Origin of the sequence: Kluyvera intermedia (genome assembly GCF_021440345.1) — a bacterium.
Taxonomy (GTDB): Bacteria; Pseudomonadota; Gammaproteobacteria; order Enterobacterales; family Enterobacteriaceae; genus Kluyvera; species Kluyvera intermedia_A.
In genome coordinates this window covers 1-56,648 of record NZ_JAKCNS010000050.1, presented here as the reverse complement: position 1 = coordinate 56,648, position 56,648 = coordinate 1, and the positions used below count along the sequence as shown (strand labels likewise).

Genomic DNA, 56,648 nt, shown 5'->3' with positions numbered 1-56,648 from the left:
ACCGCGAAAAAGCACTGAAGCTGTTCCCGTGGGTCTGTGGGCGCTGTTCGCGTGAGTTTGTTTACTCGAATCTGCGTGAGCTCACGGTTCACCATATGGATCACGACCATACCAATAACCCGGAAGACGGCAGTAACTGGGAGTTGTTGTGCCTGTACTGCCATGACCACGAGCACTCAAAGTACACCGAGGCGGATCAATACGGTTCAACTGTAGTTGCCGGGGAGGACGCGCAGAAAGATGTCGGGGAGGCGACCTATAACCCGTTTGCCAACCTGCAAGCGATGATGAATAAAAAGAAATAATCGCAGCGGTGTAACGCATACATCATCTTTGGAATCCCGATCGTAAGATTGGGGTTTTTTTTACCTGTTGGGTATGGAATAAGTGTGGATATCGACAGGCGGAGTAGAATCAGCGGCAAGCCGGGTAACCCGGTGAGGCGAAGTGTTGCGGGGGCTTGATCCCCGGTGGCCTTGTCGCTGGAAAGAGAAAACCCCCGCAAATTGTTCGGTATTCACCGGCAACCTAACGGGGGCAATCCTATCTCTAGACAAGTTGAGGATAGCCGCGAACCGTTGCCATTGCAACCAAGGCGGTTATATGTCGCTTACTGAAGTGTGCATTATTGTCTGGCACGATCTGGCAGCGCCTACGCTGGCCAGTATTGCGGCCGGTCTGTTTTTAGGCTGGTGGCATAGCAGGAGATAATGCGAGGTGGGCGCGTTGGCCGCCGCGTGGCAGCATGCGCTCGAAACGGGCCAGAGGATTTCCTCTGGCCTTTTTTGCGCGGGCGAACTTAGAAGTTGTAACCGACAACCAGGTAACCACCCCAGCCGGTAGACTTCGCGCTGAAGTCGCCTTCACCCCAGTTCAGGGTATTCCCGCCTTTCCACTGGCCGCCGTCATGGAAGTAACGAGCCACTACCGAGTAGTGCCAGTGATCGTAGTTCAGCGCCAGGATGTGGCTGGAAGCGATGGAGTTGCTGGTACGGTTTGGTTCGTCGCCCAGATCGGAGCCCCAGTCGAAGTTGGTGAAGCCGATGTAGCTCAGCTTGCCGCCCCACAGATCGGAGATCGGAACAAAGTATTTCACTTTGAAGCGGTAGCCGTCCCACTCGTTTTCGTTGGCTGCGCCATAGTTCTGCCACTGGTATTTAGCATACACGTTCATGGACAGGCTCATTGGCAGGCCGGTATCGATATCGGTACCCAGACCCATGTACCAGGTGCTCTGACGGCTGCCTTTGTTGTCACCCATATCGTAGATGTAGTTGTTGGCGATATACCACTCTTTGAATGGGCCAAAGCTCAGGTCAGCGCCGGTCAGCTTATCGATAGAGAAGCGCGGTTCAATTTCCATAAACATTGGGGAACCGTCGGACCACACGCCTTTATCGTTACCGTTACCCCAATCGAAGGTTTTTGGAATATCGATGTAGCCGTAGAAATCTAACCAATCTTTTTTAGCGAATGCTTCGTACTCCAGGTAAACGTCGTTATTCAGTTTTGGAGAGAAACGGGTGTGGTAGCTACCTACCACGTTGACGCTCTGATGCCACCAGTCGGAAACGTACTCCGGCTGAGAGTCACCGGCTGCGTTAGCAGTGAAAGAGGCGGAGAGCGCCAGCGCCGCACCGGCTGCAAGTAATGTTTTTTTCATATTTTATGCCACTAATAAAATAATTCGAAAGAGAGTGATTTTTATCACCGAAGTTTTTCTAAATGTTTCGTGTTTCTGCGTGCCTATTATATGAATCCTTGCTCACGAAAATCAGTCACGCTTCACACATTTTTCAAGTGCGTAATCGATTGCGTTCACGTTTGCGTAGATTGGACGCGGCGATTGTACTGATGGAGTGAATTATTGCAAATTTTTACATACAGAAAATGTAGGGCGGAGAGTTGGGCGGGATGGGCGTCGGTGCGTTGTTATCGCTCGCGACGCCGATAATACGATTACTGCGCGTTGGCGGGCTGAACGTCGTGGATGCGGACAAAGCCCAGCTGATCCGGCGTCACGCCGTTAAGCTGCAGCGGTATGTCGACATCGCTGGGTGCCAGCACGCTCGCCGGTGCGGAGAAGAGCTTATTGCTCACGTTCACTTCCTGATACTGCTCGGTGGTGCCCTGGATTTGTCCCCATTCTACCGTGCCGGTGAATGCCGGAAGCGGATCGTTGGACTCACCCTGGATGCGCAGAGTCAGCGCTGTTCCCTGCGCGTTGGCGGCAATGTTACGCAGTGACATGCGCAGAGTGCCGACCTGGCTATTCAAGCGAGCAGGGGTGTTCGCCCCCGGCAGCAAATAGACGCCACGTGTCGATTTCGCATTCAGCGCATTTTGCTGGGTGATCTTCACGGTTTCTTTATTTAGCTGCGTCATTTCTGCGCTCAGCGTGCTGATGCTCTGGTGCATCTGCTTCACTTCTGACTGCTGGGCGCAGGCGGTCAGGCTGACGAGGCTTCCCAGCAGGGCAATTCTTAGGTAACGTCTTGTCATTCTGTCTGTTTCCTTCTTCTCGGGATAACGCAATGTTAGCGCGCAACGAGGCATTTGGCATCGATCCATTGTCTCAAAAAGCGCTGTTCCTTTGTTGTCTCGTCAGTTCAGGGTAAAATAGATTCTATTAGCCTTCATCGTCAGGACGTCGTATGCACTGCCCATTCTGTTTCGCCGTAGACACTAAAGTCATTGACTCCCGCCTTGTGGGAGAAGGATCCTCCGTTCGCCGCCGTCGGCAATGCCTGGTGTGCAACGAGCGTTTCACTACCTTTGAGGTGGCTGAGCTAGTGATGCCACGCGTGGTGAAAAGCAATGATGTGCGTGAGCCGTTTAACGAAGACAAGCTACGCAGCGGCATGCTGAGGGCGCTGGAAAAACGTCCAGTGAGCTCTGATGACGTCGAAATGGCGATTAACCACATCAAATCACATCTGCGCGCCACCGGTGAGCGCGAAGTGCCGAGCAAACTGTTGGGTAATCTGGTGATGGAACAGCTGAAAAAGCTCGATAAAGTGGCCTATATCCGCTTTGCTTCGGTTTATCGCAGCTTTGAAGACATCAAAGAATTTGGCGAAGAAATCGCCCGCTTACAGGATTAAGCCATGAGCGACGAGATGTATATGGCGCGCGCCCTGAAGCTGGCGCAGCGCGGACGATTTACCACCCATCCGAACCCACGCGTCGGCTGTGTGATTGTTAATCAGGGCGAAATCGTCGGTGAAGGTTTCCACTATCGCGCCGGTGAACCGCATGCGGAAGTGCACGCGCTACGCATGGCGGGTGATAAGGCCAAAGGCGCAACCGCCTACGTGACCCTTGAACCATGCAGCCACCATGGCCGCACGCCGCCGTGCTGCGATGCGCTCATTGCTGCGGGCGTCGCGCGCGTGGTTGCCGCGATGCAGGATCCAAACCCGCAGGTCGCCGGGCGCGGTTTGTACCGTCTACAGCAGGCGGGAATTGAAGTCAGCCATGGGTTGATGATGAGCGAGGCCGAAGCGCTGAATAAAGGTTTCCTCAAGCGGATGCGCACCGGTTTTCCGTATATTCAGCTTAAGCTTGGGGCGTCGCTCGACGGACGCACGGCGATGGCCAGCGGTGAAAGCCAGTGGATCACCTCGCCGCAGGCACGTCGCGATGTGCAGCGTTTACGTGCAGAAAGCCATGCTATTTTAACCAGCAGTGCCACCGTCTTAGCCGACGATCCAGCATTAACCGTACGTTGGGATGAACTGAGCGCCGATACGCAAAGCCTCTATCCGCAGGAAAATCTGCGCCAGCCGCTGCGAATTATTATCGACAGCGGCAACCGCGTAACGCCGGATCATCGCATTGTACAGCAGCCGGGAGAAACGCTGTTTGCGCGCACAAAAGCAGATACTCGTACCTGGCCGCAGGGTGTGCAAACGCTGATGGTGCCGGAGCATAACGGCCATCTCGATCTGGTGTTGCTGATGATGCAGCTGGGAAAACAGCAGGTGAACAGCATCTGGGTTGAAGCAGGTCCGACCCTTGCCGGGGCGCTGATTGAAGCCGGGCTGGTGGATGAGCTTATCGTCTACATGGCGCCTAAACTGTTAGGAAGCGATGCGCGCGGATTATGTGTGCTGCCAGGCCTTGAGAAACTCAGCCAGGCCCCCCATTTCAAATTCAATGAGATACGTCAGGTTGGCCCGGATGTCTGCCTGCATTTAACGACTGCGTGAGGCATTCCGAATTAGAGGAAGCAGCGCCCAGAATATTATGATAAAATCCGCCCCCCTGCGGGGCAAATGAACCCAAAGGAAGAGTATGAACATTATTGAAGCTAACGTTGCTACCCCGGACGCTCGCGTCGCCATCACCATCGCGCGTTTCAACAACTTTATCAATGACAGCCTGCTGGAAGGTGCTATCGACGCCCTGAAACGCATTGGTCAGGTTAAAGATGAAAATATCACCGTTGTTTGGGTTCCTGGCGCTTATGAACTGCCGCTGGCAGCGGGCGCACTGGCAAAAACCGGTAAATACGATGCGGTGATTGCACTGGGTACAGTTATCCGTGGCGGTACTGCCCACTTCGAATATGTTGCTGGTGGGGCAAGCAATGGCCTGGCGCACGTCGCTCAGGACAGCGAAATCCCAGTAGCCTTCGGTGTTCTGACCACCGAAAGTATTGAACAAGCCATCGAACGCGCTGGCACAAAAGCCGGTAACAAAGGTGCAGAAGCTGCACTGACCGCGCTTGAAATGATTAATGTATTGAAAGCCATCAAGGCCTGATTTTTGTAAGGGGAAATCCGTGAAACCTGCTGCTCGTCGCCGCGCCCGTGAGTGTGCCGTCCAGGCGCTCTATTCCTGGCAGTTGTCCCAGAACGACATCTCTGATGTTGAATACCAGTTCCTGGCGGAACAAGACGTTAAAGATGTTGACGTCGCGTACTTCCGTGAACTGCTGTCCGGGGTGGCGACTAACAGCGCGTACCTCGATGGATTGATGAAGCCATACCTGTCCCGTCTGCTCGAAGAGCTGGGCCAGGTAGAGAAAGCCGTGCTGCGCATCGCGCTGTTCGAGCTCTCTAAGCGTGATGATGTGCCGTATAAAGTGGCTATCAACGAAGCAATCGAGCTGGCAAAAACCTTTGGCGCTGAAGACAGCCACAAGTTCGTCAACGGCGTGCTGGATAAAGCCGCTCCAGCCATTCGTCCCCGCAAAAAGTAACCCGTAGGCCGGTGAGAGAGCGATAATTATCGCTTTCCCCGGCCTTGTTTTATCCTTCTGCTGAGGCATAACGTATGGCATGCGGCGAATTTTCCCTGATTGCCCGTTATTTTGACCGAGTACGAAACGCCCGTCTTGATGTAGAAACCGGTATCGGTGACGACTGCGCGCTACTCAACATCCCCGAAAAACAAACCCTGGCAATCAGCACCGATACGCTGGTAGTAGGGAATCATTTCCTTCCTGATATCGACCCGGCTGATTTAGCCTACAAAGCGCTGGCGGTTAACGTTAGCGATCTGGCTGCGATGGGTGCCGATCCGGCGTGGTTAACGCTGGCTTTGACCCTGCCTTCGGTCGATGAAGAGTGGCTGGCGGCGTTCAGCGACAGCCTGTTTGAACAGCTAAACTATTACGATATGCAGCTCATTGGCGGCGATACCACCAAAGGGCCGCTGGCGATGACGCTCAGCATCCACGGCTACGTGCCCGTGGGGCGCGCGTTGAAGCGTTCAGGGGCGAAACCGGGCGACTGGATTTACGTCACCGGGACGCCGGGCGATAGCGCTGCCGGGCTGGCTCTGCTGCTGAATCAATTGAAAATTGATGCGCCGGAAGATGCCGCCTATCTGCGGCAACGCCATTTACGCCCGACGCCGCGCGTGCTGCAAGGGCAGGCGCTGCGCGATCTCGCCAGCTCGGCCATTGATTTGTCCGACGGGCTGATTTCCGATCTGGGCCATATTCTGAAGGCCAGCGGCGTAGGCGCGCGGATTGAACTCGATATGTTGCCGTACTCCGGGGCCATGATGCGCCACGTTACCCCGGAGCAGGCGTGCCGCTATGCGCTGTCCGGCGGCGAGGATTATGAGCTGTGCTTCACCGTTCCTGAACTGAACCGCGGGGCGCTGGAAGTGGCGCTGGGGCAGCTCGGCACGGCATTTACCTGCATTGGGCAAATTAGCGCCGATGTGGAAGGGCTGAATTTTACACAAGATGGAAAGGCGGTCACGCTGGACTGGAAGGGGTACGATCACTTTGGCTAAGCATGATATCGCAAAAAGCCGCCTGAATATGCGCAATCCTTGGCACCTGCTGGCGACCGGGTTTGGTAGCGGTTTAAGCCCAATCGTTCCGGGAACGATGGGATCGCTGGCCTCTATCCCGTTCTGGTATTTGCTGACCTTTTTACCGCTGCAGATCTATTCGCTGGTGGTGATGTTTGGCATTTGCATCGGCGTTTATATCTGTCGCCGCACGGCGCGTGATATGCAGACTCATGACCACGGCAGCATCGTGTGGGATGAGTTTATCGGCATGTGGATAACCTTAATGGCGATCCCGGTCATCAGCTGGCAGTGGGTGCTGGCCGGGTTTGTGGTATTCCGCATTCTGGATATGTGGAAACCGTGGCCGATCCGCTGGTTTGACCGCAACATTCACGGTGGTATGGGGATCATGGTTGATGACATCGTCGCCGGGGTCATCTCGGCGGGGATTCTGTACGTCGCTGGGCATCACGTTTTGTGATGCGTTGACCCTCACCCCGAAAGGGAGAGGGGAAAAAATTGGTGGTGTGATGATGCACATCACTAACAGATGATGCCGAACGGTGCCCTCTCCCCATCGGGGAGAGGGCTAGGGTGAGGGGGGTATTCTGTTACTTAAACCCCACCACCGGATGTACCTGATACGGTGCTTCCATCGCCGAAATCTGTTCTCGCGTCAGCGTCAGATCAACCGCGTTTAACAGCTCCTCTAACTGTTCCTCACGCGATGCGCCGATAATCGGTGCCGCCACCCCAGGTTTACTCAACAACCATGCCAGCGCTGTTTGCGCGCGGCTGGCTTCCACTTCTTCGGCTACCCGCTCCAGCTCCCCGGCAATTTGCTCATCGTTCTCTTCCGTGGTGCTGTAGAGCGTCTGGCCGAATTCATCGGATACCAGTCGCGCGGTGGTTTCCCCCCAAGGGCGGGTAAGACGGCCACGCGCCAGCGGGCTCCACGGGATCACCGCCACGCCTTCTTCCACGCACAGCGGCAGCATATCGCGCTCTTCTTCGCGATAAATCAAATTGTAGTGATCCTGCATGGTGACGAACGGCGCCCAACCGTTGGTTTTTTGCAGCGCCAGCGCGTGGGCGAACTGACGGGCATGCATTGAAGAGGCGCCGATAAAGCGGGCTTTGCCCGATTTTACGACTTCGTCGAGCGTTTCCAGCGTCTCTTCAATCGGCGTGCGGTAGTCCCAGCGATGAATTTGTAGCAGATCGACATAGTCCATCCCAAGGCGACGCAGGCTGTCGTCGATGGAGCGTAAAATCTGCGCCCGTGAAAGGCCTTCTTCTAAATCGCCCACCTGGTGGTAGACCTTGGTGGCTACCACCACGTCTTCACGCCGGGCGAAGTCGCGCAGCGCTCGGCCGACAATCTCCTCGCTGCTGCCGTCGGAATAGCTGTTAGCGGTGTCGAAAAAGTTGATACCGCCTTCGAGGGCGCGTTGAATGATTGGGCGGCTGCTGTCTTCCGGCAGAGTCCAGGCGTGCTTACCTCGATCCGGTTCGCCGAAGGTCATACAGCCCAGGCAAAGGCGGGAAACCCGAAGGTCGGTTTGTCCTAAGAGATGGTATTGCATGATTCAGCTCCTGCTAGCGGGTAAGGGATTTACCTTTAAGCATAGCAGGAGCGATAGGAGGGATTATGCCAACCAGGCCGCGATCTTCGCCTCAATGCCCGCCGCGTCGAGACCGAGGTCGGCGCGGGCCTCTTCCTGCGTCCCCTGTGGGACGAAGAAATCAGGCAGGCCAAGATTAAGCACCGGCACCGGTTTACGATGCGCCATCAGCACGTCGTTCACGCCGCTGCCCGCGCCGCCGATAATGGCGTTTTCTTCCAGCGTTACCAGCGATTCATGGCGCGCAGCCATCTCAAGGATCAACGTCTCATCGAGCGGCTTCACAAAGCGCATATCAACCAGCGTAGCGTTAAGTTTTTCGGCTACGATCTCGGCTTCCGCCAGCAGGGTACCAAAGTTGAGAATCGCCAGTTTCTCGCCTTCACGTTTCACCACGCCTTTGCCCAGCGGCAGTTTAGCTAATGGTTCAAGCGTTGCACCTGTACCGCTACCGCGTGGATAGCGCACCGCGCTTGGGCCATCGCCGTAATGGTAGCCGGTGTACAGCATCTGGCGACACTCGTTCTCGTCGCTTGGGGTCATGATGACCATTTCCGGGATGCAGCGCAGATAGGAGATATCGAACGCCCCCTGATGCGTCTGCCCGTCGGCGCCGACGATACCGGCGCGGTCAATGGCGAACAGCACCGGCAGCTTCTGGATGGCAACGTCGTGAATGACCTGGTCGTAGGCGCGCTGTAGGAAGGTTGAGTAAATCGCCACAATCGGTTTATAACCGCCAATCGCCAGACCGGCGGCAAAAGTCACCGCGTGCTGTTCGGCAATGGCGACATCGAAATACTGATCGGGATATTTTTTGGAGAACTCCACCATGCCGGAGCCTTCACGCATGGCGGGGGTGACCGCCATCAGTTTGGCATCTTTGGCCGCGGTTTCGCACAGCCAGTCGCCGAAGATTTTTGAATACGACGGCAGGCCACCGCTGCTTTTCGGCAGTTTACCGCTGGTGTGGTCGAATTTAGGCACCGCGTGGAAGGTGATGGGATCTTTCTCGGCGGGCTCATAGCCACGGCCTTTTTTGGTCATAATGTGCAGGAACTGCGGGCCTTTCAGGTCGCGCATGTTCTTGAGCGTATTGACCAGCCCAACCACGTCGTGACCGTCAACCGGCCCGATGTAGTTGAAGCCGAGTTCTTCAAACAGCGTCCCCGGCACCACCATGCCTTTGATGTGTTCTTCCGTGCGTTTGAGCAGCTCTTTAATTGGCGGAACGCCGGAGAAGACTTTCTTGCCGCCTTCACGCAGAGAGGAGTAGAGCTTGCCGGAAAGCAGCTGCGCCAGATGGTTATTAAGCGCGCCGACGTTTTCCGAGATAGACATTTCGTTGTCGTTGAGCACCACCAGCATATCGGGCTTGATATCGCCCGCGTGGTTCATCGCTTCAAATGCCATACCGGCGGTGATCGCGCCGTCGCCAATCACGCAGACGGTACGACGCTGCTTGTTCTCTTTTTCAGCCGCCACGGCAATGCCGATACCTGCTGAAATTGAAGTCGAGGAGTGGCCGACGCTCAGCACGTCGTACTCGCTTTCACCGCGCCACGGGAACGGGTGCAGGCCACCTTTCTGACGGATGGTGCCGATTTTGTCGCGACGGCCGGTCAGAATCTTGTGCGGATAGGCCTGGTGACCAACGTCCCAGATAAGCTGGTCGAACGGCGTGTTATAGACATAATGCAGCGCCACGGTGAGTTCCACCGTGCCAAGCCCGGAGGCAAAGTGTCCGCTGGAACGGCTCACGCTGTCGAGCAGGTAACGACGTAGCTCGTCACATAGCTTCGGCAGGCTCTCTTTTGGCAACAGGCGCAATTCCTGGGTGGAATCGACCAGTGCCAGGGTCGGGTATTTGGCAATATCAAAACTCATCGGAGACTCATTTATTGTTTATTTGTCGCGCAGGATGATGTAGTTCGCTAGCGCTTCCAGTGCTGTGGTATCCAGTGACTGCGCGGCCAGTTCGGTTAACGACTGGCGGGCTTCTGCAATAAGGTCACTGGCTTTTGTCCGGGCTTGCTCAAGGCCCAGTAATGCAGGATAGGTACTCTTGCCGAGCTGCTGGTCGGCGCCCTGGCGTTTTCCGAGGGTCGCAGTATCGCCCACCACATCCAGAATGTCATCCTGAACCTGGAAGGCCAGGCCGATGCTTTCGGCGTACTTATCCAGCAATGGCAGCGCGGGGCGCCCCCGGTGACCCGCGCGCCGCGCCCCCCCNNTTATCCAGAAATGGCCGCGCTGCGCGCCCCTGTTCCCCGGCGCTCAGCGCACCCAGACGAACGGCAGCACGAATTAGCGCACCGGTTTTATGGCGGTGAATGCGCTCCAGCATTTCCAGATTAACCTGTTGCCCTTCGGCTTCCAGATCCAGCGCCTGGCCGCCGCACATTCCCGCTACGCCGCTGGCGGTAGCCAGCTCTGACAGCATCGCCAGGCGATCGCGGTCGGAGACTTCGGTCATCGGTGCATCACTGAGTATAGAGAACGCCAGCGTTTGCAGCGCGTCACCGGCCAAAATTGCGCTCGCCTCGCCAAATTTGATGTGGCAGGTTGGCTGGCCGCGGCGCAGATCGTCATCGTCCATTGCCGGCAGATCGTCATGCATCAGCGAATAGGCGTGAATACACTCCACCGCAGCGGCTGGGGCATCCAGCGTCGTGGTGCTGACGCCGAACATTTTCCCAGTGGCGTACACCAGGAACGGGCGCAGGCGTTTACCGCCTAATAGTGCGCCATACTGCATGGCGTTAACCAGTGGAGTGTTCTGAAACGGCAGCGGAGCGATAAAACGGCGCAGCGCGTCGTTTGCCTGTTCTACGCAGGCATTGAGCTGTTGCGAGAAATCCATTTTATTCGGCGTCCGGGGTGAAAGGCGTTAAAGGTGCGTCTTCGTTATCGGCCAGCAGGATCTGCACGCGCTGTTCCGCTTGCTGCAGTTTCGTCTGCCCCTGACGTGCCAGCTGCACGCCACGTTCAAATTCGTTTAACGCCTCTTCCAGCGGCAGGGAGCCGCTCTCGAGACGGTTAACAATCTGCTCCAGCTCGGTTAATGCGGTTTCAAAACTGGCCGGGGCTTCATTTTTCTTTGGCATAGTGAATTTTTGGCTCTTGTTATGTCGCGACTGCGTCTATGGTAACGGAGTCTGGGCGTGAAGCAAATAACACGCAATGGTAAGCGGGATGATGGTATACTTCGCGACCTGGACGCAGGCTCCCTCGGTAAGAATGGTGCACTGCGATACATCTTTTTGCCTAAAGCCCCGTCGGGCTTGCCAACGAACCATTGCCGCCATGAAGTTTATCATTAAATTGTTCCCGGAAATCACCATCAAAAGCCAAACTGTGCGTTTGCGCTTTATTAAAATTTTAACCGGTAACATTCGTAACGTTCTTAAAAATCACGATGAAACGCTCGCTGTCGTTCGCCACTGGGACCACATCGAAGTGCGTTCCAAAGATGAAGACAAACGAGAGATCCTCCGCGACGCGTTGACGCGTATCCCCGGTATTCACCATATTCTGGAAGTGGAAGACGTTCCGTTTACCTCGCTGCACAATATCTTTGAGCAGACGCTGCCGCTGTGGCGCGAAGCGCTGGAAGGCAAATCCTTCTGCGTACGCGTTAAACGTCGCGGTAAGCATGAGTTCACTTCTATCGAAGTAGAACGTTACGTTGGCGGCGGTCTGAACCAGCACATCGAAACGGCGCGCGTGAAGCTGACCAACCCGGATGTGACGGTTAACCTCGAAATCGAAAACGATCGCCTGCTGCTGGTGAAAGGGCGTTATGAGGGCATCGGCGGTTTCCCTATCGGGACTCAGGAAGACGTTCTGTCGCTGATCTCCGGCGGGTTCGACTCCGGCGTCTCCAGCTATATGCTGATGCGTCGCGGCTGCCGCGTGCACTACTGCTTCTTCAACCTCGGCGGTGCGGCCCATGAAATCGGCGTTCGCCAGGTCGCTCACTATCTGTGGAACCGCTTTGGCAGTTCTCACCGCGTACGCTTCGTGGCGATCAACTTCGAACCTGTGGTTGGCGAAATCCTCGAGAAAGTGGAAGACGGCCAGATGGGCGTGGTGCTTAAGCGCATGATGGTCCGCGCGGCATCCCAGGTGGCTGAACGCTACGGCGTGCAGGCGCTGGTGACCGGCGAAGCGCTGGGCCAGGTGTCCAGCCAGACGCTGACCAACCTGCGTCTTATCGACAACGTCTCTGACACCCTGATTCTGCGTCCGCTGATCTCGCACGACAAAGAGCACATCATCGATCTGGCGCGTGAAATTGGCACCGAAGATTTTGCCCGTACCATGCCGGAATACTGCGGCGTTATCTCGAAAAGCCCAACCATCAAAGCGGTGAAGGCGAAGATCGAAGCCGAAGAAGCCAACTTTGATTTCAGCATTCTGGATAAAGTGGTTGCCGAAGCGAACAACGTCGACATTCGCGATATCGCCCAGCAGACCCAGCAGGAAGTGGTGGAAGTGGAAACCGTGAGCGGTTTCGCTGAAAACGACGTGATTCTGGATATCCGCTCGATTGACGAGCAGGACGACAAGCCGCTGAAAGTGGAAGGCGTGGAAGTGGCGTCACTGCCGTTCTACAAGCTGAGCACCAAGTTTGGCGATCTCGACCAGAGCAAAACCTATCTGCTGTGGTGTGAGCGCGGCGTGATGAGCCGTCTGCAGGCGCTGTATCTGCGTGAGCAGGGCTTTGCCAACGTAAAGGTTTACCGTCCGTAGGCGTGAATCTGCATACTAAAAAACCCGGCATTGCCGGGTTTTTTATTGCCTGCGAGCGCAGAACTACGCTTCGTAGTGGTTATAAATCCCCGCCGCCATCACCAGCTGTGTAGAGATTTCATAGGCTTTTTCACGCCCGACCAGCAGGTCGACAATCTTCAGACCGAAATCGATAGCGGTGCCTGGCCCCTGGCTGGTCAGCAGGTTAACGCGCGGGTCCCAGACCACGCGCTTATCCTGCCACTGGCCTTCTGGAATCTGATCTTTCAGCGCCGGGAAGCCGGTCATGTTGCCAATCGGGAAGAGGTCGTGCGGGACCAATACGGTGGCGGCGGCCGCACAAATAGCGGCGACAATGCGTCCGGAGAGGTGAAACTGTCTCACCGTCTCGACCAGCAGCGGGCTGTCGCGGAAGCATTCCGCTCCCTTAATTCCGCCCGGCAGGATGATGATATCGAAATCACCGTCGGCGACTTCAACCAACGGGGCATCGGCCAGCAGCTTAACGCCGCGCGAACAGGTAATCGTCAAATTGCCATCGCTTGCGACGCTGGCGGTAGTGACCTGGATTCCGCCACGCACTAACAAATCGATAGTGGTGACCGCTTCCATCTCTTCACTACCAGGAGCGAGGCAAATCAGTGCCGACGCGCTCATATTCACTCTCCTTACGTTTAACCAGTTCATACAGGCGGGTATTTTCCGGCACCGGAATGCCGTGCGCCCGCGCGCGTTTGAGCAGAAAACCGGTGATATAGTCGATTTCCGTATGCCGAAGTGCGCGGATGTCCTGCAGCATGGAAGAGATATTTTCCGCTGTCAGGTCAATCACCTGGTTAACATAAAATAACAGACTTTCCGGCGAGGTATGAAATCCTTCCCGCGTCATGGTCATCGCCACCTCTTCGCAGATGTGGGCTATCTCTTCCTGATGATCGCGTAAATCGCCGTTCTTACAGTCCATCAGCGCGGTGAGTGGGTTGATAACGCAGTTAACGGCAAGCTTGCGCCACATGGCGGAATGAATGCTGTCGTGCCAGGCGACGTCCGGCAGCACCTCTTGCAGCGTTTCCGCAAGCTGGCTGTAGTCTTCGTCATAGCGTTTTCCTGGGCCGATGTGGGTTGTCCCGTTGGCGACATGAACAATCACGTTACCGTCGCGACGCGCGGCCTGAGTGGTTGCCCCGAGCAGAATCGGTTGCTGAAGGTCATTCAGTTCATTCAGCGTACCCATGCCGTTATGAATCAGCAGGATCGGCGTAGTCGCCGGGAGGCGGGCCGCCAGGCTTCTGACCGCGTCGGAAACCTGCCAAGCTTTAAGAGTCACCAGCAGGAGATCGCTTTGCGCCAGAAAATCGGGATCGTTGGCGATAAGAGACTGATTAAAAATGGTGCCGTCCAGCTCTAACAAATTGACGCTACAGTAGGGCTGAGGTACGCGTAACCAGCCTTGTACTTCAAATCCTTTTTTGTGGAGCGCCGTCATCCATAGCTGGCCTAGCGCGCCACATCCCAATACCGTAATTTTCAAACATCCTCCTGACCGTCTTCTTACCACACCAGATGTAGCGGGTATGTCATACTTCACGCTGGCTATCATGCCATAGTGTGAGTATAGCGCTATCAACTCTGCTGTCGGGGATAACAAGTTGAGTTATGCCGCGTTGCAGGTATTATGCAACGCAAACGAAACTATGGGAGGGGAAAAGATGCCATCTTTCGATATTGTCTCTGAAGTCGATCTTCAGGAAGCACGCAACGCGGTTGATAACGCGAGCCGTGAAGTAGAATCACGCTTTGACTTTCGTGGTGTTGAAGCCACTTTTGAATTAAACGAAGCGAATAAGACGATTAAGGTGCTGAGCGAGTCTGACTTCCAGGTCAATCAGCTGCTGGATATCCTGCGCGCTAAGCTGCTCAAACGCGGCATTGAAGGGACGTCGCTGGACGTGCCAGAAGATTTCGTCCACAGCGGGAAAACCTGGTTCGTTGAAGCCAAGTTGAAGCAGGGGATCGAGAGCGCGGTTCAGAAGAAAATCGTTAAGCTGATTAAAGACAGCAAGCTGAAAGTCCAGACGCAGATTCAGGGCGAAGAACTTCGTGTAACCGGTAAGGCACGCGACGATCTGCAGGCCGCGATGGCGCTGGTACGCGGCGGCGATCTGGGGCAGCCGTTCCAGTTCAAAAACTTCCGCGACTGATTGCGTAAGCACTGCCCGCAGGATCATGCGGGCAGTTCTGTTTACCGAGCGGCGATCGCCTGCTCAACCTCAAAGCGATTGGTCACTTTGCTGTCGATTTTTACGTAAGCCGAGTGCTCTTCCGCCACCACTAACACTTCTTTGACACCCTCGGTTGCCAGCAGGCGTTCACGTAGCGCATCGTCGGCGGTGATATCTTTTGGGATTTCTACGCGCAGGCTACTGACGTACTGCGGTTCCTGCATCGTCATTGAGACCAGCAGCCAGACGGTGGCCAGCAGCGCCCCGGCGAGAAACACCGTTTGCGAATCAAACAGACCATCGACCCAGCCACCCAACGAGCCGCCAATTGCCACGCCCAGGAACTGGCTGGTGGAGTAAATGCCCATCGCCGTTCCTTTGTATCCCGCCGGTGACTCTTTGCTGATAAGTGAAGGCAGCAGCGCTTCCATCAGGTTGAACGCGAGGAAGAAAATCTGCACGCCGATAACCAGCTCCCAGAAGGCGTTGCCGGAACCCCACAGCACGATTTCAGCAATCAGCAGCAGAGAAATACACATCACGAAAACGCGCTTCATGCGGCGTTTTACTTCGGCGTAAATGATAAACGGCACCACGGAGATGAACGACACCAGCATCGTCACCAGATAAATCTTCCAGTGCTCGGCGGCCGGGAAACCGGCGGCTTCCAGCTGGCCCGGCAGCGCGACGAAGGTCGACATCAGCAGAATATGCAGGCACATAATGCCGAAGTTGAGCTTCAGCAGCCGAGGCTCCATCAGCACTTTGCTAAAGCAGCCTTTCACCATCCCTGATTCGCGGTTGAGGACGTGATTTTTGCTGTCCGGCACCACCAGAATGGTCAGCAAAATCCCCAGCGTGGCCAGCCCGGCAATCATCCAGAACAGCGCGTGCAGCCCCAGCTTATGGGTGATGATTGGGCCCAGCACCATGGCGATGGCAAAGGTCACGCCGAAGCTGACGCCGATAAACGCCATCGCTTTGGTGCGGTTTTGCTCGCGAGTTAAATCGGATAGCAGCGCCATGACCGCGGCGGCAATGGCTCCGGAGCCTTGCAGTGCGCGGCCAAGAATAATGCCCCAGATAGATTCGGACATGGCGGCAATCACGCTACCTAAAACGAATATCGCCAGCCCGCCGATAATTAACGGTTTGCGGCCAATGCGGTCAGAGATCAGCCCAAAGGGAATTTGGAATACCGCCTGCGCCAGGCCGTAAATACCGATGGCCAGGCCAATTAGCGCTTCGCTAGCGCCCTGTAATGCCATGCCGTATGTGGTCAGAACCGGCAGAACCATAAACATGCCGAGCATACGCAAAGAAAATACGGTTCCTAAACCCCAGGTGGCGCGCAACTCACCGGGCGTCATTTTGTAATCGTTCATTCCCACCTCAAGATAAAAGCCGGGGGTAGTGTAGTGCGGGGAGCGGGCAGGGTAAACAGACGCTTAATTAACAAATATTACATTATTGAATCATTTGTGCGGAATAGAGACAAAAAACCTCCTCCGGCGGCAATGCTGCTGCCGGAGGAGGGGCGCATTTACGCGGCTTTAGGGGCTATATGGCGAATTGCGTCAATCACTTCCAGTGAACGCAACGCATCGGCGGCGTCAATAATTGGGGCTGCCTCACCGCGTATAACCTGCAGGAAATGGCGCAGTTGCAAAATAAACGGGTCGATCGGCTCAACGTTGAGCGTTTCCTGCAACAGCGGCGCATGCCAGCCGCTTTGCTCGCCGTAGCGCCACCATCGCATTTGGGGAATCGCCAGCGCCCCCTTGCTGCCGGAAATCAGATAGCAGTTCTCCGGCGTATGGGCGTAGATGGCGTTTTCCGCCGAGTTCATCTCCCAGCTCCACGGGCTGACGCCGCAATCGCTCAGCACCGCGCTGCCCAAGGCACCGCAGGCAAAACGCAGGTTCACCACCGCGCTGTCTTCGTTGGCAAAACCGCGCGTGGCGCTGGAGGTCATCGCCTGCACCTCTTCAATCTCGCCGAGCAGGTAGCGCAGGAGGTCAATATCGTGGACCAGGTTGACCAGCAGCGGCCCGGCACCCGGCTCGCGTCGCCAGGCGACATCAAAATAGTCGTCGGGCTTTTGCAAAATCCAGTGCGCGGAGACCGCGACAATTTTGCCCAGCTCACCGCTATCAATCAGCGCCTTGGCCGCGGCGGTTAGCGCATTATGCCGACGATGATGGCCGACCAGCACCGGCACGCCGTGCTTTTGTGCCGCCAACACCAGTTCCTGCGCGCGTTCCGGGGACTCGGCGACCGGCTTTTCCACCAGCACCGGAATCCCCCGCTCGATACAGGCGATGGCGCAAGGGACATGCAGGGTGTTTGGCGTGGCATTAATCACTCCCTGCGGTTTCGCTTGCTCCAGCATGGTTTCCACGTCGGCATACCACGCCACGCCTAATGATTGCGCCAGCGCTTCGGCCTGCGGTGACGGGTCGGCAATGGCGACCAGCTCTGCCTGCGAAACCTGATTGATCACATCGATATGTTTGCGCCCGATGGCGCCGGCACCAATAACGGCAAGACGAATACGGCTCATGATGGGCTCCTCAGCGATGCGCTGATGGTGGGTTTAGTCTCGACGGGACCAGCGGCCCAATAGCTTTTGGCGGCGAGGCCGAGGATGGTTAGCGCAGCCGGGATCCCCAGAATCAGGAAGACCGACCTGAAATCGAACCCCATCGCCAGCATTTCGGCACCCGCAAAGGCGCTCAGAATCGCCCCGATACGACCAACGCCGTGCATCCAACTGGAGCCGGTGGCTCGCGCCTGAGTGGGGTAAAACCGCGCCGACAGGGCGTTCATTCCAGTGTTGGCCCCGTTCAGACAGGCGCCGCTGACAAAGGCCAGAGAGCACAGGAGCGGGAAGTTAATCCCGGCGTAGCCGATGGCCATGGTGAACAGACCGCCGACGGCATAAATAATCCCCAGCGCCCGGTGTGGGTTGATTTTATCCATCAGCCAGCCGGCAAACAGCGAACCGACGGTGCCCCCGGCCTGATACAGCGCGGTCATGATGGCGGCCTGGCTAACCGTCAGGCCAATCTCTTTCACCAGCGTCGGCAGCCAGCTGCCGAGGATATAGACCAGAAACAGCCCCATAAAATAGATCAGCCACAGCATCAGCGAGCCGAACAAATAGTCGCGCGACAACACGATGCGCATGGCGCTGCTTTTAATTGGCTGCTGGGGCAGGATAAAGCTGACGTTTTCGCTCACTTGTCCGGGGTAACAACGCTGCAAAATGGCGTGAATGCGGGCGACTGGGGCCTGTTTGATCACCAGAAAACGCGCCGACTCCGGTAGTTTCCAGATAAGGAGAGGCGCAAACAGCAGCGGCAAAATCCCGCCCAGCGCCATCAGTGAATGCCAGCCGAACTGGGGGATCAGCCACGAGGCGGCAAATCCACCAACGGCGGCGCCAAAGGTAAAGCCGCAGAAAATCACGGTGATAATAAACGAGCGCTGGCGCTCCGGCGCATACTCCGACACCAGCGTGCTCATATTCGGCATCGCGGCCCCCAGCCCCAGCCCGGTCATAAAGCGGAAGAAAATCATCTGCTCAATGTTTTGCGAAAAGGCGGTGGCAATGGTCCAGAAGCCAAAGAAAAAGACGCTGTTAATGATGATTTTTTTGCGCCCCAGCCAGTCGGCAAGCGGCCCGGAAAAAAGCGCGCCGAGGGCGAGGCCAATCAGCGCCGTGCTGATCACAAAGCCGAGTTCATGGTTGCTGACGCCCCATTCCTGCTTCAGCGTGGGGGCGATAAAGCCCATGATGGCGATATCGAATCCGTCGAGCGCAATCACGCAGAAACCCAGGAAAATCACCAGTTTCTGGTAACGGCTGAGCGGGTTGGTGTTAATGAGTTCTCTGACATCCAGGCGTTGAGTCTGTGACATAGCGAGCTCCTGTTTACAGGAAGGATTGTGCAGCGTTAAACAGCAGCTGGGCGCGTTGTTGGGCTGGCAGCGCCCCTTGAGTACCGGCCAGCGGGACTTCCACCGATACCGGTAGCGTGGCGGGCAGCGCCGCCATCAGGCCGCGTAGATCCAACCCGCCTTCACCCAGTACCTGACGCGCACAGCGGGCCTGGTAGATAAGCTCTTGCGTATCGGTAGGAATTAACGCCGGGGCATCGCACAGCTGCATATAGTTGAGCTGTTGTGGGGTAAGAGCCTTCAGGGAGTCCAGCGATTCCCCTGCGCGCCAGAAGTGAATGGCATCGACCAGAATGCCAACGTTGCTTTGGCCGCTGGCGTTAATCAGCTTCTGGGCATCGGCGAGGGTACGAATCTGCGTCCAGGGCATCGGTTCCAGATTCATGGTCAGGCCGTAGGCTGCACCGGCCTGCGCCAGTCGAGCCAGGTTATCCGCACTACGTCGTATATCGCCATCATTTCCGGCCACCAGCACCTGCTGGGCTTCCAGCCGGGCGGCGGTTTCAAGGAAGGGCTGTAGCGCATCAAGGCTGAAGTCCGGCGTCAAACGCACAATCTCAACGTCGGAGACGCGGATGCCGGTATCGCGCAGGGCAGCGAGCGTTTCGCGTACCGTCGCAGTATCGCCCAGCATGTCGTAATTGGGATCGTCAGGGGTCGCGGGCAGTAGCCGAAGGCCAACGTGGCTGTAGCCGGTGAGGGCTGCGATACGCACCTGCTCGGGCGGTGATACGTCGAGCACCGTGAGTGCGGCAAGGGACAGAGAACGCATATTCATAAAGACTCCAGTACGGTTGCAGGTAAGGTTTTTTTGTTATGTTTGGCGCCTTCCGTTGGCAAAAATGCGTAGGTGTTTTTTTAGTTATTCAGCGATGCGGACAGGTTTTTCCCTACCAGATAACCAAAGGTCATGGCAGGGCCCAGCGTGATGCCGCCGCTGGGGTAGTACCCCTGCATCACGCTCGACATATCGTTCCCCACGGCGAAGAGGCCGGGAATGGGCCGTTGTTCGGCATTGAGCACACGCGCCTGTTCATCGGTTTTCAGGCCGCTAAAGGAGCCGAGTGAACCGGGGAGAATGCGCACGGCGTAGTACGGCGCATCTTCCAGCGCGCCCAGCGTCGGGTTGGGCTGATGCCGGGCGTCGCCCTGTGCGCAGTTGTAGGCTGAGGCCCCGCGCTGGAAATCATCATCGCGTCCCTGATGGGCGAAACCGTTGAAGCGTGCGACGGTAGCGCTGAGTTCTGCGCGGTCAATGCCGCATTTTTCTGCCAGCGCTTCGAGCGTTGTCGCGCTTTGCAGATAGCCGGTACGCAGCCAGGCTTCGACCGGGAACGGCGTCGGGCGCGCATGCCCCAGACCGTAGCGATGCAGCGCGCGGCTGTCGGCGATAAGCCAGGCCTGCGGCTGTTCGCCCTCCGGCGTGGCATCAATCAGCGCCGCGATAAAGTCATGGTAGGAGTCGGCTTCGTTGACGAAACGCTTGCCGTTTGGGCGTACGGCAAGAAAGCCCGGCTTGGCGCGCTCGACCAGATGAGGAAACGCCAGCTGTAGCCCGCTGGCGGACAGCACGCGCGAAACGGGCGCCCAGGCCATGGCGTTTTTCAACGTGGTATCGAACTGCCCGCCGACGGTTTCACCCAGCCGAATGCCATCGCCCTGATTGCCCGGTGGAGCGGCAGAAAAGTGGCCATAGCCCTGACGCGCGTGAGCCACGTTCTCCGCCAGACGCTGTTTGTCGTGCGGGAAACCGCCGCAGGCCAGCACAACCGCGCGGGCGTTGACCTGAATATCGCCCTCATCGCCAGCGAGGATCGCGCCGGCCACGCCATTTTCGTCTTCAAGTAGCCGAGAGACCGGGGCGTTGAGTTGAAAACGGACATCGGCGTCTAGCGCAGAACGCAGCAGGCGTGCCATGAGCGCATTGCCGTTAACCAGATGACGGCCGCGCCCATAGCGCAAGCGCTGCCAACCGTGGCGTATCAAACGGCGGCTGGCGTACAGCGCTGAACGCGGTGAACGGGTGGCGTTAAAGAAGTGCGCCATATCCGCGCCTCCGGCAATGCCCATTCCCGCCAGGCTGATAGTCTCCAGAGGCGGGCGCAGGCGATGAAGCCAATCACCTAATCCGCTGGCATCATAGGGTTGCGCCGTGACGGAGCGCCCGCCGGTGGCAAAACCGTGGCTGTTGTGAAAGTCCGGCATTTTAGTGCCGGAGAGGAACTGTACCGCCGTGTTCTGGCGGAAAAACTCCACCATTTCCGGGCCGTAGCGTAAAAAGGTGCGCAGGCGTGCGTCGGCGGCCAGACCGCCCATTTCCGCTTGCAGATAGGCCAGCGGTGCGGCGTCGTCTTCAATAATCCCTTCCTCACGGGCAAGGGGATTTTGCGGGATCCACAGCCAGCCGCCGGACCAGGCGCTGGTGCCGCCGATAACCGACTCTTTTTCCGCCACCAGGACGCGCGCGCCGTGCAGCGCGGCGGTGACGGCAGTGGCGAGCCCCGCCGCCCCGGAGCCAACCACCAGCAGATCCACCTCAACATGCCTGCTCATTGTTGAACTCCTTATTGCAGCGGCGAGAAGTCGGTCGGACGCATCAGCACCGACTCCAGGCGCTCTACCGCCGCCAGCTCGCGGTTTTTACGTGAGAACGTCAACCAGCGCTCGTCCTGCGCCATACGGCCACGGCGAACCAGTCGGTCATCAAGGCTTTCATACGCCCAGATGTGCACCACCTGATTGACCACCCCAATTTCGGTAAAGAAGAAGCCAATCAGTTTGCCCAGGTGCTCGGTCTGTACTGCGTAGGCATCGCTTTTGTACAGCGCCAGCCAGTCGGCCATTTTCAGTGGATTGATGGTGTAGGTGCGTTTTTCGTAAATCATGCGGTTTCTCCGAAAGTGAGTGGGGATTGTTGAGCCATGTGAACGGCGGCCAGGTAGCCAAAGGTCAGCGCCGGGCCGAGGGTGATGCCGGGGCCGGGATAGGTCCCCGCCATGATCGAGTCCATATCGTTGCCGACGGCGTACAGCCCGCCGATAGGTGCGCTCTGCTGATTCACCACCTGCGCGTCGGCGGTGGTGACCAGCCCGCGGGAAGTGCCTAAATCGCCAGTGAAAATTTTAATAGCGTAAAACGGTGCATTGACCAGCGGTGCGTTGCAGGCATTGGGTTGGTGGGCGGCATCACCCATCGCGCGGTTGTAGCTGTTGCCGCCTTTATTGAATTGCGTATCGTGGCCGTTTTGTGCGTCCCGGTTGTAGCGTGCGACGGTCTGCTCGAGCGACTGTGGATCAACGCCTAGCTGCTGGGCGAGTTCGCCCAAACTCTGTGCCTTATACAAATAGCCCGCGTTCACCAGCGCATCGTTGTTGACCGGCGCCGGACGCGCCAGACCCAGGCCGTAGCTTTTCAGCGCCTGCGCATCGCAGAGTAAAAAGCACGGCGCGTTTTCAGCCTGCTGCTGCATGGCGCTGACAAAATGGTGATAAGAGTTTGACTCGTTGACGAAGCGCACGCCGCGCTGATTGACGGCGATGACGCCCGGTTTGGCGCGGTCGGTCACCAGATGCGGGAAGCGCTCTTCGCTGCCGTCCGGGCGGCGCAGCACGGAAACGGGCGCCCAGAAAAAGTTGGAGGGCAGGTCAGCGCCCTGTTTGGCATCCACGCTCAGACCGAGCTGGAACGCCGCGCCGTCGTTGGTCGCGGGTGACATGGTGTAATGCTGTTGCGTTGCCGGGCGGAACTGCGGGGCGATGCGCCCAGCGGCGAAACCGCCCGCCGCCAGCACTACGCCGTGGCGAGCGTGCAACGTGGCAGACTCGCCGTTTTGCTCAATCTCAACGCCGGTCACCCGGCCGTTATGTTCGATGAGCGACTTTACCGTCACGTTTAAACGTAATTCCAGGCCTTTGCGCAGCGCCAGTGTTGCCATACGGGCGATCAGCGCATTGCCCATGGCCAGCCGGGTACCGCGGTGATGGCGCAGACGATCGCGTCCGTAGCGCAGCAGCAGTTTGCCGCAGTGGCGGAAAGAGGCCCATGAGCGACGCATATCGAGGAAATGTTGAATATCGACGCGGTTAACCATCATGCCGCCAAACAGCAGCATGCCCGGCGGCGGGGAGCGCAGAGTCTGGAAATGCTCGCCCAGCTCGCGGCCGTCGTACTCGACAACCTCCAGCGCGCGGCCAACATCCACCGCGCCGGGTTCATCCGGGTAATAGTCCGGCGACAGCGGGCGCAGGCTGTACTTCACCGCACCTTCTTGCTCCAGAAACGCCAGCGCATCGCGCCCGGCGTTCACAAACGCCTCCACCAGCTCCGGGCGATAGTTGGCTTCACCGATGATGGTGCGCAGATAGGTTTTTATCTCTTCGGGGCTGCCGCTTTTACCCAACTTACGCGCCTGATCGGTATCGTTAATCCAAACTGCACCGCCGGAAATCGCTGAGGTGCCGCCAAAGTGCGGGGCTTTCTCCAGCATCAGCACAGACAATCCTTTGCAGCAGGCGGTGACGGCAGCGGCAAAGCCCGCAGCCCCGCTGCCGATGACGATGACATCCCAGCTTTTCATGCGGTAGCCTCTTGCGGTTGTGGGAGAGCGCCAATGAATTCACCCATCAGATGCATTTGTGCCAGCGCCATTTCAGGGCCGGTCTGCGTACGGCATCCACGTTCGCGGGCAAACGCCAGTAGCGGCGTGATCACCGGTGCAGTCACGACATCGGCGACGTGGGTTTTCGTCGTGAGCGTTGCCAGTAGATCCGGCGTCAACGGGAGTTCATCAAAGCCCGCCATACCCGCCGGGGAGCCATTGACCAGCAGATCGAACTCAGCCAGTGAGGCGGGCAACGTCGTCAGGTGTACGGTCGGAAAGTGGGTCGCCAGACGGTTTTCCAGGCGCTGACGGCTAGCGTCGTCGCGGTCGTACAGCGCCAGCGTGTCAATGCCCGCTTCGCACAGACCCCAGGCGATGGCGCTCCCGACGCCGCCGCAGCCGGAGAGCAGGGCGCGCTTACCTGCGGCTTCGAAGCCATGGGCCTGCGCCGCGCGCTGGAACCCAACGCCGTCCAGCATGTCGCCCTCTAAACGCCCGTCAGGCAGCTTGCGCACGCAGTTGACCGCATTCAGATGGCGGGCGCGCGGCGTCAGAAGGTCGAGGAGTCCGGCAACCCGCTGTTTATGCGGAACGGTAACCAAAATGCCGCTCATGTTATGCCAGCCGCGCAGGGTGTTCAGATAGTCAGCGACCGCTTCCGGGGCGATATCCACCGGGATCATGACCTTGTCCATGTTCTGGCTGGCGAAGTAGTGGTTAAAGTTATCCGGTGATTTCACCTGAGTAATAGGGTGCCCGATAACGGCGACGACCTGAGTAAATCCGCTGACCATTTCTCACCTCAATTGTTAACTAACTGTTGCTTGAGTATTTCAATGGAAGCGGTGAGCGACAACGCAGAATTCGGACGGGTTGGTTGTTAATCGCACCGACAGTGCGATAATCGCAGTAATCGACCTTTCATGTTGCAAAAGTGTGAACAACTATGCAAAACGAGATTCATCAGCGCGATCTGATCGTCGGGCTGCAAAAAGGGCTGGCGCTGATCCAGCTTTTCTCGAAGGCGAATCCCCGCTTAACGGTACCGCAGGCGGCAAAAATGAGCGGCCTGACGCAAAGCGCCGCCCGCCGTTTTTTCCTCACGTTGGTACACGACGGGTATCTGGATACCGACGGGCGCTACTACTGGCTGACGGCTAAAAATTTGCGCCTGGGGCAGGCCTATGTGGATTCGGCGCAGTTTCCGCGGATGGTGCGGCCGATCGTGGAGTACGTCGCCAGCCGGGCGGAGGAGCATGCGTCCGTTGGCGTGATTGATGATAACGAACTGGTCTACATTGCCCGCAGTAAGCACACGCCGTTCAACTCGACCTCGGTACGTCTGGGCGAGCGCGTGCCGATACACTGCACCGCCGGGGGGCGACTGTGGCTGGCATCGCTACCGGAGTCGGAGTGCGAAGCGGTGCTCCAGCGGGTCACTCGCGAACAGAGAACACCGTACACGGTTATCGATATTGCCACCTTAATGGAACGGATTGCGCTGGTTCGTCAACAGGGATATGCCACCATTGAGCAGGAGTTTGAAATTGGCATGCTGGTGGTGGCAGTGCCGCTGGCGGACAGGGAAGGGCTATATTGGGGGGCGCTGAGCCTGACCAGCCATCAGTCGCGGACTTCGCTGGAGGCGATGTGCCGCAATCATCTGGATCTGCTCTATAGCGCGCAGGCGATGCTGGTGGCGTAATTCAGATAATAAAAAACCCGCCGAAGCGGGTTTTTTTACACCGAGCAAACCTTACCAGACGTAAGTCAGCAGGTTCTGCGAATTCGGCACCATGAAATCGACGGACATCATCACGGAAAGCGCGGTAATGGCGATGATAGAGAAACCGAACAGCTTGCGCGCCCAGACCTTATCATCTTCCACTTTGTAACCGCGCAGCGCCATGCCTAACCACCAGACGCTGACCGCAGCCGCAACAATCAGGTATTTATAACCTGCGTAGCCGCCCAGAGTTAGCATCAGCGTAGCGACAGCAAAGGCCACGATGTACAGCGTGATGTGGTTTTTCGCCACCGAGATGCCTTTCACCACCGGCAGAACCGGAATATTCGCTGCCTGATAATCCTTGAAGCGGAAAATCGCGATAGCGTAGGAGTGAGGCATCTGCCACAGGCTGAAAATAGCCAGCAGAATCAACGCGCCGCTGTCGAAGTCACCGGTTACGGCACAGTAGCCAATCACCGGCGGCGCAGCGCCGGAGAGAGACCCAATCAGGGTGCCGTAGACGGAGTGGCGCTTCATGTACAGGCTGTAAACGCCGACATAAACCACAAACCCCATCACCCCCAGCCAGCAGGCGAGGGGATTGGCGCCGAACCACAGCAGCATGAAGCCAGCGAGACCCAGCAAGGTGGCGTAGACCAGCGACGTTTTTGGCGCAATTAATCCCTTAACCAGCACTCGGTTCTTCGTACGTTCCATCTTACGGTCGATGTCACGATCGATGTAGTTGTTGAAAACACAACCCGAGGCGACCACCAGAGACACACCGATGAGCGTCCAGGCGAACAGCGGGTAATCGATGTGGCCTTTGGAGGCCAGCAGGAAACCGCCGATCACGGAGATCAGGTTGCCAAAAATGATGCCAGGCTTCGTAACTTGCAGGTATCGCTTAAACATACTCGCCGCTCTTAGTGAACCATCATGTTGTAGTTCAGGTTCCACATAATCCAGATTGAACCTACCACCACGATGGCAATGATTATCACGGTAAAGACAAACGCGGTCAGGTTCCAGCCTTCGTCAGACTTGCTGTTCATGTGCAGGAAGTACACCAGGTGTACCAGGATCTGCACCACAGCGGTGACCAGAATGGTCCCCAGAATTACCGCATGCGACGCGCTGCCTGTCATCACCATCCAGAACGGAATGACCGTCAGGATGATAGACAGGATAAATCCTGTCATGTAGGACTTCACGCTGCCGTGGGAAGCGCCGCTGTGATCGTTAGAATGACTCATTACATTGCCCCCATCAGGTAAACAACGGAGAACACACAGATCCATACCACGTCCAGGAAGTGCCAGAACAGGCTCAGGCACAGGATACGGGTACGGTTAGTGCTGGTCAGGCCGCGACGGGATACCTGCACCATCAGCACTGCCATCCAGATAAGACCGGAAGTCACGTGCAGACCGTGGGTACCTACCAGGGCGAAGAACGCTGACAGGAAGCCGCTGCGATCCGGACCCATACCTTCAACAATCAGGTGATGGAATTCATAGATTTCCATCGCGATAAACCCTGCCCCGAAGAGGAAGGTCAGCGCCAGCCAGGAAACAACCTGGCTCTTGTTGTTTTTGTACATGGCGATAGCCGCCATGCCGTAGGTGATGGAGCTGAACAGCAGCAGTGCGGTTTCAACCAGAACGAACGGCAGTTCAAAGATATCTTTACCGGTCGGGCCGCCCGCTGTGCCGTTCACCAGAACGGCATAGGTTGCGAACAGACTGGCGAAGATAATGCAGTCGCTCATCAGGTAGATCCAGAAGCCGAAGATCTTCATCGGCCCTGTATCGTGATGCCCATGTTCGTGCGCGTGGGCGTTATGCGCCAGAGTATCAGTTGCCATTTTTCAGCCCTGCCTTATGAATCTCATCGAAATGCTGATTTTCCAGTTTTTCGACTTCTGCAACCGGCACGTAGTAATCCACGTCCTCGTCAAAGCTCTTGATAATCCAGGTGATAACGATGCCAGCAAAGCTTGCAATCGCCAGCCACCAGATATGCCAGATCATGGCGAAACCAAATACCGTTGCGAAGGCGGCAATCACGATGCCGGCGCCGCTGTTTTTCGGCATATGAATTTCTTCATACTGAGTTGGCTGTTTGTACGCTTCGCCTTTTTCTTTCATTTCCCAGAATGCATCGCGTTCGTGGATCTGCGGCACAATGGCAAAGTTATAGAACGGAGGCGGGGAAGAGGTTGCCCACTCCAGCGTACGGCCGCCCCACGGGTCACCGGTCAGATCGCGGTTTTGCTCGCGGTCACGGATAGACACGTAGAACTGAATCAGCTGGCAGAGGATACCGCAGGCAATCAGCGCTGCACCGCATGCTGCAACAACCAGCATTGGGTGGAACTGCGGATCAATCTGCTGGCTCAGACGACGGGTCATCCCCATGAAGCCCAGCACGTACAGCGGCATAAATGCCACGAAGAAGCCGATGATCCACAGCCAGAACGCGCGTTTACCCCAGGTTTCGTTCAGGGTGAAGCCGAAGGCTTTTGGCCACCAGTAGGTCAGACCTGCGAAGCAACCGAAGACCACGCCGCCGATGATGACGTTATGGAAGTGGGCAATCAGGAACAGACTGTTGTGCAGCACGAAGTCAGCGCCAGGAACCGCCAGCAGAACGCCGGTCATACCGCCAACCGAGAAGGTCACGATAAAGCCGATGGTCCACAGCATCGCAGAGTTAAAGACGATGCGGCCCTGATACATGGTGAACAGCCAGTTGAAGATCTTCACCCCGGTAGGGATGGCGATAATCATCGTGGTAATACCGAAGAAGGCGTTTACGTTCGCGCCAGCACCCATGGTGAAGAAGTGGTGCAGCCAAACGATGAACGACAGGATGGTAATACACACGGTTGCCCACACCAGTGAGGTGTAGCCAAACAGGCGTTTACGCGAGAAGGTTGCTGCGACTTCGGAGAACACGCCGAAGACTGGCAGTACCAGAATGTACACTTCCGGGTGACCCCAGGCCCAAATCAGGTTGATGTACATCATCATGTTGCCGCCCATATCGTTGGTAAAGAAATGGGTGCCCAGATAGCGATCCAGGGTCAGCAGCGCGACGGTAACCGTCAGAATTGGGAAGGAGGCGATAATCAGGATGTTGGCGCACAGAGATGCCCAGGTAAATACCGGCATCTTGAACATCGTCATACCTGGTGCACGCATCTTGATGATGGTCACGAAGAAGTTAATACCGGTCAGGGTGGTACCGATACCGGAGAGCTGAAGCGCCCAAATCCAGTAATCAACGCCGACGCCCGGACTGTATTCAATTCCCGAGAGCGGTGGATACGCCAGCCAACCGGTCTGAGCAAACTCACCCACGCCCAGAGACAGGTTAACCAGAATAACGCCGACAACGGTGAACCAGAAGCTCAGGTTGTTCAGGAACGGGAATGCCACGTCGCGCGCACCGATCTGCAGAGGAACCACAAGGTTCATCAGACCGATAACGAACGGCATCGCTACGAAGAAGATCATGATAACGCCATGGGCGGTAAAGATCTGGTCGTAGTGATGAGGCGGCAGGAACCCTGCTTCCCCGGCGGAGGCCAGCACCTGCTGGCTACGCATCATGACGGCATCGGCAAAGCCACGCAGCAGCATGACGATAGCGACGATGACATACATGATGCCGAGTCTTTTGTGGTCAACCGAAGTCAGCCACTCATTCCATAGGTAGGACCACTTACCGAAGTAAGTGATCAAGGCGAGTAACGCCAGACCACCGATGATAATGGCAGCGACCGTAACCATGACAATAGGTTCATGGAACGGCACTGCATCCAGTGTCAATTTTCCGAACATCGTTTTCTTCCTCGGCCCCTTAGTGAGCGGATTCCGCGTGGTTCATGTCCATGCCTTCCATACCTTCGTGCGATGCGTGTTCGCCTTCAGATTTGGACATGTCCATGCCCTTGCCGTGATCCATAAATTTGCTTGTTACTGCTTTAAACAAATCTGGTTTCACGCTGGAGAAGTACTCCACCTTGTTGTATTCGCTCGGTGCAGCCACTTTCTCGAATGCCGCCATGTCATCCATGGTGTTCGAAGATTGTTTCGCTTTAGCGACCCACTGATCGAATGTGGCACGATCCGGCGTAGCAATGGCTTTGAACTTCATACCAGAGAAGCCCGGGCCGCTATAACTTGCGGAGATACCGTCGTAGGTACCCGCTTCGTTAGCGATAAGATGCAGGTTGGTCTGCATACCGGCCATGGCGTAAATCTGGCTGCCCAGACGCGGGATAAAGAAGGAGTTCATCACGGAGTTGGAGGTCACTTTGAACTGCACCGGAACGTTCGCTGGGAAAGCGATTTCGTTAACGGTAGCAATGCCCTGCTCCGGGTAGATGAAGAACCATTTCCAGTCCATGGAAACTACTTCGATAGTGATAGGTTTCTCGTCATGAACCAGCGGTTTGCTCGGTTCTAAAGAGTGTGTGGTTTTCCAGGTCAGTACGGCGAGGAAGACGATGATAAGAATTGGCACTGTCCAGACCACAGCTTCAACTTTGTTGGAGTGTGACCAGTTAGGGCTATACTTCGCATCTTTATTGCTCGCACGGTACTTCCAGGCGAAACCAACGGCCATTAAGACGGCCGGAATCACGACGATCATCATCAGGCCAAAAGCCGTCAGTATCAGCGAACGCTGCTCCAGTCCAATCTGTCCTTTGGGGTCAAGTAGCGCAGAATCACAACCACTGAGTAATACAGTGCTGGCGATTAATGACAACCATCCCAAGTTTTTATTGTATTTCCTGAGTCTCATGTAACGACCTCAATTCCACGGGGTGTTGGTGGCGTTTAAAGTGTGGGGGCATTTTACGGGAAGGTTACATTACTGTAAACATCATTGGTGCTCTGTCAGTTATGTGTTACCGGGTTCTGCCGTACCTGTCACAGATGTTGCCAAATATGTCTATTTTTCAGGCGGGAAGCCCATGCGGCGGGTGTTATAACGAAATGGGGATTGAGGTGGAGGCAAACAGGGCAATTGGTATAACCATTGCCAAAAATATACAAATAATTAACAATTAATCATCAAATAATAGACAATTAGAAAACGAAAAATTAATTGCCATCGTGCTGAATCGGTTAATGAAATAAAGCACAGTTAAGACGTTCCAATAATTTCCAGAATTCTAAAGCGCACAAAAGCACAAATATTTTTTTTATTTACGCTGCAGTCGTTATTATTACGTATCGTAACTACAGCGTATTAGTCGTATTTTTTACGTATTCATCGAAACTGCGTTTTGCGTAATGCCAGATAATCCAACAGGCAGCCAAATACGATCCCGGCAAAGGCCACCAGAACTCCTGCCTCAAGCATAAATCCTGACCAGGTCAACGCGGTGAAATTCAGCGCATCGCTGACGATCATCAGCAGCCAGATGCCCAATAAGGCAACGCCAACCAGCAGTAAACGCAGGGCAAAACGATAGCCGCCGCTGTAGCTATTTCGCGGCATAAACTGTTCGGTTTGCTGGGTGTATTCCAGCGTCCGGCGACAAACCAGCAGCAGTAAAATGCCCGGTATGGCGGCAATGACGGAGAACAGATAAAACGTCGGCCAGCCGTGGGCTTCAACGAACCAGCCGGCAATGGGCCCGACGTAAACGCGCCCGACGGCGGACAGCGCCGACAGCAGGGCGAACTGGGTGGCGGAGAAGGATTTGTTACATAAGGTCATCAGCAGCGCGACAAACGCCGCTGTCCCCATGCCGCCGCACAGGTTTTCAAAGAACACCGCCGCCGCCATGGAGTAGATATGTTTGTCAGTGATCGACAGCATCCAATAACCGGCGTTGGAGACACCCTGTAAAATGCCGAAGATCAGCAGCGCGCGAAAGAGCGTCAGGCGCTGCATCAGTACCCCGCCGTACAGCGCACCGAGAATGGTGGCGAATAGGCCGAGGGTTTTATTGACCATGCCGACCTGGCCGGCATCAAAGCCTACGCCGCGAATCAAAAAGGTGGTGGTCAGGCTCATGGCAAAAGCATCGCCGAGCTTGTACATCACAATCAGCAGCAGGATAAGCCAGGCGTTGTTACGACCGAAGAAATCTTTCAGCGGCGCGACGACCGCCTGTTCCAGACTTTTGGGAACCGGAATAACATCGCTGGGTTCAGGGGCGAGTAGGGTGGCGATAATACAAGGGACCAGCAGCGCGGCCATCAGCCAGTACATGCCCTGCCAGCCGAGCCATTTATCCGCCAGCCACAGCGCTAAACCACCGGAGACCAGCATCCCCAGGCGGTAGCCCAGCACGCTGATGGCGGCACCGGCACCGCGTTCTTCCGTCGGTAATACGTCGGTTTTCCAGGCGTCAAAGACAATATCCTGGGACGCGGAGCAAAAGGCGATAACCACCGCCAGCGCGGCCATCCAGCGCAGCTGTGACGAAGGTTCAAGAAAGCCCATCGCCGCTATAGCAATGAGCAATAAACATTGAGTGGCCAACAGCCAGCCGCGACGACGCCCTAAAAACGGCGGCGTGTAGCGGTCCATCACCGGTGACCAAAGAAACTTAAAAACGTAGGCCTGTCCGACCAGCGAAAAGAAACCGATGGTTTTCAGATCGATATTCTCGACCGTCATCCACGCCTGCAGCGTCCCGGAGGTCAGGGCAAGCGGCAAACCGGAGGCAAAGCCAAGAATCAGCAGAATGGCTGATTTTGGTTGCTGAAAAATTCGCAGATAGTGATTAGACATGGGCTTTAACGTTCAGACCCGGCATAAGCCGGGCCTGTGACGAGATTAGCGTGCGTTTTGCTTGATAAAGTCGTGGATGGTAGTGTCCTGGGACATATCCGCGATGGTATCACTGAGTACGCTATCAACCGTGTCGGAGATATTCTTGTTAGAGGCCTGGAATGCGCCCTCAACGGAATAGTTCGAACGGTAGTTTTTGGTCATCTTGTTACCGTTTGCCGCGGTCGCGATGATAGCGATATCCGCTTTGGTATTGATGTTGTAACGCACGTTGCCCTGGGAAACGTCCGCATACAGCTGGTTTACGATAATCTGCAGATTAGCCGCACCGTTAGGGCCAATCATATAGCCGCGTGCAGCCATCTGTTTTTCGAGCACTTCTTGCATCAGGAAGCGCAGATCGCGAGAGGCGGTGAGAGTCACCAGCTGGTTGTTGCGGGTCACTTTTGCCAGCGCCTGATCCTGACGCTGGTCAGCGCCATTGATGCTGACGGTGACGCCCATCAGGCTTGGATCCTGCTGTGGCAGAGCAATTTTAGGCGACACGTCAACGGTAGTCGGGGGCGTTACGCATCCTGACAACATAAACAGTGCAACCAAAGGGAAGAGGATTTTTTTTAACATGTTAGGGGTCTCAAAACGCATTGTTTACTGATAATCCCCGTCATCATAACATCGCCAACGGCGAGGGGAAGTAGGCAATGCATGTAAATTCATCGTGTTGATGTTTTTCTGCTCGCACATACAAAAAGCAGGGGTATTTCAGATGAAAACGGATTGTAAAAGGCGTTAACTTCATCTACTTGACAAATAAAATGACGCGAACGCTAATTTTTTGTTGCCTTTGTGTAATGTAGTCAGTAAAAGCGGCTAACATTTAAAGGGATAGGCGGCATCTTAACGTTGTCGGAGGAGTAATATCATGATGATGCGTGAACAAATCGAAGAAAAATTAAGGACAGCGTTTGATCCTGTGTTCCTGGAGGTTGTAGATGAAAGCTACCGCCACAACGTACCGGCAGGCTCAGAGAGCCACTTTAAAGTTGTGCTGGTTAGCGACAGATTTACCGGGGAGCGTTTCCTCAATCGCCACCGGATGATCTATGGCACCCTCACAGAGGAGTTTGCTTCTACCGTACATGCGCTGGCACTGCACACTTACACACGCAAAGAGTGGGAAGGTTTACAAGATACCGTTATTGCTTCGCCGCCATGTCGTGGAGCGGGTACTATCGCGTAGAAAAGGCATTTTCAACGCGGAACTTTTCCAGTATGTTGCGTACAGATTATGAGAAAACGGCCTGCGGGCCGTTTTGTTTTGTCTGAATTTTGAGCGCCAAAGACAGTATTCAGACAAAAATTAGCCGGGAATTGTGAAAAATGCCGCAGCAACGCGTGATAACCGTTCTCGACTCATAAAAGTGATGCCGCTATAATGCTGCGTCTTATTTTTCGGAATGTCTTCGGGATGATTCTGGCTACAGGGAATGTGTTTCTGATTTAAAGATAACGTCCCAGTACTGCAAGGCATGATTCAGAGTTGACCGAGCACTGTGATTTTTTTGAGGTAACAAGATGCAAGTTTCAGTTGAAACCACTCAGGGCCTTGGCCGCCGTGTAACGATTACTATCGCTGCTGACAGCATCGAAAACGCTGTAAAAAGCGAGCTGGTCAACGTAGCGAAAAAAGTACGCATTGACGGTTTCCGTAAAGGTAAAGTACCGATGAATGTTGTTGCTCAGCGTTATGGCGCTTCCGTGCGTCAGGACGTGCTGGGTGACCTGATGAGCCGCAACTTTGTTGATGCGATCATCAAAGAGAAGATCAATCCAGCTGGCGCACCGAACTACGTTCCGGGCGAATACAAACTGGGTGAAGACTTCACTTACGCAGTAGAGTTCGAAGTTTATCCAGAAGTTGAACTGAAAGGTCTGGATGCTATCGAAGTTGAAAAACCAGTTGTTGAAGTGACCGAAGCTGACGTTGACGGCATGCTGGACACCCTGCGTAAGCAGCAGGCAACCTGGAAAGACAAAGACGGCGCAGTTGACGCTGAAGACCGTGTGACCGTTGACTTCTCCGGTTCCGTAGACGGCGAAGAGTTCGAAGGCGGCAAAGCGACTGACTTCGTACTGGCAATGGGCCAGGGTCGTATGATCCCAGGCTTTGAAGACGGTATCAAAGGCCACAAAGCTGGCGAAGAATTCACTATCGACGTGACCTTCCCGGAAGAATACCACGCTGAAAACCTGAAAGGTAAAGCGGCTAAATTCGTTATCAACCTGAAAAAAGTTGAAGAACGTGAACTGCCAGAACTGACCGCAGAATTCATCAAACGTTTCGGCGTTGAAGATGGTTCCGTAGAAGGTCTGCGCGCTGAAGTGCGTAAAAACATGGATCGCGAGCTGAAAGGCGCGGTACGTAACCGTGTTAAAACTCAGGCAATCGAAGGTCTGGTACAGGCTAACGAAATCGACGTGCCTGCTGCCCTGATCGACAGCGAAATCGACGTTCTGCGCCGTCAGGCTGCACAGCGTTTCGGTGGCAACCAGCAGCAAGCGATGGAACTGCCTCGCGAACTGTTCGAAGAGCAGGCGAAACGCCGCGTTGTTGTTGGCCTGCTGCTGGGCGAAGTGATTCGTACCCACGAGCTGAAAGCTGACGAAGCACGCGTTGCTACCCTGATCGAAGAAATGGCTTCTGCCTACGAAGATCCGAAAGAAGTTATTGAATTCTACAGCAAAAACAAAGAGCTGATGGAAAACATGCGCAGCGTCGCTCTGGAAGAACAGGCTGTTGAAGCGGTTCTGGAAAAAGCGAAAGTGACTGAAAAAGCAACTTCCTTCAACGAACTGATGAACCAGCAGGCGTAATTTCGCTTTCCGGTTTACGGTTTGAGAAAAGCCCGTTGCCTTTTGGTGACGGGTTTTTTTTTATTGCAGCGATAGCCAACGCGAGCGTGATAAAAGGACTTTTCGGTATTAGCGTATCAACAAAATATTGTTATGCTTGAAATAGGGTAAGATCGTACCCATTACTGGGGGAACGAATCACTCGCCACATCTCTATAATCAGAATGCTGTGGCTATATTATTTTTTATCCAGGAGACGGACATGTCATACAGTGGCGAACGAGATAACTTAGCACCCCACATGGCCCTGGTGCCGATGGTCATTGAACAGACCTCCCGTGGCGAACGTTCTTTTGATATCTACTCCCGTCTGCTTAAAGAGCGCGTTATCTTTCTGACCGGCCAGGTGGAAGACCACATGGCGAACCTGATTGTGGCGCAAATGCTGTTTCTGGAAGCGGAAAACCCGGAAAAAGATATTTACCTGTACATCAACTCCCCAGGTGGCGTGATTACCGCTGGGATGTCTATTTATGACACCATGCAGTTCATTAAGCCGGACGTCAGCACCATTTGTATGGGGCAAGCGGCGTCCATGGGCGCGTTCCTGCTGACGGCAGGCGCAAAAGGTAAGCGTTTCTGCTTGCCGAACTCCCGCGTAATGATTCACCAGCCTTTGGGTGGTTATCAGGGTCAGGCGACGGATATTGAAATCCATGCTCGTGAGATCCTGAAAGTGAAAGGACGCATGAATGAGCTTATGGCGCACCATACCGGCAAATCTTTAGAACAGATTGAAAGCGACACTGAACGTGACCGCTTCCTGTCTGCCGCTGAAGCTGTGGAGTATGGTTTGGTTGACTCTATCCTGAGTCAGCGTAACTAATGTCATGACGGCACGTGTCGCCGCAGGGTATATACTACTAGAGGCGGCACAACGCTTGCGTAGCAGCTTGCGCTTAAGAATGGCATTTGCGTCGTCATATGCGGCACAAAGAACTTAAAAAGAGGTTTTGACTCATGACAGATAAACGCAAAGATGGATCGGGCAAACTGTTGTACTGCTCTTTTTGCGGCAAAAGCCAGCACGAAGTGCGTAAGCTCATCGCCGGCCCATCCGTGTATATCTGCGACGAATGTGTCGACTTATGTAACGACATCATTCGCGAAGAGATTAAAGAAGTAGCACCGCATCGTGAACGCAGCGCGCTGCCAACACCACACGAAATTCGTCACCATCTTGATGATTACGTCATCGGTCAGGAACAGGCGAAAAAGGTGCTTGCTGTTGCAGTTTATAACCACTACAAACGTCTGCGTAATGGCGATACCAGCAACGGCATTGAGCTCGGCAAAAGTAACATTCTGCTGATTGGCCCGACCGGTTCCGGTAAAACGCTGCTGGCCGAAACGCTGGCACGCCTGCTGGACGTTCCGTTCACCATGGCGGACGCCACCACGCTGACCGAAGCGGGTTATGTGGGTGAAGACGTTGAAAACATTATTCAGAAACTGCTGCAGAAGTGCGACTACGACGTACAGAAAGCACAGCGCGGTATTGTTTACATCGATGAAATCGACAAAATTTCCCGTAAATCTGACAACCCGTCGATTACGCGCGATGTGTCCGGCGAAGGTGTACAGCAGGCTCTGCTGAAACTTATCGAAGGCACCGTGGCTGCCGTTCCACCGCAGGGTGGACGTAAGCATCCGCAGCAGGAGTTCCTGCAGGTTGATACCTCTAAGATCCTCTTTATCTGTGGCGGCGCATTTGCGGGTCTGGATAAAGTTATCGGCAACCGCGTTGAAACCGGTTCAGGTATTGGCTTCGGTGCAACCGTGAAATCGAAAACGGATAAAGCCAGCGAAGGCGAACTGCTGAGCCAGGTCGAGCCAGAAGATCTGATCAAATTTGGTTTGATCCCTGAGTTCATCGGTCGTCTGCCGGTGGTTGCAACGCTGACTGAGTTGAGCGAAGAAGCGCTGATTCAGATCCTCAAAGAGCCGAAAAACGCCCTGACTAAGCAGTATCAGGCGCTGTTTAATCTCGAAGGCGTGGATCTGGAATTCCGTGATGAAGCGCTGGACGCTATTGCTAAGAAAGCGATGAGCCGTAAAACCGGTGCTCGTGGTCTGCGTTCTATCGTGGAAGCCGCGCTGCTCGAAACCATGTACGATCTGCCTTCAATGGAAGACGTTGAAAAAGTGGTTATCGACGAGTCGGTGATTGCTGGCCAAAGCGAACCGCTGCTGATTTATGGCAAGCCGGAAGCGCAGCAGGCATCTGGCGAATAATTCACCAGTTCATACAATCAGTTAATCAAAAAGGGGGGATTTTATCTCCCCTTTTATTTTTCCTGATTCATAGCGTTGAATGTGTGGAATACATCCCCATATACTGGTTACATGTTAATGGTTGTGTGAAGCACAGTCGCATGACCAGCTTACCTGGCGGACACTAAACTAAGAGAGAGCTCTATGAATCCTGAGCGTTCTGAACGCATTGAAATCCCCGTATTGCCGCTGCGCGATGTGGTGGTTTATCCGCACATGGTCATTCCCTTATTTGTAGGGCGGGAAAAATCTATCCGTTGTCTGGAAGCGGCCATGGATCATGATAAAAAAATCATGCTGGTCGCGCAGAAAGATGCTTCAACGGATGAGCCGGGTGTAAACGATCTTTTCACCGTCGGGACCGTGGCCTCTATTTTACAAATGCTGAAACTTCCCGACGGTACGGTAAAAGTACTGGTTGAAGGGTTGCAGCGTGCGCGCATCTCCACGCTTTCCGATAACGGTGAGCATTTCTCGGCGAAAGCGGAGTATCTGGAGTCGCCGGCGATTGAAGAGCGCGAGCAGGAAGTTCTGGTGCGCACGGCAATCGGTCAGTTTGAAGGCTATATCAAACTGAACAAGAAAATCCCACCAGAAGTGCTGACGTCGCTCAACAGCATCGACGATCCTGCACGCCTGGCGGATACCATCGCAGCGCACATGCCGCTGAAGCTGGCAGATAAACAGTCCGTGCTTGAGATGTCCGACATCAACGAGCGCCTGGAATATCTGATGGCGATGATGGAGTCGGAAATCGATCTGCTGCAGGTTGAGAAGCGTATTCGCAACCGCGTTAAAAAGCAGATGGAGAAATCCCAGCGTGAGTACTATCTGAATGAGCAGATGAAGGCGATTCAGAAAGAACTCGGCGAAATGGACGAAGTTCCTGACGAAAACGAAGCGCTGAAGCGTAAGATCGACGCGGCGAAAATGCCAAAAGAGGCAAAAGAGAAAACCGAAGCCGAACTGCAGAAGCTGAAAATGATGTCGCCGATGTCAGCGGAAGCCACCGTAGTTCGCGGTTATATCGACTGGATGGTTCAGGTGCCATGGAACACGCGCAGCAAGGTTAAAAAAGACCTTCGTCAGGCGCAGGAAATCCTTGATACCGACCATTACGGCCTCGAGCGCGTCAAAGACCGTATTCTTGAGTATTTAGCGGTTCAAAGCCGTGTGAACAAGCTTAAAGGCCCGATTCTGTGCCTGGTAGGGCCTCCGGGTGTGGGTAAAACCTCTCTGGGGCAGTCCATTGCTCAGGCGACCGGACGTAAATATGTCCGTATGGCGTTGGGCGGCGTGCGTGACGAAGCGGAAATCCGCGGTCACCGCCGTACTTACATCGGTTCTATGCCGGGTAAACTGATCCAGAAAATGGCGAAAGTGGGCGTTAAAAACCCGCTGTTCCTGTTGGATGAAATCGACAAAATGTCCTCGGACATGCGCGGTGACCCGGCATCGGCTCTGCTGGAAGTTCTTGATCCAGAACAGAACGTAGCGTTCAGCGATCACTATCTGGAAGTGGATTACGATCTCAGCGACGTGATGTTCGTTGCGACCTCGAACTCCATGAACATTCCAGCGCCGTTATTGGACCGTATGGAAGTGATTCGTCTGTCGGGTTATACCGAAGATGAAAAACTGAACATTGCCAAGCGTCACCTGCTGCCGAAGCAGATTGAGCGTAACGCCCTGAAAAAAGGCGAGTTGACGGTAGATGACAGTGCGATTGTCGGCATTATCCGCTACTACACTCGTGAAGCAGGCGTACGTAGCCTGGAGCGTGAAATCTCGAAACTGTGTCGTAAGGCGGTGAAACAGCTGCTGCTCGATAAAGAGCTCAAGCACATCGATATTAACGGCGACAACCTGCACGATTACCTCGGCATTCAGCGCTTTGACTACGGTCGCGCTGATGAAGAAAACCGCGTGGGTCAAGTGACCGGCCTTGCGTGGACGGAAGTGGGCGGCGATCTGCTGACCATCGAAACCGCCTGCGTACCGGGTAAAGGTAAACTGACTTATACCGGTTCTCTGGGTGAAGTCATGCAGGAATCCATTCAGGCTGCATTGACCGTGGTGCGTGCGCGTGCGGAAAAACTGGGTATTAATCCGGACTTTTACGAAAAGCGCGACATCCACGTTCACGTACCGGAAGGGGCGACGCCGAAAGACGGTCCAAGCGCCGGTATTGCGATGTGTACCGCGCTGGTCTCCTGTCTGACCGGTAACCCGGTTCGCGCAGATGTGGCGATGACAGGGGAAATTACTCTGCGTGGCCTGGTTCTGCCTATCGGTGGTCTGAAGGAAAAACTGTTGGCGGCACACCGTGGCGGCATTAAGACAGTTCTGATTCCTGACGAGAACAAACGCGATCTGGAAGAGATTCCGGACAACGTTCTGGCCGATCTTGATATCCATCCGGTGAAGCGTATTGAGGAAGTTCTGGCTCTGGCGCTGCAAAATGAACCGTCTGGAATGCAGATTGTAAGCGCAAAATAGTGACCTCGCGCAAAGAGCGTTAATAAAAACAAGGCTGGCAAGCATAAACTGACTTGCCAGCCTTTTTTTGTATCGCTAATTTAGACGGCTGGCAGGTGTGTCGTCGACAACGGGTGTTGTAAGGGCATGGTAGTCCTGATATAACTGCTCCGCGATTGCATCGTGAAGGATTCCGGTGCGATATAAATAATAAAGAGAGGAAGAGAACAGTGAACAAATCTCAACTGATTGACAAAATTGCTGCTGGTGCGGATATCTCCAAAGCTGCAGCTGGACGTGCGTTAGATGCTTTAATTGCTTCTGTTACTGAATCTCTGCAAGCTGGGGATGACGTTGCACTGGTAGGTTTCGGTACCTTTGCTGTCAAAGATCGTGCTGCCCGTACTGGCCGCAACCCTCAGACAGGTAAAGAGATCACTATCGCTGCGGCTAAAGTACCGGCATTCCGTGCAGGTAAAGCACTGAAAGACGCGGTAAACTGATCCCTTTCCCGTTACGGGAATGTGGCAAAGTACAAGGGCGCATCGACTGATGTGCCTTTTTTTATGCCTTAATGTGACGTTTTAACAGTTTATATGCGGTGTTTGCTGACAACCGCCCTGGTTTCTTGTCAAAATACGGCCTCACGCGCAGCAGTCATCACGTGCTATGCTGCTCGAGGTATTTGTCACCTACAGCGGAGTGTTGTTACACCATGATGGACAATTTACGTACGGCAGCTAACAGCGTCGTGCTCAAAGTAATTTTCGGTATCATTATCGTGTCGTTCATTTTGACCGGCGTGAGTGGCTACCTGATTGGCGGTAACAATAATTTTGCCGCGAAAGTGAATGGCCAGGAAATCGGCCGCGGCCAGTTTGAGAATGCCGTTGCAAGCGAACGTAACCGCATGCAGCAGCAGCTTGGCGACCAGTTCTCTGAGCTGGCGGCCAATGAAAACTACATCAAAACCATGCGTCAGCAGGTGCTCAATCGTCTTATCGACGAAGCGCTGCTTGATCAGTATGCGAAAGACCTGGGTCTTGGCATCAGCGATGAGCAGGTGCGTAAAGCCATTTTCGCCACCCCTGCTTTCCAGGTTGACGGCAAATTCAATAACACCCGCTACAACGCGCTGGTGAATCAGATGGGCATGACGGCAGACCAGTACGCGGCGGCCCTGCGCAACCAACTGACCACTCAACAGCTGATTAACGCCGTTGCCGGTACCGACTTCATGCTGCCGGGCGAAACCGATCAGCTGGCGGAATTGGTTTCCCAGCAGCGTCTGGTGCGCGAAGCGACTATCGACGTTAATGCGCTGGCGGCAAAACAGCAGGTTAGCGACGCTGAAATCAGCAGCTACTACGAGCAGAACAAAAGTCAGTTCGTCGCGCCGGAACAGTTCCGCGTGAGCTACATCAAGCTGGATGCGGCATCTATGGCGCAAAACGTCTCAGATGAAGAGGTTCAGGCCTACTACGATCAGCATCAGGACCAGTACACCCAGGCGCAGCGTAATCGCTACAGCGTTATCCAGACTAAAACCGAAGCCGATGCCAAAGCGGTTCTCGATGAGCTGAACAAAGGCGGTGACTTTGCTGTCCTGGCGAAAGAGAAATCGGCTGACATTATCTCCGCGCGTAACGGCGGCGATATGGGCTGGCTGGAAGATGCCACAACCCCTGATGAACTGAAAAATGCGGGTCTGAAAGAAAAAGGTCAGCTGTCTGGCGTGATTAAATCTTCTGTCGGTTTCCTGGTTGCGCGTCTGGATGATGTTCAGGCTGCAAAAGTGAAACCACTGGCAGAAGTGCGTAACGATATCGCCAACAAAGTGAAACAGGAAAAATCTCTCGACGCGTATTACGCGCTGCAGCAGAAAGTTAGCGATGCGGCGAGCAACGACAACGACTCACTGGCGGGCGCTGAGCAAGCAGCAGGCGTGAAAGCGGTTGAAACCGGTTGGTTCGATCACAGCAACCTGCCGGCTGAACTGAACTTCAAACCGGTATCCGACGCTATCTTTAACGGCGGTCTGGTAGGCGAGAACGGTATGCCGGGCAGTAACTCCGACATCATTACCGTGGATGGCGATCGTGCCTTCGTCCTGCGCGTGAGCGAGCATAAAGTCGAAGCGGTGAAACCGCTGGCTGAAGTCAAAGCGCAAGTGACCGATATCGTGAAGCACAGTAAAGCAGAGCAGCAGGCTAAACTGGATGCGGAAAAACTGCTGGTGGCGTTGAAAGAGGGTAAAGGCGATGAAGCGATGAAAGCCGCAGGTCTGGGCTTTAGCGCAAGCAAAACGCTGAGCCGTACTGGTCAGGACCCGCTGAGCCAGGCCGCGTTTTCACTGCCGTTGCCGCAGAAAGATAAACCAAGCTACGGTATCGGCAACGATATGCAGGGCAACGTGGTTCTGCTGGCGCTGGACGAAGTGAAAGCCGGTGAGATGCCAGAAGCGCAGAAGAAAGCGATGGTTCAGGGGATTACCCAGAACAACGCCCAGATTGCTTTCGAAGCGATGATGAACAACCTGCGTAAATCAGCGAAGATTAAGCTCGGCGATATCATCGACCAGCAGCAATAATCTGAACTCGCCTCGCATTAAATTGTAATGCGATGTACACCTCAAAGGCCGCTTTCGCGGCCTTTTCCACATTTAAAATCTGCCTTTTGAACGTTAACTCATCTGCCGTTATGGTTCCCTTGCTATCAACCAACAAGGAGCAATCAAAATGAAATATGGAATCAAAATGTGTGTTATGGCCGCTGTCGTGGCCTGTGCAGGGATGAGTTTTAGCACTCTGGCGGCTCAACCTGCTGCGGCCAAAACTCAGATAACAAAAACTCAGTCCGGTGACGCATCGGGTGAGCAGGCTAAGGTATCTGCCAGCAGCAAAGCCAGCGATGACGAAGGCACCCGAGTGAGTATCAACACGGCACCGGCAGAGGCGTTAGCGCAGGCAATGAACGGGGTTGGGCTTAAAAAAGCGCAGGCGATTGTTAGCTATCGGGAAGAGTATGGCCCGTTCAAAACGCTGGACGACCTCAAGCAGGTGCCTGGAATGGGCAATTCACTGGTTGAGCGAAACCTTACCCACATCACGCTTTAATTTATCCAGGGTGTTTGCACTCGTCTGAAAATTTGCCAGACTAAAGAGGTCATACCAGTGGTGTGACCTCTGACTCTATTTAAAATATCTACACAAAATCATTCAAGTTGCATCAAGCGGCAAGAGAGTGAATCCCGATGAGCTTACCCAAGTAAGCGATTCGGGTGAACGAACGAAGCCAATGCGGAGGCAGCTTGAGGGATAACGTGTATAAAATAATAAGGCTATGGCGCTATGCAGACACAAATCAAAGTTCGCGGTTATCACCTGGACGTCTATCAACACGTCAACAACGCTCGCTATCTGGAGTTTCTCGAAGAAGCCCGCTGGGATGGGCTGGAGAGCAGTGCGGGTTTCCAGTGGATGAGTGCGAACCACATCGCCTTTGTGGTGGTGAATATCAATATTAACTATCGCCGTCCGGCGGTGTTGGGCGATTTACTGACAGTTACCAGCAAGGTGGAACAACTCAACGGTAAAAGCGGCGTATTAAGCCAGGTGGTGACGCTGGAGCCTGAAGGGCAGGTGGTGGCGGATGCGCTGATCACGTTCGTCTGCATCGATCTGAAGACGCAGAAAGCGCTGGCGCTGGAAGGGGAGTTGCGTGAGCATCTGGAGGCGATGGTAGAGTGATTTGTCAGCCCGGGCTACTCACATTCGTCCGGGCTTTCAGTTGCACAACTTTGCGGTATATCTTGCGGGCGCGGCGCTGACGCCGGCCCGGAACATCTTCAGACTTATTTCAGCCCGGTTTTCTGCTTCATGGCAGCCATTACGCCGGGTTTATCTGCCAGATAATGGTTGAGGCCGTTGGCACGTAGGCTACAGGCCGCGCAGTGACCACAGCCGTCGCCTTTAATGCCGTTATAGCAGGTCAGCGTTTCGGTACGCACCAGTTCCAGCTTGTCCCAGTAGTCCGCCAGCGCCCAGGTCTGCGCTTTATCCAGCCACATCAACGGAGTTTCAAAGCGAATATCTTTTGCCATGCCCAGGCTTACCGCATGGTTTAGTGCTTTGACGAACTCATCTCGGCAGTCCGGGTAGCCGGAGAAGTCGGTTTCGCATACGCCGGTTATCACCGCTTCGGCCTTCACCTGATAGGCGTAGATGGCCGCAAGTGTCAGGAACAGAATATTACGTCCTGGCACAAAGGTATTCGGGATGCCGTCGGCATCGGGCTCGTAATCGGGCACCGGAATGCTATCGCGGGTCAGGCTGCTGACCGCCAGTTCGTTTAGCAGGGTAACGTCCAGCACCTTGTGAGCACGAGCGCCAAGAGTCAGCGCTAGTTCGCGAGCAACGTCAATTTCGGCGCGATGGCGCTGGCCATAATCAAACGTGACGCAGTGAACTTCATCGTATTGATGCAACGCCTGCACCAGGCATGTAGTGGAGTCTTGTCCACCGCTAAAAACGACAACGGCACGTTTCATTGCATTTCCTGTCTGTGGTTCTCAAAGCCGCTATGGTAACGCCTGTGCGCCACGGCGACCAGCTTCTTCACCGCGTATCCGGCGGCAGCCAGGCTTCGGAGAAGTCAAACCAGCCGCGGGCATTCAGGCGAATGCCGTTAACCCCCGGCGGCGCGCTAACCTGATATTGATAGTTAAACAGCGGCGTCAGAATGGCATCGCGCATCAGGCGGGTAAAAATGCGTTTGAGCGCGGCAATACGCAGCGAATCGTCCGGCTGTGCCTGGGCTTCATCCAGCGAGCCCTGGACCCGGCGCGCCTGTTCATCGGTAAACAGCGCAGGCCACAGGGCATCGCAGCGTAACCACTGCTCTAACGCATACTCGGGCATTTCACCAATCAGTCGGTCGCCCATAAACAGATCGGCCTGCGGCAGGTCTTCGCAACCATTCCAGCTTTTAGCATCGTAAAAAATGACCGTCAGTTCGCAGCCAAGCCCGGCTAAGGCGGTTTTTAACTGCTCGGCCATGGTGTGCAGTTCGACGGGAAGATGGTAGATGAGCGTAAGTCGGGACGGCAACGCAACATCAGGGTCATCTTGTGCCAGTGGAATCGCCCAGCCCGGCAGCATCTCCTCGCTGGGAGTAATCAGATTCTCGCCCAGCGGCAGGCTTTGCAGCAGCCCGGAACGGTGGATAAGCGCCATTACCCGCTGCGCCTGCGCCATGCTAAGCCGCGGGCTCTGGCGCAGCGCCAGATAACAAAAGCCCAGGCTGATACTGTGGCTCACCAGACGCAATTTCCCCAGTTCTTCAGGTTTACCAATCGCGATTTGCACCGGATGCTGGCAGCTGGTGCCTAAACCCTGCTCAAATAGCTGGGGCGTGATCCAGTATTCAATTGCCTGCAGCAGCGGGTGGGCAAGATGATAGCGATGATGGCTTTCAATGCGTACCAGCTCCGGCTCGAAGATTTTGTACATGAACGGGCCGGTACCCTGATCTGGCTCATCCGGATGCGCCAGCACGCTGCAATAGCTCGCCAGTCGGTGCGCAAGCCAGTAGTCCGGACGGTGCAGAGTAAAGGTCAGGCACTGCGGATGCGTCTGGCTGATGTCTTTGACGCTGGAGAATAGCCTTGCCAGCTCAGGGAGCGTCAGCAGCATCAGCAGGCGGCGACGCAGCTGCTCGGTCTCCACCGCGTCTCCGTTGTGCCAATGCAGCGTGGAACGAATATAAAATTGCCAGCACAGGCCGTCCGGCGAGACCGACCAATGGTGCGCCAGGTCGCCACGTGGCTGTGAGGCATCATGATTAAAACGGGTCAGGCCAGAGTAAATCTGCCCGGCCAAATGCTGTTCGGCGCGACCGGCGAGAAAGCCCGGATGCAAGGGTTCGAGAGGGCGATAGTAGGGGATACGCAGCGTCGGCGTATTGTTTTGCCACTGACCGCCGAGAAACGGATGCAGCAGCGCCCGCAGCTCTACCGGCGCAATCTGCGCCAGCTCCAGCGCGTTATGCTGCTGTCCACGTTCCAGCGCGGTTTCCATCATTTCGTTGCGCAGCGCTTCCGGCGTGGTATGAAACGCCAGGCTTCCACGTTTGCCGCGCCCGGACTGCGCCTGCCAGCTGAGCCAACCCGCTTCCTGCGCCTGGCGCAACAGCGTACGAACATGCCGTTCGCTACAAAAACAGAGGGCCGCCAGCTCGGCAATGGTGACCTGCTGCGTTTCTCCCTGCGATGGCTGCCACAGACGCTGAAACTGATTTAAACGATTTAACAGACGCATAGAAACCCGGAACAATAAATGTGAAGTATTCAGTATTACTTCCGTATATCCCAGCGGATACTGAGTGGCAAGAGAGAGCGATCACAGGCGGGATAAATAATGGCAAGACTGGCAGCGTTTGATATGGATGGCACCCTTTTGATGCCTAACCATCGTTTGGGTGAGAGAACCATTGCGGCGCTTAAACGGCTGCGCGAACGCGATATTACGCTGACTTTTGCCACCGGGCGTCACGTCCTGGAGATGCGTCCGCTGATTGAATCGCTGTCGCTGAATGCCTATCTCATTACCGGCAACGGCACGCGCCTGCATTCGCAGCAGGGCGAAGTTATGCACCGCAGCGATCTTTCCCCCGATGTGGCCGAACAGGTGCTGCACAGCCACTGGGATACTCAGGCCAGCGTTCACGTATTCAATGACAACGGCTGGTTTACCGGGCGTGAGATCCCCGAAATGCTGCAGGCGCATGTCTACAGCGGTTTTCGCTACCAGCTGCGCGATCTGCGACGGATCCCCGCGCATCAGGTGACTAAGGTCTGCTTCTGCGGCGATCACGACGATCTCTGCCGCCTGCGAATTCAGCTGGTGGAAGCATTGGATAAGCGGGCCAACATCTGTTTTTCGGCTGTTGACTGTCTTGAAGTGCTGCCGCCGGAAAGCAACAAAGGCGCAGCGCTGACGGTGCTGAGCAACCATATCGGCGTTGGAATGGATGAATGCATGGCCTTTGGTGATGCGATGAACGACCGTGAAATGCTGGGGCTGGTGGGGCGCGGCGTGATTATGGGCAACGCGATGGGGCAACTTAAAGCGGCATTGCCCCATCTACCGGTTATTGGAAACTGCAATACTCAGGCGGTTTCCCACTATTTAATGCATTGGCTGGATACACCGAATCTTCCTTATTCCCCCGAATAGAGAAAATTTCCAGCAAGCCAGGCTCAGATGATGCCTGGCTTTTTTTATTGCCCAATAAGCTGTTGAATCTGCTGGTGCCACGGCGTTACGTCGCCAATGTTCGCCGCCACCCACTGCGGATTGTAATAGGTATCGAGATAGCGCTCGCCGCTGTCGCACAGCAGCGTCACAATCGACCCGGTTTTACCTTCATCGCGCATCTGCGCGGCAAGCTGCAGCGCGCCCCACATGTTGGTACCGGTCGAGGCACCGACCTTACGACCCAACTGGGTCTCCAGCCACTGGGCGGTAGCAACGCTTGCCGCATCCGGTACGCGCATCATGCTATCGACTACGTCCGGAATGAATGACGGTTCGACGCGCGGGCGACCGATGCCTTCAATTTTGCTGCCGACGGTGCCGCGCAGGCCGGCGTCGCGGTGCTGCCAGTAATCCATAAACACCGAGTTTTCCGGGTCGACCACCATCAGTTGGGTTTCGTAGCCCTGGCAGCGGATATAGCGGCCAATGGTGGCCGAAGTGCCGCCGGTGCCGGCGCTCATCACCACCCAGGCCGGAACCGGGTTCGGCTCATGGGACATCTGGCGGAAGATACTGTCGGCGATGTTGTTGTTACCACGCCAGTCGGTGGCGCGCTCGGCGTAGGTGAACTGATCCATATAGTGGCCGTTGAGTTCACGGGCCAGCTTTTCCGACGCGGCATAAATTTCACAGGCGCTCTCCACGAAATGGCAGCGGCCGCCGTAAAACTCAATCTGTTCGATTTTGCGTTTCGCGGTACAGGAAGGCATAACGGCGATGAATGGCAGCCCCAGCAGGCGAGCGAAATAAGCTTCGGAAACCGCCGTTGAACCGGATGACGATTCAATAATGGTGGTGCCTCCTTTAATCCAGCCGTTGCACAGGCCGTACAGGAACAGCGAGCGCGCCAGACGGTGCTTCAGGCTGCCGGTCGGGTGGGTGCTTTCATCTTTGAGATACAGCTGAATGCCGGGAAAAGCCGGTAGCGCCAGACGAATCAAATGCGTATCGGCGCTGCGTTGATAATCGGCGTTAATTTCGCTAATGGCGTTTTTGACCCAGGTGCTATTCATCGTGTTTATCCGTTTGTCATTTTGTGCCCAGCATAGCGAAAAGCACAGAAAAAATTGTTGCCATCTGGCCTTTAAAATAGAATGAAGGGAGAAATATTTTCTCCCGGTGGCCCTTATGTTAGATAAAATTGACCGAAAGCTGCTCTCGCTTTTGCAGAATGACTGCACGCTCTCTTTGCAGGCGCTCGCTGATGCCGTTAATCTGACCACCACACCGTGCTGGAAACGGCTCAAACGTCTCGAAGACGATGGCGTTTTGATTGGGCGCGTCGCGCTGCTTGATGCGGAAAAGCTGGGGCTGGGGCTCACGGCCTTCGTGCTGATTAAGACCCAGCACCACAGCAGCGAGTGGTACAGCCTGTTTGTCAGCGAAGTGACGCAAATGCCTGAAGTCCTCGGTTTCTGGCGCATGGCTGGGGAATATGACTACCTGATGCGCGTTCAGGTGGCTGACATGAAACGCTACGATGATTTTTATAAAAGCCTGGTGAACCGCGTCCCTGGACTGTCGGACGTCACTTCGAGCTTTGCGATGGAACAGATTAAATCCACCACCGCTCTCCCCATCGGATAACACTTTATCTCTGGAATTTTACCGCGTGCGATTATTTGCTCAATTAAGCTGGTACTTCCGTCGGGAATGGCGTCGCTATCTCGGCGCAGTTTCCCTGCTCATTATCATTGCCGTCCTGCAGCTTATCCCCCCGAAGGTGGTAGGCATTGTGGTCGATGGCGTCACGCAGCACCACTTCTCGGCCGCAACGCTGCTGATGTGGCTTGGCACCATGGTTCTTATTGCCATCGTGGTTTACCTGCTGCGCTATGTCTGGCGCGTGTTGCTGTTTGGTGCCTCCTATCAGCTCGCCGTTGAACTGCGTGAGGATTTCTACCGCCAGCTCAGCCGCCAGCATCCCGAATTCTATCTGCGCCACCGTACCGGCGACCTGATGGCTCGCGCGACAAACGATGTCGATCGCGTGGTGTTTGCCGCCGGTGAAGGGGTGCTGACGCTGGTGGACTCGCTGGTAATGGGCTGCGCGGTGCTGATTGTGATGTCCACTCAGATCAGCTGGCAGCTTACGCTGCTGGCGCTGGTGCCGATGCCAATTATGGCGCTGGTCATCCATCGTTACGGCAATCTGCTGCACGAGCGCTTCAAGCTGGCGCAGGCGGCATTCTCCAGCCTGAACGACCGTACTCAGGAGAGCCTGACCAGCATTCGCATGATCAAAGCGTTTGGCCTCGAAGACCGCCAGTCCGCGCAGTTTGCTGCCGATGCGGCGGACACCGGGATTAAAAACATGCGCGTGGCGCGCATTGATGCCCGCTTCGACCCGACTATCTACATAGCCGTTGCGATGGCGAACCTGCTGGCGATTGCCGGCGGAAGCTGGATGGTGATGCAGGATGAGTTAACCCTCGGCCAGTTAACCAGCTTTATGATGTATTTGGGGCTGATGATTTGGCCAATGCTGGCGCTGGCGTGGATGTTTAACATCGTTGAGCGCGGCAGCGCTGCCTATAGCCGTATCCGCACGCTGCTGGCGGAAGCGCCGGTGGTCAATGATGGCACCCAGACAGTACCTGAAGGGCGTGGCACGCTTGAGTTGGCTATTCGTCGCTTTAGCTACCCCAAAACGGAAAAACCGATGTTGACCGACGTCGACGTCACCCTTAAACCGGGCAATATGCTTGGCATTTGTGGGCCAACCGGTTCGGGGAAATCGACCATTCTGTCGCTGATTCAGCGCCATTTTGACGTCGATGAAGGTGATATTCGCTTCCACAACATCCTGCTGCACCAGCTACAGCTGGACGCGTGGCGTAGCCGTCTGGCCGTAGTGAGCCAGACGCCGTTCCTGTTTTCTGACACGGTCGCCAGTAATATCGCGCTGGGCTGCCCGAGCGCGACGCAGGAAGAAATTGAACAAGCGGCGCGGTTGGCCTGCGTTCATGACGATATCCTGCGCCTGCCGCAGGGTTACGAGACGGAAGTTGGCGAGCGCGGCGTGATGCTCTCCGGTGGACAAAAACAGCGTATTTCGATTGCGCGCGCATTGCTGCTGGATGCGGAAATCTTGATCCTCGACGATGCGTTATCGGCAGTCGATGGCCGTACTGAACACCAAATTCTCCATAATCTGCGGCAGTGGGGAGAAGGGCGGACGCTTATCATCAGCGCCCACCGCTTGTCGGCGCTGCTCGATGCCAGCGAAATTATTGTGATGCAGCACGGACACATCGCCCAGCGCGGTCAGCACGAACAGCTGGCGGCGCAGTCAGGTTGGTATCGCGATATGTATCGCTACCAACAGCTAGAAGCGGCGCTGAACGATGCGCCGGAAGAAGATAAAACGGAGGTGGCCGATGCGTAGTTTTGGGCAACTGTGGCCAACCTTAAAACGCCTGCTGGCCTACGGCTCGCCGTGGCGTAAACCGCTGTCGATTGCGGTACTCATGCTGTGGATTGCCGCGGCGGCAGAGGTTAGCGGGCCGCTGCTGATAAGCTATTTTATCGACAATATGGTGGCAAAAGATCTGCTGCCGTGGGGCAAAGTCATCGGGCTGGCGGCCGCCTATGTCGGCTTACAGCTTTTGGCGGCAGGGCTGCACTACAGCCAGTCGCTGCTGTTTAACCGGGCGGCGGTCGGCGTGGTACAGCAGCTGCGCATCGATGTGATGGATGCCGCGCTGCGCCAGCCGCTGAGCGAATTCGATACCCAGCCGGTGGGGCAGCTTATCTCCCGCGTCACCAACGATACCGAAGTGATTCGCGACCTGTACGTCACGGTGGTGGCGACGGTGCTGCGCAGCGCCGCGCTTATCGGCGCGATGCTGGTGGCGATGTTCAGTCTCGATTGGCGCATGGCGCTGGTGGCGCTGGCCATCTTCCCGGCGGTGATGACGGTGATGATCATCTATCAACGTTACAGCACGCCGATTGTGCGCCGCGTTCGTGCCTATCTCGCGGATATCAACGACGGTTTTAATGAAGTCATCAACGGCATGAGCGTTATCCAGCAGTTTCGTCAGCAGGTGCGTTTTGGCGAGCGGATTGGTGAAGTGAGCCGTTCACACTATCTGGCGCGTATGCAGACGCTGCGGCTGGATGGCTTCCTGCTGCGTCCGCTGCTCAGCCTGTTCTCCTCGCTGGTGCTGTGCGGCCTGTTGATGCTGTTTGGCTTTAGCGCGACGGGCTCTATCGAGGTCGGCGTGCTGTACGCATTTATCAGCTATCTTGGCCGGCTTAATGAACCACTGATCGAACTGACCACTCAGCAGTCGATGCTGCAACAGGCGGTGGTGGCCGGGGAGCGCGTGTTTGAGCTGATGGACCGGCCGCGCCAGCAGTACGGGCAGGATATTGCCCCGCTGACGAGCGGGGATATTGATATCGACAACGTGTCGTTTGCCTACCGCGATGACAAAATGGTGCTGCAAAATATCTCGCTGTCGATTCCGGCGCGCAGTTTTGTGGCGCTGGTCGGTCATACCGGCAGCGGAAAAAGTACCCTTGCCAGCCTGCTGATGGGCTACTACCCGCCAAACTCGGGCGAGATCCGCCTCGGTGGTCGTCCATTACCGAGTCTTAGTCACCAGGTGCTACGTGAGGGCATCGCGGTGGTGCAACAGGATCCGGTGGTGCTGGCAGACTCCTTCTTCGCCAACGTTACGCTGGGGCGTGAGATTAGTGAACAGCAGGTCTGGCAGGTGCTGGAAACGGTGCAGCTGGCGGAGATGGTTCGCGGCATGAGCGATGGCCTTTACACCCATCTTGGCGAGCAGGGGAATAATCTTTCCGTGGGGCAAAAACAGCTGCTGGCGCTGGCCCGCGTGCTGGTGGATACCCCGCAGGTGCTGATTCTGGACGAGGCCACGGCCAATATTGACTCCGGCACAGAGCGCGCTATTCAGCAAGCGCTGGCTGCCGTTCGCCAGCACACTACGCTGGTGGTGATTGCCCACCGTCTATCGACGATTGTGGATGCGGATACCATTATGGTGCTTCACCGCGGGCAAGCGGTCGAGCAGGGTTCTCACCAGCAACTGCTTGAAGCTAAAGGGCGATACTGGCAAATGTATCAACTACAGCTGGCCGGTGAGGAATTGGCCGCCAGCGCCCAGGACGATGCATTGACCGCCTGATGCACCAGCGTCAGGCATTTTTCTAACAGAATGCCTTTGTGACACGCATCATGCACCCGCATGGTGCGTTTTTCTTTTTTATCCCGCCATTGCACCGCCTTCACCCCTGATTTTACCGCCTGGCATGGTGATTTTAATTTTTGGCACGCCCCTTGCTTTACCTAATTCGTGTTCGCAGCCATTACCGAATTCTGACTGGAGGGGATCTATGAAGCTGGTTACCGTGGTAATCAAACCATTCAAACTTGAAGACGTTCGCGAAGCGCTGTCTTCAATTGGCATTCAGGGCTTAACGGTGACAGAAGTGAAAGGCTTCGGTCGTCAGAAGGGTCATGCTGAGCTATATCGCGGCGCGGAATACAGCGTCAACTTCCTGCCGAAAGTAAAGATTGATGTGGCTATCGCCGACGATCAGCTCGATGAAGTCGTCGATGTGATCAGCAAAGCCGCTTACACCGGAAAAATTGGCGACGGTAAGATTTTTGTCGCCGAACTGCAGCGCGTTATCCGTATTCGTACCGGCGAAGCCGACGAAGCGGCGCTGTAATTCCCAGCCAGCACAGTGATAGGGATCGAGATGATGAAAAAAACAATGGTAAAAACGGGGTTGAGCGCACTGGCGCTGTTGCCGGGTCTGGCGATGGCCGCCCCTGCGGTCGTAGATAAGGCCGATAACGCCTTTATGATGCTGTGTACCGCGCTGGTGCTGTTTATGACCATTCCGGGCATTGCGCTGTTCTACGGCGGCCTGATTCGCGGCAAAAACGTACTCTCTATGCTGACGCAGGTCGCGGTGACTTTCGCGCTGGTCTGCGTGCTGTGGGTGGTTTACGGCTACTCACTGGCCTTCGGCACTGGCGGCAGCTTCTTCGGCAGCTTCGACTGGATCATGCTGAAAAATATTAAGATTACTGACCTGATGGGCTCCTTCTATCAGTACATTCACGTGGCGTTCCAGGGCTCCTTCGCCTGTATCACCGTAGGCCTGATTGTTGGTGCGCTGGCGGAGCGTATCCGCTTCTCTGCGGTGCTGATCTTCGTGGTCATCTGGCTGACGCTCTCCTACGTGCCGATTGCACACATGGTATGGGGCGGCGGTCTGCTAGCCAGCCACGGCGCGCTCGACTTCGCTGGTGGTACTGTCGTACACATCAACGCCGCGGTTGCGGGCCTGGTCGGTGCGTACCTGATTGGTAAACGCGTGGGCTTTGGCAAAGAAGCCTTCAAACCGCACAACCTGCCGATGGTGTTCATCGGTACCGCGATCCTCTATTTCGGTTGGTTCGGCTTCAACGCCGGTTCCGCTAGCGCCGCGAATGAAATTGCCGGTCTGGCCTTCGTCAATACCGTGGTTGCCACCGCGGCCGCGATTCTCGGCTGGGTCTTCGGCGAGTGGGCTCTGCGCGGAAAACCATCTCTGCTGGGTGCGTGTTCCGGTGCGATTGCTGGTCTTGTGGGGATCACCCCAGCTTGTGGTTATATCGGAGTGGGCGGTGCGCTGATTCTGGGTGTTGTTGTCGGTCTGGCGGGGCTGTGGGGCGTGACTTCACTGAAACGTCTGCTGCGCGTCGATGACCCTTGCGATGTGTTCGGTGTACACGGCGTGTGCGGCATCATCGGCTGTATCCTGACCGGCATCTTCGCTTCAACGGCGCTTGGCGGCGTGGGCTACGCAGAAGGCGTGACCATGGGCCATCAGGTTCTGGTACAGCTGGAAAGTATCGGCATCACCATCGTCTGGTCCGGTGTAGTCGCTTTCATCGGCTACAAAGTGGCAGATTTGACCGTCGGTCTGCGTGTTCCAGAAGATCAGGAACGTGAAGGTCTGGACGTCAACAGCCACGGCGAAAACGCCTACAACGCTTGATAATCATAACCGGGGGAGGCGATGACGCCGACCCTGGGTTTTTCAACCGCGACGTTTGCGCCTCGCCCGAAAGACCTGAAGTTATCTCCAAAGCCAAAAAAGCCTCCCATTGGGAGGCTTTTTTGTGCATGCGGGGGCGGGTTATCCGCGATTACGCATCACCCCTTCCTGCACCGTGGAGGCAACCAGTATGCCGTCCTGGGTATAGAATTCACCGCGCACAAAGCCGCGGGCGCTGGAAGCTGAGGTGCTCTCCACGCTATACAGCAGCCATTCGTTCATGTTGAACGGACGGTGGAACCACATTGAATGGTCAATCGTCGCTACCTGCATGCCCGGCTCAAGGAAGCCTACGCCGTGTGGCTGCAGCGCGACCGGCAGGAAGTTGAAGTCTGATGCATAGCCCAGCAGATACTGATGAATATGCAGATCGTCCGGCACGGCACCGTTGGCGCGCATCCATACCTGGCGGCGCGGCTCAGCGGTGTGGCCTTTCAGCGGGTTGTGGAATTCTACCGGGCGGATCTCAATCGGTTTATCGCACAGAAACTTCTCGGCAACCTGCGGCGGCAGCAGGTGTGCCAGCGAGCGGGCGATATCGGTCTCAGATGGCAGACCGTCCGGAGAAGGGGCGGCCGGCATGGTTTTTTGGTGCTCGTAACCCGACTCTGGTGCCTGGAAGGAGGCGGTCATGTAGAAGATAGGTTTGCCGTTTTGAATCGCGGCCACGCGGCGCGCGCTAAAGCTGTTGCCATCGCGCAGGACTTCTACATCGTAAATAATCGGCTTCTGGCTGTCGCCTGGACGCAGAAAATAGCTGTGGAACGAGTGGACTAACCGGTCAGCTGGAACGGTCTCTTTCGCGGCATACAATGCCTGGCCAACGACCTGTCCGCCAAAGACCTGGCGCAGACCGAGATCTTCACTCTGGCCGCGGAACAGACCTTCTTCAATTTTTTCCAGATTTAATAACGTCAGCAGATTCGATAGCGCCTGGCTCATTGGTACCCTCTATAATTTTACTCTCATATACCCGTCATACTTCACGTTGCATACGCGTTGGCTGCGTTCGTTCACCCCGGTCACTTACCCGAGTAAGCTCCTGAGATTCACTCCTTTGCCGCCTTCATGCAACGTGAATTATTCAGGCTATTACGGCAGGTGAATGCTTTCATTATAACGTAATTTCGCGAGTGGTCCGATGGGTTCAATTATCTGAATAATGAGGTGTTTGCAGGCATTCATGTGAAATATGTGCCACACTGAAGCGGTTAAGTTTGTTAAAGCGTTGTCACTCAATTGAGAAAAATGGCTTAATTCGAGTGAGCAAAAAGGAGAATGCTAATGAAACTTGTGCCGATCTTAAGCGGTCTGGCGATTGCACTGGCCGTAGCAGGCTGTGCGCAGACGCACCAGCAAAGTCAGAATCAGACACCAGCACCAGAAGCAGCGGCCGCGCAGCAAGCGGTATCCGGGCCGAACGTCTCCGGTAATGTCCTCATCCGCCAGAAAGTGGCGCTGCCGCCTGATGCGGTATTAACGGTGACGTTGTCCGACGCGTCGCTGGCCGATGCACCATCGAAGGTGCTGGCGCAGAAAGTGACCCGTACGGAAGGTAAACAGGCGCCATTTAGCTTCGTGCTGCCGTACAACCCGGCTGATATCCAGCCGAACGCCCGTATCCTGTTAAGCGCGGCGGTGACTCTCAACGGCAAACTGCTGTTTATCACCGATACCATTCAGGAAGTGATTAACCACGGCGGAACCAAAGCTGACCTGATCATGGTCCCTGTGCAGCAAACGCCGGTTCCGGTTCAGGACCCTGCGCCCGTCCAGATTCCGTAAGTTCAGGTGAGATAAAAGACAGATGCCCTCTATGTGAGGGCATTTTTTTGGCCTGAGCCGGTCAGGAGTAAAACCAAGCGTCAGTATTGCCAGCGGTATTTCTGCATATCAATTTGCCCACTCCCGGAAACCTGCACTCCATCGGCCAATAGTGCCTGTCGTTGTCGCTGCAGGTCGGGGCCGGTTAGCGAAATCGCACCATGGCGATTTACCACCCGGTGCCAGGGGAGCGTAGAACCTTCCGGCAAACGTCTGAGCACGCCGCCAACCTGTCTTGCGGCGCGTGGTGAACCCGCCAGTCTGGCGACGTCGCCGTAGGTGGTGACATAACCTTCTGGGATCGCGGCAACGATTTGCCATACCCGATGCGGGAAAGAGTCTTGTTCGTCCATAGTCTATTCCTGGAGACAGAACTCTCAGCATAATCAGACTGATGGTCGCTGTGAAGAGGGGATTGTGCAAGAATCCAGCAGGTAAAAGCGGATAGCTTGCAATTGCCAGGCTCAGCAGTGATAATGCGCCAGCGCGTTGGGAACAACGCTCTCAATGGGGGCCCTGTTGGTTCTCCCGCAACGCTACTCTGTTTACCAGGTCAGGTCCGGAAGGAAGCAGCCAAGGCAGATGACGCGTGTGCCGGGATGTAGCTGGCAGGGCCCCCACCCATTTGTACCTTCCTGATTTTTCAACCTTCCTGAACATGCCATTTCCACAATATAAATGTGGTTATTTGCATCTGCGTTTTGCGGCTATTCAATTAAACTTCATTACTTTGTAATAATACTGTCATCTCCGTGTCATAAATTGTATTTAAATTAACATTAGGTGTTCATATTGCTCAGAATGTTATAAATATATTTGTGGAATGTACTGCTGGTTTGATGTATT

General features: G+C 55.3%; 54 protein-coding genes, 1 other RNA gene and 1 pseudogene (1 of these 56 running past the window's edge). 28 read left to right on the top strand and 28 right to left on the bottom strand.

All coding sequences use genetic code 11. The annotated features are described in order from the left end of the window. Positions 1 to 305, top strand: partial view of an HNH nuclease YajD gene (gene yajD / locus LZ634_RS15760; protein ID WP_052283891.1) — the 3' portion only. Its footprint begins 43 nt before the window's first position; the window shows 305 of its 348 coding nt (coding positions 44-348); its start codon lies beyond the left edge, outside the window; the stop codon is at positions 303 to 305. 298 nt (positions 306 to 603) lie between these two features. After that, the gene (locus tag LZ634_RS15755; RefSeq protein ID WP_234506965.1) at positions 604 to 711 is read left to right on the top strand and encodes a type I toxin-antitoxin system toxin Ldr family protein; all 108 of its coding nucleotides are present in this window, start codon (positions 604 to 606) and stop codon (positions 709 to 711) included. A gap of 88 nt (positions 712 to 799) precedes the next feature. On the opposite strand, the gene LZ634_RS15750 is transcribed toward LZ634_RS15755, so the two are convergent. Both LZ634_RS15750 and LZ634_RS15745 read right to left on the bottom strand, forming a co-directional pair. Continuing rightward, a complete protein-coding gene (locus LZ634_RS15750; protein ID WP_234506962.1) occupies positions 800 to 1,663 on the bottom strand; it encodes a nucleoside-specific channel-forming protein Tsx in 864 nt (287 codons plus the stop codon). 296 nt (positions 1,664 to 1,959) lie between these two features. Further along, a complete protein-coding gene (locus LZ634_RS15745; protein WP_234506959.1) occupies positions 1,960 to 2,502 on the bottom strand; it encodes a DUF3251 domain-containing protein in 543 nt (180 codons plus the stop codon). A 152-nt stretch (positions 2,503 to 2,654) separates the two neighbouring features. On the opposite strand from LZ634_RS15745, the gene nrdR reads away from it, so the two are divergent. From nrdR to pgpA, 6 genes are all read left to right on the top strand, one after another. Further along, on the top strand, positions 2,655 to 3,104 hold the full coding sequence (nrdR, locus tag LZ634_RS15740; protein ID WP_052283888.1) for a transcriptional regulator NrdR: 450 nt from the start codon (positions 2,655 to 2,657) through the stop codon (positions 3,102 to 3,104). A 3-nt stretch (positions 3,105 to 3,107) separates the two neighbouring features. Next, entirely contained in the window at positions 3,108 to 4,211 is a 1,104-nt protein-coding gene (gene ribD, locus LZ634_RS15735; protein WP_234506957.1) for a bifunctional diaminohydroxyphosphoribosylaminopyrimidine deaminase/5-amino-6-(5-phosphoribosylamino)uracil reductase RibD, read from the top strand. Between the two features lie 85 nt (positions 4,212 to 4,296). Next, positions 4,297 to 4,767, top strand: a complete 471-nt coding sequence (gene ribE, locus LZ634_RS15730) for a 6,7-dimethyl-8-ribityllumazine synthase (RefSeq protein WP_001021161.1) — start codon at positions 4,297 to 4,299, stop codon at positions 4,765 to 4,767. A 19-nt stretch (positions 4,768 to 4,786) separates the two neighbouring features. Then, positions 4,787 to 5,206, top strand: a complete 420-nt coding sequence (nusB, locus tag LZ634_RS15725) for a transcription antitermination factor NusB (RefSeq protein WP_062773912.1) — start codon at positions 4,787 to 4,789, stop codon at positions 5,204 to 5,206. Between the two features lie 74 nt (positions 5,207 to 5,280). Continuing rightward, the gene (gene thiL / locus LZ634_RS15720; RefSeq protein WP_234506956.1) at positions 5,281 to 6,252 is read left to right on the top strand and encodes a thiamine-phosphate kinase; all 972 of its coding nucleotides are present in this window, start codon (positions 5,281 to 5,283) and stop codon (positions 6,250 to 6,252) included. Continuing rightward, complete coding sequence (gene pgpA / locus LZ634_RS15715; RefSeq protein WP_414467746.1) at positions 6,203 to 6,736, top strand: phosphatidylglycerophosphatase A; 534 nt, start codon at positions 6,203 to 6,205, stop codon at positions 6,734 to 6,736. The genes thiL and pgpA overlap by 50 nt, the downstream gene beginning before the upstream one ends. Positions 6,737 to 6,866: 130 nt before the next feature. Here the strand turns inward: pgpA and LZ634_RS15710 are convergent, their stop codons facing one another. The 4 genes and pseudogenes from LZ634_RS15710 to xseB form a co-directional block, all read right to left on the bottom strand. After that, positions 6,867 to 7,841, bottom strand: a complete 975-nt coding sequence (locus LZ634_RS15710) for an aldo/keto reductase (RefSeq protein WP_234506954.1) — start codon at positions 7,839 to 7,841, stop codon at positions 6,867 to 6,869. Between the two features lie 63 nt (positions 7,842 to 7,904). Continuing rightward, entirely contained in the window at positions 7,905 to 9,767 is a 1,863-nt protein-coding gene (gene dxs, locus LZ634_RS15705) for a 1-deoxy-D-xylulose-5-phosphate synthase (RefSeq protein WP_234506952.1), read from the bottom strand. A gap of 18 nt (positions 9,768 to 9,785) precedes the next feature. After that, positions 9,786 to 10,743, bottom strand: a pseudogene (gene ispA / locus LZ634_RS15700) ((2E,6E)-farnesyl diphosphate synthase). 1 nt (position 10,744) lies between these two features. Next, positions 10,745 to 10,987 carry an exodeoxyribonuclease VII small subunit gene (xseB, locus tag LZ634_RS15695; protein WP_052283880.1) on the bottom strand — a complete coding sequence of 81 codons (243 nt, stop codon included), beginning with the start codon at positions 10,985 to 10,987 and terminating at the stop codon, positions 10,745 to 10,747. A gap of 199 nt (positions 10,988 to 11,186) precedes the next feature. Between xseB and thiI the strand changes: the two genes are divergently transcribed. After that, positions 11,187 to 12,635 (top strand): tRNA uracil 4-sulfurtransferase ThiI, encoded by a 1,449-nt coding sequence (thiI, locus tag LZ634_RS15690; protein ID WP_234506950.1) that lies wholly within the window; start codon positions 11,187 to 11,189, stop codon positions 12,633 to 12,635. 63 nt (positions 12,636 to 12,698) lie between these two features. On the opposite strand, the gene yajL is transcribed toward thiI, so the two are convergent. Together yajL and panE are read right to left on the bottom strand one after the other, a co-directional pair. Continuing rightward, positions 12,699 to 13,292, bottom strand: coding sequence for a protein deglycase YajL (gene yajL, locus LZ634_RS15685; protein ID WP_234506948.1), 594 nt, complete (start codon positions 13,290 to 13,292; stop codon positions 12,699 to 12,701). Continuing rightward, positions 13,255 to 14,166, bottom strand: a complete 912-nt coding sequence (gene panE / locus LZ634_RS15680) for a 2-dehydropantoate 2-reductase (RefSeq protein WP_234506947.1) — start codon at positions 14,164 to 14,166, stop codon at positions 13,255 to 13,257. The genes yajL and panE overlap by 38 nt, the downstream gene beginning before the upstream one ends. A gap of 178 nt (positions 14,167 to 14,344) precedes the next feature. Between panE and LZ634_RS15675 the strand changes: the two genes are divergently transcribed. Beyond that, entirely contained in the window at positions 14,345 to 14,836 is a 492-nt protein-coding gene (locus LZ634_RS15675) for a YajQ family cyclic di-GMP-binding protein (RefSeq protein WP_052283876.1), read from the top strand. A 41-nt stretch (positions 14,837 to 14,877) separates the two neighbouring features. On the opposite strand, the gene LZ634_RS15670 is transcribed toward LZ634_RS15675, so the two are convergent. From LZ634_RS15670 to LZ634_RS15635, 8 genes are all read right to left on the bottom strand, one after another. Next, positions 14,878 to 16,242, bottom strand: coding sequence for an MFS transporter (locus tag LZ634_RS15670; RefSeq protein WP_234506945.1), 1,365 nt, complete (start codon positions 16,240 to 16,242; stop codon positions 14,878 to 14,880). Between the two features lie 158 nt (positions 16,243 to 16,400). Next, a complete protein-coding gene (locus tag LZ634_RS15665) occupies positions 16,401 to 17,420 on the bottom strand; it encodes a Gfo/Idh/MocA family protein (protein WP_234506943.1) in 1,020 nt (339 codons plus the stop codon). Beyond that, positions 17,417 to 18,781, bottom strand: coding sequence for an MFS transporter (locus tag LZ634_RS15660; protein WP_234506941.1), 1,365 nt, complete (start codon positions 18,779 to 18,781; stop codon positions 17,417 to 17,419). Before LZ634_RS15660 ends, LZ634_RS15665 begins: the two co-directional genes overlap by 4 nt. A 13-nt stretch (positions 18,782 to 18,794) precedes the next feature. Beyond that, complete coding sequence (locus LZ634_RS15655; protein ID WP_234506939.1) at positions 18,795 to 19,598, bottom strand: sugar phosphate isomerase/epimerase family protein; 804 nt, start codon at positions 19,596 to 19,598, stop codon at positions 18,795 to 18,797. An 80-nt stretch (positions 19,599 to 19,678) separates the two neighbouring features. Next, a complete protein-coding gene (locus LZ634_RS15650) occupies positions 19,679 to 21,373 on the bottom strand; it encodes an FAD-dependent oxidoreductase (RefSeq protein ID WP_234506938.1) in 1,695 nt (564 codons plus the stop codon). Positions 21,374 to 21,384: 11 nt separating this feature from the next. Beyond that, a complete protein-coding gene (locus LZ634_RS15645) occupies positions 21,385 to 21,705 on the bottom strand; it encodes an NIPSNAP family protein (RefSeq protein ID WP_015965584.1) in 321 nt (106 codons plus the stop codon). Beyond that, positions 21,702 to 23,396, bottom strand: a complete 1,695-nt coding sequence (locus tag LZ634_RS15640) for an FAD-dependent oxidoreductase (RefSeq protein ID WP_234506936.1) — start codon at positions 23,394 to 23,396, stop codon at positions 21,702 to 21,704. Before LZ634_RS15640 ends, LZ634_RS15645 begins: the two co-directional genes overlap by 4 nt. After that, entirely contained in the window at positions 23,393 to 24,214 is an 822-nt protein-coding gene (locus tag LZ634_RS15635; RefSeq protein WP_234506933.1) for a shikimate dehydrogenase family protein, read from the bottom strand. The genes LZ634_RS15640 and LZ634_RS15635 overlap by 4 nt, the downstream gene beginning before the upstream one ends. 152 nt (positions 24,215 to 24,366) lie before the next feature. Here LZ634_RS15635 and LZ634_RS15630 point away from each other — a divergent pair, with 152 nt between their 5' ends. Beyond that, on the top strand, positions 24,367 to 25,125 hold the full coding sequence (locus tag LZ634_RS15630; protein WP_234506931.1) for an IclR family transcriptional regulator C-terminal domain-containing protein: 759 nt from the start codon (positions 24,367 to 24,369) through the stop codon (positions 25,123 to 25,125). Positions 25,126 to 25,176: 51 nt separating this feature from the next. Here the strand turns inward: LZ634_RS15630 and cyoE are convergent, their stop codons facing one another. The 7 genes from cyoE to LZ634_RS15595 all read right to left on the bottom strand — a co-directional run bounded on the left by cyoE (position 25,177) and on the right by LZ634_RS15595 (position 32,535). Beyond that, positions 25,177 to 26,064: a heme o synthase gene (gene cyoE, locus LZ634_RS15625; RefSeq protein ID WP_234506929.1), complete on the bottom strand. Its 888-nt coding sequence runs from the start codon at positions 26,062 to 26,064 to the stop codon at positions 25,177 to 25,179. 11 nt (positions 26,065 to 26,075) lie between these two features. Continuing rightward, positions 26,076 to 26,405, bottom strand: coding sequence for a cytochrome o ubiquinol oxidase subunit IV (locus LZ634_RS15620; RefSeq protein WP_052283866.1), 330 nt, complete (start codon positions 26,403 to 26,405; stop codon positions 26,076 to 26,078). Beyond that, complete coding sequence (locus tag LZ634_RS15615) at positions 26,405 to 27,016, bottom strand: cytochrome o ubiquinol oxidase subunit III (RefSeq protein ID WP_052283865.1); 612 nt, start codon at positions 27,014 to 27,016, stop codon at positions 26,405 to 26,407. The genes LZ634_RS15620 and LZ634_RS15615 overlap by 1 nt, the downstream gene beginning before the upstream one ends. Continuing rightward, positions 27,006 to 28,997, bottom strand: coding sequence for a cytochrome o ubiquinol oxidase subunit I (gene cyoB / locus LZ634_RS15610; protein ID WP_234506927.1), 1,992 nt, complete (start codon positions 28,995 to 28,997; stop codon positions 27,006 to 27,008). The genes LZ634_RS15615 and cyoB overlap by 11 nt, the downstream gene beginning before the upstream one ends. A 19-nt stretch (positions 28,998 to 29,016) precedes the next feature. Next, positions 29,017 to 29,964, bottom strand: coding sequence for a cytochrome o ubiquinol oxidase subunit II (cyoA, locus tag LZ634_RS15605; RefSeq protein ID WP_234506925.1), 948 nt, complete (start codon positions 29,962 to 29,964; stop codon positions 29,017 to 29,019). Positions 29,965 to 30,435: 471 nt separating this feature from the next. Continuing rightward, on the bottom strand, positions 30,436 to 31,911 hold the full coding sequence (gene ampG, locus LZ634_RS15600; RefSeq protein WP_234506922.1) for a muropeptide MFS transporter AmpG: 1,476 nt from the start codon (positions 31,909 to 31,911) through the stop codon (positions 30,436 to 30,438). A 45-nt stretch (positions 31,912 to 31,956) separates the two neighbouring features. Further along, positions 31,957 to 32,535: a lipoprotein gene (locus tag LZ634_RS15595; protein ID WP_234506920.1), complete on the bottom strand. Its 579-nt coding sequence runs from the start codon at positions 32,533 to 32,535 to the stop codon at positions 31,957 to 31,959. 298 nt (positions 32,536 to 32,833) lie between these two features. On the opposite strand from LZ634_RS15595, the gene bolA reads away from it, so the two are divergent. The 9 genes from bolA to LZ634_RS15550 all read left to right on the top strand — a co-directional run bounded on the left by bolA (position 32,834) and on the right by LZ634_RS15550 (position 43,325). Next, on the top strand, positions 32,834 to 33,151 hold the full coding sequence (bolA, locus tag LZ634_RS15590) for a transcriptional regulator BolA (protein ID WP_234506918.1): 318 nt from the start codon (positions 32,834 to 32,836) through the stop codon (positions 33,149 to 33,151). A 335-nt stretch (positions 33,152 to 33,486) separates the two neighbouring features. Further along, entirely contained in the window at positions 33,487 to 34,785 is a 1,299-nt protein-coding gene (tig, locus tag LZ634_RS15585) for a trigger factor (protein WP_052283860.1), read from the top strand. A gap of 241 nt (positions 34,786 to 35,026) precedes the next feature. Then, a complete protein-coding gene (gene clpP, locus LZ634_RS15580; protein WP_234506916.1) occupies positions 35,027 to 35,650 on the top strand; it encodes an ATP-dependent Clp endopeptidase proteolytic subunit ClpP in 624 nt (207 codons plus the stop codon). Positions 35,651 to 35,784: 134 nt separating this feature from the next. Beyond that, positions 35,785 to 37,059: an ATP-dependent protease ATP-binding subunit ClpX gene (gene clpX, locus LZ634_RS15575; RefSeq protein WP_234506914.1), complete on the top strand. Its 1,275-nt coding sequence runs from the start codon at positions 35,785 to 35,787 to the stop codon at positions 37,057 to 37,059. A 183-nt stretch (positions 37,060 to 37,242) separates the two neighbouring features. Next, on the top strand, positions 37,243 to 39,597 hold the full coding sequence (lon, locus tag LZ634_RS15570) for an endopeptidase La (RefSeq protein ID WP_234506912.1): 2,355 nt from the start codon (positions 37,243 to 37,245) through the stop codon (positions 39,595 to 39,597). 209 nt (positions 39,598 to 39,806) lie between these two features. Further along, a complete protein-coding gene (hupB, locus tag LZ634_RS15565) occupies positions 39,807 to 40,079 on the top strand; it encodes a nucleoid-associated protein HU-beta (protein ID WP_234506910.1) in 273 nt (90 codons plus the stop codon). Positions 40,080 to 40,291: 212 nt separating this feature from the next. Beyond that, entirely contained in the window at positions 40,292 to 42,166 is a 1,875-nt protein-coding gene (ppiD, locus tag LZ634_RS15560; protein ID WP_234506908.1) for a peptidylprolyl isomerase, read from the top strand. 148 nt (positions 42,167 to 42,314) lie between these two features. After that, entirely contained in the window at positions 42,315 to 42,692 is a 378-nt protein-coding gene (locus tag LZ634_RS15555) for a helix-hairpin-helix domain-containing protein (RefSeq protein ID WP_234506906.1), read from the top strand. A gap of 234 nt (positions 42,693 to 42,926) precedes the next feature. Continuing rightward, positions 42,927 to 43,325 carry a YbgC/FadM family acyl-CoA thioesterase gene (locus LZ634_RS15550; protein ID WP_061282103.1) on the top strand — a complete coding sequence of 133 codons (399 nt, stop codon included), beginning with the start codon at positions 42,927 to 42,929 and terminating at the stop codon, positions 43,323 to 43,325. Positions 43,326 to 43,429: 104 nt separating this feature from the next. Here the strand turns inward: LZ634_RS15550 and queC are convergent, their stop codons facing one another. Together queC and LZ634_RS15540 are read right to left on the bottom strand one after the other, a co-directional pair. Beyond that, on the bottom strand, positions 43,430 to 44,125 hold the full coding sequence (gene queC, locus LZ634_RS15545) for a 7-cyano-7-deazaguanine synthase QueC (RefSeq protein ID WP_234506904.1): 696 nt from the start codon (positions 44,123 to 44,125) through the stop codon (positions 43,430 to 43,432). Positions 44,126 to 44,192: 67 nt separating this feature from the next. Next, entirely contained in the window at positions 44,193 to 45,893 is a 1,701-nt protein-coding gene (locus tag LZ634_RS15540; RefSeq protein ID WP_234506902.1) for an SgrR family transcriptional regulator, read from the bottom strand. A 99-nt stretch (positions 45,894 to 45,992) separates the two neighbouring features. Between LZ634_RS15540 and cof the strand changes: the two genes are divergently transcribed. Next, positions 45,993 to 46,811: an HMP-PP phosphatase gene (gene cof / locus LZ634_RS15535; RefSeq protein ID WP_234506900.1), complete on the top strand. Its 819-nt coding sequence runs from the start codon at positions 45,993 to 45,995 to the stop codon at positions 46,809 to 46,811. Between the two features lie 44 nt (positions 46,812 to 46,855). Here cof and LZ634_RS15530 read toward each other — a convergent pair whose 3' ends face one another. Then, the gene (locus LZ634_RS15530; protein ID WP_234506898.1) at positions 46,856 to 47,905 is read right to left on the bottom strand and encodes a PLP-dependent cysteine synthase family protein; all 1,050 of its coding nucleotides are present in this window, start codon (positions 47,903 to 47,905) and stop codon (positions 46,856 to 46,858) included. A 115-nt stretch (positions 47,906 to 48,020) separates the two neighbouring features. Between LZ634_RS15530 and LZ634_RS15525 the strand changes: the two genes are divergently transcribed. The 5 genes from LZ634_RS15525 to amtB all read left to right on the top strand — a co-directional run bounded on the left by LZ634_RS15525 (position 48,021) and on the right by amtB (position 53,918). Then, positions 48,021 to 48,479, top strand: coding sequence for an Lrp/AsnC family transcriptional regulator (locus tag LZ634_RS15525; RefSeq protein WP_234506896.1), 459 nt, complete (start codon positions 48,021 to 48,023; stop codon positions 48,477 to 48,479). A gap of 25 nt (positions 48,480 to 48,504) precedes the next feature. After that, positions 48,505 to 50,280 carry a SmdA family multidrug ABC transporter permease/ATP-binding protein gene (locus LZ634_RS15520; RefSeq protein ID WP_234506894.1) on the top strand — a complete coding sequence of 592 codons (1,776 nt, stop codon included), beginning with the start codon at positions 48,505 to 48,507 and terminating at the stop codon, positions 50,278 to 50,280. After that, complete coding sequence (locus LZ634_RS15515) at positions 50,273 to 52,051, top strand: SmdB family multidrug efflux ABC transporter permease/ATP-binding protein (RefSeq protein ID WP_234506892.1); 1,779 nt, start codon at positions 50,273 to 50,275, stop codon at positions 52,049 to 52,051. The genes LZ634_RS15520 and LZ634_RS15515 overlap by 8 nt, the downstream gene beginning before the upstream one ends. Positions 52,052 to 52,259: 208 nt before the next feature. After that, complete coding sequence (gene glnK, locus LZ634_RS15510; protein ID WP_004858743.1) at positions 52,260 to 52,598, top strand: P-II family nitrogen regulator; 339 nt, start codon at positions 52,260 to 52,262, stop codon at positions 52,596 to 52,598. Between the two features lie 33 nt (positions 52,599 to 52,631). Further along, the gene (gene amtB / locus LZ634_RS15505) at positions 52,632 to 53,918 is read left to right on the top strand and encodes an ammonium transporter AmtB (RefSeq protein WP_234506982.1); all 1,287 of its coding nucleotides are present in this window, start codon (positions 52,632 to 52,634) and stop codon (positions 53,916 to 53,918) included. A 141-nt stretch (positions 53,919 to 54,059) separates the two neighbouring features. Here the strand turns inward: amtB and tesB are convergent, their stop codons facing one another. Further along, positions 54,060 to 54,920 carry an acyl-CoA thioesterase II gene (gene tesB, locus LZ634_RS15500; RefSeq protein ID WP_234506890.1) on the bottom strand — a complete coding sequence of 287 codons (861 nt, stop codon included), beginning with the start codon at positions 54,918 to 54,920 and terminating at the stop codon, positions 54,060 to 54,062. Positions 54,921 to 55,262: 342 nt separating this feature from the next. Here tesB and LZ634_RS15495 point away from each other — a divergent pair, with 342 nt between their 5' ends. Continuing rightward, a complete protein-coding gene (locus tag LZ634_RS15495) occupies positions 55,263 to 55,763 on the top strand; it encodes a YbaY family lipoprotein (protein ID WP_234506888.1) in 501 nt (166 codons plus the stop codon). Positions 55,764 to 55,843: 80 nt separating this feature from the next. Here the strand turns inward: LZ634_RS15495 and LZ634_RS15490 are convergent, their stop codons facing one another. Beyond that, a complete protein-coding gene (locus LZ634_RS15490) occupies positions 55,844 to 56,155 on the bottom strand; it encodes an MGMT family protein (RefSeq protein WP_234506886.1) in 312 nt (103 codons plus the stop codon). 164 nt (positions 56,156 to 56,319) lie between these two features. Between LZ634_RS15490 and ffs the strand changes: the two genes are divergently transcribed. After that, positions 56,320 to 56,416, top strand: an RNA gene (gene ffs, locus LZ634_RS15485) — signal recognition particle sRNA small type. The last annotated feature ends 232 nt before the right edge of the window (positions 56,417 to 56,648 follow it).

Excerpts from the sequence above, each read along its gene's own strand:
- clpX (WP_234506914.1), top strand. The coding sequence starts at position 35,785 with ATGACAGATAAACGCAAAGATGGATCGGGCAAACTGTTGTACTGCTCT.
- ribE (WP_001021161.1), top strand. The coding sequence starts at position 4,297 with ATGAACATTATTGAAGCTAACGTTGCTACCCCGGACGCTCGCGTCGCC.
- LZ634_RS15615 (WP_052283865.1), bottom strand. The coding sequence starts at position 27,016 with ATGGCAACTGATACTCTGGCGCATAACGCCCACGCGCACGAACATGGG.
- queC (WP_234506904.1), bottom strand. The coding sequence starts at position 44,125 with ATGAAACGTGCCGTTGTCGTTTTTAGCGGTGGACAAGACTCCACTACA.
- LZ634_RS15665 (WP_234506943.1), bottom strand. The coding sequence starts at position 17,420 with ATGAGCCGTATTCGTCTTGCCGTTATTGGTGCCGGCGCCATCGGGCGC.
- LZ634_RS15660 (WP_234506941.1), bottom strand. The coding sequence starts at position 18,781 with ATGTCACAGACTCAACGCCTGGATGTCAGAGAACTCATTAACACCAAC.
- cyoE (WP_234506929.1), bottom strand. The coding sequence starts at position 26,064 with ATGTTTAAGCGATACCTGCAAGTTACGAAGCCTGGCATCATTTTTGGC.
- ppiD (WP_234506908.1), top strand. The coding sequence starts at position 40,292 with ATGATGGACAATTTACGTACGGCAGCTAACAGCGTCGTGCTCAAAGTA.
- LZ634_RS15640 (WP_234506936.1), bottom strand. The coding sequence starts at position 23,396 with ATGAAAAGCTGGGATGTCATCGTCATCGGCAGCGGGGCTGCGGGCTTT.
- LZ634_RS15555 (WP_234506906.1), top strand. The coding sequence starts at position 42,315 with ATGAAATATGGAATCAAAATGTGTGTTATGGCCGCTGTCGTGGCCTGT.
- LZ634_RS15745 (WP_234506959.1), bottom strand. The coding sequence starts at position 2,502 with ATGACAAGACGTTACCTAAGAATTGCCCTGCTGGGAAGCCTCGTCAGC.
- thiI (WP_234506950.1), top strand. The coding sequence starts at position 11,187 with ATGAAGTTTATCATTAAATTGTTCCCGGAAATCACCATCAAAAGCCAA.
- LZ634_RS15540 (WP_234506902.1), bottom strand. The coding sequence starts at position 45,893 with ATGCGTCTGTTAAATCGTTTAAATCAGTTTCAGCGTCTGTGGCAGCCA.
- LZ634_RS15645 (WP_015965584.1), bottom strand. The coding sequence starts at position 21,705 with ATGATTTACGAAAAACGCACCTACACCATCAATCCACTGAAAATGGCC.
- bolA (WP_234506918.1), top strand. The coding sequence starts at position 32,834 with ATGATGATGCGTGAACAAATCGAAGAAAAATTAAGGACAGCGTTTGAT.
- tig (WP_052283860.1), top strand. The coding sequence starts at position 33,487 with ATGCAAGTTTCAGTTGAAACCACTCAGGGCCTTGGCCGCCGTGTAACG.
- LZ634_RS15490 (WP_234506886.1), bottom strand. The coding sequence starts at position 56,155 with ATGGACGAACAAGACTCTTTCCCGCATCGGGTATGGCAAATCGTTGCC.
- cyoB (WP_234506927.1), bottom strand. The coding sequence starts at position 28,997 with ATGTTCGGAAAATTGACACTGGATGCAGTGCCGTTCCATGAACCTATT.
- dxs (WP_234506952.1), bottom strand. The coding sequence starts at position 9,767 with ATGAGTTTTGATATTGCCAAATACCCGACCCTGGCACTGGTCGATTCC.
- lon (WP_234506912.1), top strand. The coding sequence starts at position 37,243 with ATGAATCCTGAGCGTTCTGAACGCATTGAAATCCCCGTATTGCCGCTG.
- xseB (WP_052283880.1), bottom strand. The coding sequence starts at position 10,987 with ATGCCAAAGAAAAATGAAGCCCCGGCCAGTTTTGAAACCGCATTAACC.
- cof (WP_234506900.1), top strand. The coding sequence starts at position 45,993 with ATGGCAAGACTGGCAGCGTTTGATATGGATGGCACCCTTTTGATGCCT.
- ampG (WP_234506922.1), bottom strand. The coding sequence starts at position 31,911 with ATGTCTAATCACTATCTGCGAATTTTTCAGCAACCAAAATCAGCCATT.
- LZ634_RS15675 (WP_052283876.1), top strand. The coding sequence starts at position 14,345 with ATGCCATCTTTCGATATTGTCTCTGAAGTCGATCTTCAGGAAGCACGC.
- cyoA (WP_234506925.1), bottom strand. The coding sequence starts at position 29,964 with ATGAGACTCAGGAAATACAATAAAAACTTGGGATGGTTGTCATTAATC.
- LZ634_RS15635 (WP_234506933.1), bottom strand. The coding sequence starts at position 24,214 with ATGGTCAGCGGATTTACTCAGGTCGTCGCCGTTATCGGGCACCCTATT.
- LZ634_RS15525 (WP_234506896.1), top strand. The coding sequence starts at position 48,021 with ATGTTAGATAAAATTGACCGAAAGCTGCTCTCGCTTTTGCAGAATGAC.
- LZ634_RS15620 (WP_052283866.1), bottom strand. The coding sequence starts at position 26,405 with ATGAGTCATTCTAACGATCACAGCGGCGCTTCCCACGGCAGCGTGAAG.
- LZ634_RS15515 (WP_234506892.1), top strand. The coding sequence starts at position 50,273 with ATGCGTAGTTTTGGGCAACTGTGGCCAACCTTAAAACGCCTGCTGGCC.
- pgpA (WP_414467746.1), top strand. The coding sequence starts at position 6,203 with ATGGAAAGGCGGTCACGCTGGACTGGAAGGGGTACGATCACTTTGGCT.
- LZ634_RS15750 (WP_234506962.1), bottom strand. The coding sequence starts at position 1,663 with ATGAAAAAAACATTACTTGCAGCCGGTGCGGCGCTGGCGCTCTCCGCC.
- amtB (WP_234506982.1), top strand. The coding sequence starts at position 52,632 with ATGAAAAAAACAATGGTAAAAACGGGGTTGAGCGCACTGGCGCTGTTG.
- LZ634_RS15655 (WP_234506939.1), bottom strand. The coding sequence starts at position 19,598 with ATGAATATGCGTTCTCTGTCCCTTGCCGCACTCACGGTGCTCGACGTA.
- LZ634_RS15710 (WP_234506954.1), bottom strand. The coding sequence starts at position 7,841 with ATGCAATACCATCTCTTAGGACAAACCGACCTTCGGGTTTCCCGCCTT.
- yajL (WP_234506948.1), bottom strand. The coding sequence starts at position 13,292 with ATGAGCGCGTCGGCACTGATTTGCCTCGCTCCTGGTAGTGAAGAGATG.
- nrdR (WP_052283888.1), top strand. The coding sequence starts at position 2,655 with ATGCACTGCCCATTCTGTTTCGCCGTAGACACTAAAGTCATTGACTCC.
- LZ634_RS15670 (WP_234506945.1), bottom strand. The coding sequence starts at position 16,242 with ATGAACGATTACAAAATGACGCCCGGTGAGTTGCGCGCCACCTGGGGT.
- LZ634_RS15650 (WP_234506938.1), bottom strand. The coding sequence starts at position 21,373 with ATGAGCAGGCATGTTGAGGTGGATCTGCTGGTGGTTGGCTCCGGGGCG.
- LZ634_RS15595 (WP_234506920.1), bottom strand. The coding sequence starts at position 32,535 with ATGTTAAAAAAAATCCTCTTCCCTTTGGTTGCACTGTTTATGTTGTCA.
- clpP (WP_234506916.1), top strand. The coding sequence starts at position 35,027 with ATGTCATACAGTGGCGAACGAGATAACTTAGCACCCCACATGGCCCTG.
- ribD (WP_234506957.1), top strand. The coding sequence starts at position 3,108 with ATGAGCGACGAGATGTATATGGCGCGCGCCCTGAAGCTGGCGCAGCGC.
- LZ634_RS15550 (WP_061282103.1), top strand. The coding sequence starts at position 42,927 with ATGCAGACACAAATCAAAGTTCGCGGTTATCACCTGGACGTCTATCAA.
- LZ634_RS15755 (WP_234506965.1), top strand. The coding sequence starts at position 604 with ATGTCGCTTACTGAAGTGTGCATTATTGTCTGGCACGATCTGGCAGCG.
- LZ634_RS15530 (WP_234506898.1), bottom strand. The coding sequence starts at position 47,905 with ATGAATAGCACCTGGGTCAAAAACGCCATTAGCGAAATTAACGCCGAT.
- glnK (WP_004858743.1), top strand. The coding sequence starts at position 52,260 with ATGAAGCTGGTTACCGTGGTAATCAAACCATTCAAACTTGAAGACGTT.
- tesB (WP_234506890.1), bottom strand. The coding sequence starts at position 54,920 with ATGAGCCAGGCGCTATCGAATCTGCTGACGTTATTAAATCTGGAAAAA.
- LZ634_RS15630 (WP_234506931.1), top strand. The coding sequence starts at position 24,367 with ATGCAAAACGAGATTCATCAGCGCGATCTGATCGTCGGGCTGCAAAAA.
- LZ634_RS15495 (WP_234506888.1), top strand. The coding sequence starts at position 55,263 with ATGAAACTTGTGCCGATCTTAAGCGGTCTGGCGATTGCACTGGCCGTA.
- thiL (WP_234506956.1), top strand. The coding sequence starts at position 5,281 with ATGGCATGCGGCGAATTTTCCCTGATTGCCCGTTATTTTGACCGAGTA.